The 57,671-nt window shown below is 64.8% G+C and carries 38 protein-coding genes and 2 pseudogenes (1 of these 40 running past the window's edge); 19 read left to right on the top strand and 21 right to left on the bottom strand.

What is annotated here, in order from left to right; genetic code table 11:
* A protein-coding gene (locus HWN72_RS26280; protein ID WP_211151773.1) for a prolyl oligopeptidase family serine peptidase crosses the window boundary here: on the bottom strand, positions 1-821 show its beginning. It extends 1,423 nt beyond the left edge of the window; only the first 821 of its 2,244 coding nucleotides appear in the window; the start codon lies at positions 819-821; its stop codon lies beyond the left edge, outside the window.
* Positions 822-1,077: 256 nt separating this feature from the next.
* On the opposite strand from HWN72_RS26280, the gene HWN72_RS26275 reads away from it, so the two are divergent.
* From HWN72_RS26275 to HWN72_RS26225, 10 genes are all read left to right on the top strand, one after another.
* Positions 1,078-1,815, top strand: coding sequence for a FadR/GntR family transcriptional regulator (locus tag HWN72_RS26275; protein ID WP_211151772.1), 738 nt, complete (start codon positions 1,078-1,080; stop codon positions 1,813-1,815).
* A 102-nt stretch (positions 1,816-1,917) separates the two neighbouring features.
* On the top strand, positions 1,918-4,290 hold the full coding sequence (locus HWN72_RS26270) for a glycoside hydrolase family 127 protein (RefSeq protein WP_248006359.1): 2,373 nt from the start codon (positions 1,918-1,920) through the stop codon (positions 4,288-4,290).
* Positions 4,287-7,112, top strand: coding sequence for a DUF885 family protein (locus HWN72_RS31930; RefSeq protein ID WP_289357062.1), 2,826 nt, complete (start codon positions 4,287-4,289; stop codon positions 7,110-7,112). Before HWN72_RS26270 ends, HWN72_RS31930 begins: the two co-directional genes overlap by 4 nt.
* Positions 7,102-8,685, top strand: a complete 1,584-nt coding sequence (locus HWN72_RS26255; protein ID WP_248006358.1) for a family 43 glycosylhydrolase — start codon at positions 7,102-7,104, stop codon at positions 8,683-8,685. Before HWN72_RS31930 ends, HWN72_RS26255 begins: the two co-directional genes overlap by 11 nt.
* A gap of 230 nt (positions 8,686-8,915) precedes the next feature.
* Positions 8,916-11,642, top strand: a complete 2,727-nt coding sequence (locus HWN72_RS26250; protein ID WP_211151771.1) for a TonB-dependent receptor — start codon at positions 8,916-8,918, stop codon at positions 11,640-11,642.
* A 256-nt stretch (positions 11,643-11,898) separates the two neighbouring features.
* Entirely contained in the window at positions 11,899-12,195 is a 297-nt protein-coding gene (locus tag HWN72_RS26245) for a hypothetical protein (protein ID WP_211151770.1), read from the top strand.
* Between the two features lie 89 nt (positions 12,196-12,284).
* The gene (locus tag HWN72_RS26240) at positions 12,285-13,214 is read left to right on the top strand and encodes a dihydrodipicolinate synthase family protein (protein WP_211151769.1); all 930 of its coding nucleotides are present in this window, start codon (positions 12,285-12,287) and stop codon (positions 13,212-13,214) included.
* A gap of 10 nt (positions 13,215-13,224) precedes the next feature.
* The gene (locus HWN72_RS26235) at positions 13,225-14,223 is read left to right on the top strand and encodes a 4-hydroxyproline epimerase (protein ID WP_211151768.1); all 999 of its coding nucleotides are present in this window, start codon (positions 13,225-13,227) and stop codon (positions 14,221-14,223) included.
* 71 nt (positions 14,224-14,294) lie between these two features.
* Positions 14,295-16,556, top strand: coding sequence for a S9 family peptidase (locus tag HWN72_RS26230; RefSeq protein WP_211151767.1), 2,262 nt, complete (start codon positions 14,295-14,297; stop codon positions 16,554-16,556).
* Between the two features lie 42 nt (positions 16,557-16,598).
* Positions 16,599-19,700 carry a glycoside hydrolase family 2 TIM barrel-domain containing protein gene (locus HWN72_RS26225; protein ID WP_248006357.1) on the top strand — a complete coding sequence of 1,034 codons (3,102 nt, stop codon included), beginning with the start codon at positions 16,599-16,601 and terminating at the stop codon, positions 19,698-19,700.
* Positions 19,701-19,796: 96 nt separating this feature from the next.
* Here HWN72_RS26225 and HWN72_RS26220 read toward each other — a convergent pair whose 3' ends face one another.
* The 4 genes from HWN72_RS26220 to HWN72_RS26205 all read right to left on the bottom strand — a co-directional run bounded on the left by HWN72_RS26220 (position 19,797) and on the right by HWN72_RS26205 (position 26,546).
* Positions 19,797-22,721: a TonB-dependent receptor gene (locus HWN72_RS26220; protein WP_211151766.1), complete on the bottom strand. Its 2,925-nt coding sequence runs from the start codon at positions 22,719-22,721 to the stop codon at positions 19,797-19,799.
* A gap of 147 nt (positions 22,722-22,868) precedes the next feature.
* Positions 22,869-24,395 (bottom strand): glycoside hydrolase family 27 protein, encoded by a 1,527-nt coding sequence (locus HWN72_RS26215; RefSeq protein ID WP_211151765.1) that lies wholly within the window; start codon positions 24,393-24,395, stop codon positions 22,869-22,871.
* 49 nt (positions 24,396-24,444) lie between these two features.
* Complete coding sequence (locus HWN72_RS26210) at positions 24,445-25,866, bottom strand: amino acid permease (protein WP_211151764.1); 1,422 nt, start codon at positions 25,864-25,866, stop codon at positions 24,445-24,447.
* Positions 25,867-25,889: 23 nt separating this feature from the next.
* The gene (locus tag HWN72_RS26205) at positions 25,890-26,546 is read right to left on the bottom strand and encodes a GntR family transcriptional regulator (protein ID WP_211151763.1); all 657 of its coding nucleotides are present in this window, start codon (positions 26,544-26,546) and stop codon (positions 25,890-25,892) included.
* 302 nt (positions 26,547-26,848) lie between these two features.
* Between HWN72_RS26205 and HWN72_RS26200 the strand changes: the two genes are divergently transcribed.
* Positions 26,849-28,090 carry an FAD-binding oxidoreductase gene (locus tag HWN72_RS26200; RefSeq protein WP_211151762.1) on the top strand — a complete coding sequence of 414 codons (1,242 nt, stop codon included), beginning with the start codon at positions 26,849-26,851 and terminating at the stop codon, positions 28,088-28,090.
* On the top strand, positions 28,087-29,274 hold the full coding sequence (locus tag HWN72_RS26195; RefSeq protein ID WP_211151761.1) for a Xaa-Pro peptidase family protein: 1,188 nt from the start codon (positions 28,087-28,089) through the stop codon (positions 29,272-29,274). Before HWN72_RS26200 ends, HWN72_RS26195 begins: the two co-directional genes overlap by 4 nt.
* A gap of 318 nt (positions 29,275-29,592) precedes the next feature.
* Here the strand turns inward: HWN72_RS26195 and HWN72_RS26190 are convergent, their stop codons facing one another.
* The 3 genes from HWN72_RS26190 to HWN72_RS26180 all read right to left on the bottom strand — a co-directional run bounded on the left by HWN72_RS26190 (position 29,593) and on the right by HWN72_RS26180 (position 33,259).
* Entirely contained in the window at positions 29,593-31,032 is a 1,440-nt protein-coding gene (locus HWN72_RS26190) for an IS1182 family transposase (protein WP_211151779.1), read from the bottom strand.
* A gap of 99 nt (positions 31,033-31,131) precedes the next feature.
* A complete protein-coding gene (locus HWN72_RS26185; RefSeq protein ID WP_211151760.1) occupies positions 31,132-31,518 on the bottom strand; it encodes a hypothetical protein in 387 nt (128 codons plus the stop codon).
* 370 nt (positions 31,519-31,888) lie between these two features.
* The gene (locus HWN72_RS26180; protein ID WP_211151759.1) at positions 31,889-33,259 is read right to left on the bottom strand and encodes an IS1380 family transposase; all 1,371 of its coding nucleotides are present in this window, start codon (positions 33,257-33,259) and stop codon (positions 31,889-31,891) included.
* Between the two features lie 590 nt (positions 33,260-33,849).
* Between HWN72_RS26180 and HWN72_RS26175 the strand changes: the two genes are divergently transcribed.
* The 3 genes from HWN72_RS26175 to HWN72_RS26165 are packed head-to-tail and all read left to right on the top strand — an operon-like array spanning position 33,850 to position 38,976.
* Complete coding sequence (locus tag HWN72_RS26175) at positions 33,850-36,486, top strand: TonB-dependent receptor (RefSeq protein ID WP_211151758.1); 2,637 nt, start codon at positions 33,850-33,852, stop codon at positions 36,484-36,486.
* Positions 36,486-37,616 (top strand): Ca2+-dependent phosphoinositide-specific phospholipase C, encoded by a 1,131-nt coding sequence (locus HWN72_RS26170; RefSeq protein ID WP_248006355.1) that lies wholly within the window; start codon positions 36,486-36,488, stop codon positions 37,614-37,616. The genes HWN72_RS26175 and HWN72_RS26170 overlap by 1 nt, the downstream gene beginning before the upstream one ends.
* Before the next feature lie 7 nt (positions 37,617-37,623).
* Positions 37,624-38,976: a histidine-type phosphatase gene (locus HWN72_RS26165; protein WP_211151757.1), complete on the top strand. Its 1,353-nt coding sequence runs from the start codon at positions 37,624-37,626 to the stop codon at positions 38,974-38,976.
* On the opposite strand, the gene HWN72_RS26160 is transcribed toward HWN72_RS26165, so the two are convergent.
* Positions 38,880-39,296 carry a VOC family protein gene (locus HWN72_RS26160; protein WP_211151756.1) on the bottom strand — a complete coding sequence of 139 codons (417 nt, stop codon included), beginning with the start codon at positions 39,294-39,296 and terminating at the stop codon, positions 38,880-38,882. The genes HWN72_RS26165 and HWN72_RS26160 overlap by 97 nt on opposite strands.
* Positions 39,297-39,386: 90 nt before the next feature.
* Between HWN72_RS26160 and HWN72_RS26155 the strand changes: the two genes are divergently transcribed.
* A complete protein-coding gene (locus HWN72_RS26155) occupies positions 39,387-40,121 on the top strand; it encodes a YafY family protein (RefSeq protein ID WP_211151755.1) in 735 nt (244 codons plus the stop codon).
* 373 nt (positions 40,122-40,494) lie between these two features.
* On the opposite strand, the pseudogene HWN72_RS26150 reads toward HWN72_RS26155, so the two are convergent.
* The 12 genes and pseudogenes from HWN72_RS26150 to HWN72_RS26095 form a co-directional block, all read right to left on the bottom strand.
* A pseudogene (locus HWN72_RS26150) lies at positions 40,495-41,403 on the bottom strand (IS3 family transposase); the annotation flags it as partial.
* Positions 41,404-42,771, bottom strand: a complete 1,368-nt coding sequence (locus HWN72_RS26145; protein WP_248006354.1) for an IS110 family transposase — start codon at positions 42,769-42,771, stop codon at positions 41,404-41,406. It abuts the pseudogene before it with no gap.
* Between the two features lie 212 nt (positions 42,772-42,983).
* Positions 42,984-43,232, bottom strand: a pseudogene (locus HWN72_RS26140) (transposase); the annotation flags it as partial.
* Between the two features lie 183 nt (positions 43,233-43,415).
* Complete coding sequence (locus HWN72_RS26135; protein WP_211151754.1) at positions 43,416-44,291, bottom strand: phytanoyl-CoA dioxygenase family protein; 876 nt, start codon at positions 44,289-44,291, stop codon at positions 43,416-43,418.
* A 79-nt stretch (positions 44,292-44,370) separates the two neighbouring features.
* The gene (locus HWN72_RS26130) at positions 44,371-44,823 is read right to left on the bottom strand and encodes a nuclear transport factor 2 family protein (RefSeq protein WP_036526635.1); all 453 of its coding nucleotides are present in this window, start codon (positions 44,821-44,823) and stop codon (positions 44,371-44,373) included.
* A 32-nt stretch (positions 44,824-44,855) separates the two neighbouring features.
* Complete coding sequence (locus HWN72_RS26125) at positions 44,856-46,478, bottom strand: GMC family oxidoreductase (protein ID WP_248006362.1); 1,623 nt, start codon at positions 46,476-46,478, stop codon at positions 44,856-44,858.
* 28 nt (positions 46,479-46,506) lie between these two features.
* Entirely contained in the window at positions 46,507-48,819 is a 2,313-nt protein-coding gene (locus HWN72_RS26120) for a TonB-dependent receptor (RefSeq protein WP_211151753.1), read from the bottom strand.
* Between the two features lie 221 nt (positions 48,820-49,040).
* Positions 49,041-49,628 (bottom strand): TetR/AcrR family transcriptional regulator, encoded by a 588-nt coding sequence (locus tag HWN72_RS26115; protein ID WP_051586896.1) that lies wholly within the window; start codon positions 49,626-49,628, stop codon positions 49,041-49,043.
* A 366-nt stretch (positions 49,629-49,994) separates the two neighbouring features.
* Positions 49,995-50,834, bottom strand: a complete 840-nt coding sequence (locus HWN72_RS26110) for a hypothetical protein (RefSeq protein WP_211151752.1) — start codon at positions 50,832-50,834, stop codon at positions 49,995-49,997.
* A complete protein-coding gene (locus HWN72_RS26105) occupies positions 50,831-52,168 on the bottom strand; it encodes a lipopolysaccharide biosynthesis protein (protein ID WP_211151751.1) in 1,338 nt (445 codons plus the stop codon). The genes HWN72_RS26110 and HWN72_RS26105 overlap by 4 nt, the downstream gene beginning before the upstream one ends.
* A 19-nt stretch (positions 52,169-52,187) precedes the next feature.
* The gene (locus HWN72_RS26100; RefSeq protein ID WP_211151750.1) at positions 52,188-52,901 is read right to left on the bottom strand and encodes a nucleoside triphosphate hydrolase; all 714 of its coding nucleotides are present in this window, start codon (positions 52,899-52,901) and stop codon (positions 52,188-52,190) included.
* The gene (locus HWN72_RS26095) at positions 52,898-53,569 is read right to left on the bottom strand and encodes a nucleoside triphosphate hydrolase (protein ID WP_211151749.1); all 672 of its coding nucleotides are present in this window, start codon (positions 53,567-53,569) and stop codon (positions 52,898-52,900) included. Before HWN72_RS26095 ends, HWN72_RS26100 begins: the two co-directional genes overlap by 4 nt.
* Positions 53,570-53,898: 329 nt before the next feature.
* Between HWN72_RS26095 and HWN72_RS26090 the strand changes: the two genes are divergently transcribed.
* From HWN72_RS26090 to HWN72_RS26080, 3 genes are read left to right on the top strand one after another with little or no spacing between them, the layout of a single operon-like run.
* Positions 53,899-54,567, top strand: a complete 669-nt coding sequence (locus HWN72_RS26090; protein ID WP_008829971.1) for a response regulator transcription factor — start codon at positions 53,899-53,901, stop codon at positions 54,565-54,567.
* Complete coding sequence (locus tag HWN72_RS26085) at positions 54,564-55,946, top strand: HAMP domain-containing sensor histidine kinase (protein WP_036526628.1); 1,383 nt, start codon at positions 54,564-54,566, stop codon at positions 55,944-55,946. The genes HWN72_RS26090 and HWN72_RS26085 overlap by 4 nt, the downstream gene beginning before the upstream one ends.
* Positions 55,947-55,979: 33 nt before the next feature.
* Positions 55,980-57,020, top strand: coding sequence for an endonuclease/exonuclease/phosphatase family protein (locus HWN72_RS26080; protein ID WP_211151748.1), 1,041 nt, complete (start codon positions 55,980-55,982; stop codon positions 57,018-57,020).
* Positions 57,021-57,671: the final 651 nt, after the last annotated feature.

Genomic DNA, 57,671 nt, shown 5'->3' with positions numbered 1-57,671 from the left:
GGCATTTGGATCGGCACAATCCGCGCCTTGCCGGCTTTCATCGCCGCTTTCATGTCGATCAAGAAGCGGGTCGCCTGGGGGAGCTTCTCGCCTCCGGCCAGCGGATAGATGTAGGAGAAGCTGCGCGGGTAGAATTCGCCAGGAGGATTCTGCTGCGTGATCGAAAGCTTACGGACCTCGCGCGTGTCGAGGCGCCAACTGAGCAGGTAGCGGCTGTCGGGCGACCATTGCGCCGATACCGGCATCGCCGGTTCCTCGGTGCCTTCGCGCAGGATATCGGACAGTTCGGGAATGGAGCGGCCGTAAGGCTGCTCGCGCGTGCCGTCGGTGGTCAGCGCCACTTCGCGCCCGCTGGCGACGTCCACGGCGATCAGGTTGAAAGCGCGTGCGATGATCCGGGTCTTGCCGTCGGGAGAGAGAAGGTCGAGTTCGCGGTGGCCCACCTTCTCGATTTCGGCGGCTTTGCCTGCGGCGTCGATGCTCCACAAGGCCCCGTCGAAGGCGCGCAGCTTCAGGGTGTCCTTCGCGGGATCGTACTCGACTTCGGTAATCCGCGCCGCGTCAAGAGACACCGTTTCCCCCTTCGCGGCAGACAGCGCGGCAAGCAGGCTCGCGGTCGTGGCGACTTCCCGCTCCTTGCGTGTTGAAAGGTCGAGCAAGCGGTAGTGCTGATCGAGGCGGTTGCCGGTGCGGTAGAACAAGCCGCCATCAACGAAGCGCGGTGCGATGTCGGCGTTGTCGATGAGGTCGCTAAGCGCATTGCCGAAGAACGCATCTGCGGTCGCATAACGCTGGGCGATACTGACAGGAGCTTGCGTCACGGATGCCGTAGGTCTGGCTTGAGCGGCGGCCGGTGCACAGGCGCATGCCAGCGCAACAAGGCTGATCGATCGGGACATGCAGGAAAGAGAAATGCTCACAGCTGAGGCCCGTCGTCTATTTGGAAGTGCAGGTCGTTCATGAAGGGAGGTCATGCATGCGTCAAGAACATTATACGATATATGATCCGATCTTTTCCGCCTTTCCTTGCCGCTGATGCGTGTTACACGGATGCGGTAATTAAGGAACGCGTACAGGATGGCAGAGAGGGTTACGGGAGAGGAAACGGCGGCGCTGCCGTTGCCTAGCGGGCGGTTGCACCATGTCGTGGCTCAGCGGCTGGCGACGCAGATCGTCAGTGGCGAAGCCATTCCCGGTCAGGTCTTTCCGGCCGAAGTCGAACATGCCGAGATGCTGGGCGTGTCGCGCTCCGTGCTGCGCGAGGCGTTCCGCATGCTCACCGCCAAGGGTCTGGTCAGCAGCAGGCCCAAGGCGGGCACGCGGATCAATGAACGCCGCAAGTGGAACCTGCTCGATCCCGACGTGCTCGGCTGGCAGATACAGTGCGGCGCCAACGACGAATTCCTGCGCGACCTGTTCGAACTGCGTCTTGTGGTTGAACCCCAGGCGGCGGAAATGGCCGCCATGCGCCGCGATGAGGGGCAACTGGTCGACATGGCCAATGCGCTCGACGCGATGGAGCGCTTCACCCTGTCTACGCCCAAGGGCCGCGCCGCCGATATCCGCTTCCATGAACTGCTGATGGAGGCGACCCGCAACGAGATGCTGCTGGCCCTGTCCAACTCGATCTCCACCGCGATCGCCTCCACAACGGCGATCAAGCAGGCGCTCGACGGATCGCCGCGCAATGCCATGCCCGAGCATCGCGCGCTTTACACCCAGATCGCCGAGGCGAATCCGAAGCAGGCGCGCAAGGCCATGATCGCCTTGATAGAACTGGCCCATGCCGACACCCGGATCGCGCTTCGCCGCTGAGTTCCCGCTACCGTCTCCAACAGCACGACCGAAGCGGGGTTGACTCTCCCTGCCTGCCTTCTATCAATAACGTATACGATATTCGATAGGAGTTATGAGGGCATGAAAGCCAATCGGCGCGAATGGATGGCGGGTGTGGCGGCGCTGGCGATCTGCTCGGTTCCCCTGAAGGGCTTTGCGGCCATCGTCGCGCCCAAGGTTCCGCTGCGCGCGAAGCCCCTGCCGCTCACCGACGTGCGGCTGCGCCCGTCCCCCTTCGCGACGGCGGTCGAGGTGAACATCGACTACCTGATGTCGCTCAGCCCCGACCGTTTTCTGCACAACTTCCGGAAGTATGCAGGTCTCGAGCCCAAGGCGCCGATCTACGGCGGCTGGGAATCAGACACGATCGCCGGTCACACTCTCGGCCACTACATGACCGCGCTGGTGCTCGGCTGGCAGCAGACCGGCAACCCCGAATGCCGCCGCCGTGCGGACTACATCGTCGACGAACTGGCGCTGTACCAGTCGAAGCGCAGCGATGGCTACATCGGCGCGCTGGGCCGCAAGACCAAGGACGGCAAGATCGTCGATGGCGAGGCGATCTTCCCCGAAGTGATGAAGGGGCAGATCAAGTCGGGTGGGTTCGACCTCAATGGTTCGTGGTCGCCGCTCTACACCGTGCACAAGTACTTCGCGGGGCTGCTCGACGTTCACGCGGCCTGGGGCAATGCTCGTGCGCTCGAAGTGGTGATCGGCCTTGGCGGGTATTTCGAGAAGGTCTTCGCCGCGCTCGACGATGCGCAGATGCAGGAACTGCTGGGCTGCGAATATGGCGGCCTCAACGAAAGCTACGCCGAACTCTACGCCCAGACCGGCGACTTGCGCTGGCTCAAGGTAGCGGAGCGCATCTTCGACAACCGGGTGCTCGCCCCGCTGGTGGCGCAGGAGGACAAGCTTGCCAACTTCCACGCCAATACGCAGGTGCCCAAGCTGATCGGCCTTGGCCGCATTCACGAACTGACCGGCAAGGAAGACCCGGGCCGCGCCGCGCGCTTCTTCTGGGAACGGGTGACGCAGCACCACAGCTACGTCATCGGCGGCAATGCGGACCGCGAATATTTCTTCGAGCCGGACACCGTGGCGCTGCACCTCACGGAATCGACCTGCGAGCACTGCAACACCTACAACATGCTCAAGTTGACGCGCCAGCTCTATGGGTGGCAGCCGGACGGCGCGTTGTTCGACTATTACGAGCGCGCGCATCTGAACCATGTGCTTTCGGCGCAGAACCCGGCGACGGGCGGCTTCACGTACATGACGCCGATGATGAGCGGCGCCGCGCGCGGGTATTCGGGGCCGGGCGAAGAGGCGTTCTGGTGCTGCGTCGGCTCCGGCATGGAAAGCCATGCCAAGCACGGCGATTCCATCTTCTGGGAAGGCGGCGATACACTGTTCGTCAACCTCTACATCCCCGCCAGCATGGAGTGGAAGGCCAAGGGCGTCGCCGCGACGATCGACACCGAATATCCCTTCAAGCCGGGCATCCGCTTCACGCTCGACGCGGTGAAGCAGGGCAAGTTCCGGGTGGCGCTGCGCATTCCGGCATGGACGGGCGGCAAGGCCACGATCACCGTCAACGGCTCGCCCGTCTCCGCCAGCGCCACCAATGGCTATGCCTTCATCGACCGGCGCTGGAAGAAGGGCGATGTCATCGCGCTCGACCTGCCGCTGGAACTGCGTCTGGAGGCTGCCGCCGGTTCGGACGATGTCGTCGCTGTGGTGCGCGGCCCGATGGTGCTTGCTGCCGATCTCGGCCCGACCGAGACCGAATGGACCGGCGTGGAACCGGCCATGGTCGGAGAGAACCCGCTGGCGGCCTTCACGCCGATGGTTTCGGATCGCCCGCGTTTCCAGACAACCGGCATCATCCGTCCGGGCAACCTGAATTTCGTGCCGTTCTACAGCCAGTACGAGCGTCGCAGCGCGGTCTATTTCAAGCGCTTCTCTGAAAGCGGCTGGAAGACCGAGGAAGCCGCGTTCCTGGCCGAGCAGGCGCGTCAGAAGGATATTGCCGCCCGCTCGATCGACATCATGCACCTTGGCGAGATGCAGCCCGAGCGTGACCACAACCTCACCTCGGAACTCTCGTACCCGGCCTCATACCGGGGCCGCAACGGGCGCGACGCGCGCTCGGGCGGGTACTTCGAGTTCACCATGAAGGTGAAGCCGGGCCCGCTGTTGCTGCAGGCCAGCTACTGGGGCAGCGAGCGGTCGCGTACGTTCGACATCATCGTCGATGATGTGAAGATCGCGACGCAGAAGCTGGACAACGACCGTCCGGGCAAGTTCTTCGACGTCGATTATCCGCTGCCCGAGGCGCTGACCAAGGGCAAGAGCAGCGTCAAGGTACGCTTCGTGCCTGCCGACCGCAGTTCCGCCGGGCCGGTCTTCGGCGTGCGCCTGTTCACCGCGAAGGCCGGCACCGCACAGTGAGCGACGCCGACCAGATTGCCCTGACGCTGGCGGAAGCCGACGACCTTGCCCGCACGGTACTGCAGGCATGGGGGTTGGCGCCGGACCATGCCGCCGCCGTGGCGCAGACGATGGTTTCGGGCGAGCGCGACGGATGCACCTCGCACGGGCTCTATCGCCTGCTGGTGGCGGCCAACTCGGTGGAGCGCGGCGTCGTCGTGCCCGATGCCGTGCCGGAAGTGAGCGAGCCCGCCGCTGCGCTGGTGCGGGTGGATGGGAAGGGCGGTTTCGCCCAGCTTCCCTTCGCGCAAGGCATGCCGCTGCTGGTGGAGAAGGCGAAGCGTTACGGCATTGCCGCCATGGCGCTCAACAACGTGGTGCACTTTGCCGCGCTCTGGCCCGAGGTCGAGGCGCTGGCGGAGCAGGGGCTGGTCGCGCTGGCATTCACCCCCAGTCATGCCTGGGTGGCGCCGGAAGGCGGCACGAAGCCGGTCTTCGGCACCAACCCCATCGCGTTCGGCTGGCCGCGCCCGGATAAGGCTCCGTTCGTGTTCGACTTCGCGACGAGCGCGGTGGCGCGCGGCGAGATCGAACTGCACCGCCGCGCGGAGAAGGCGATTCCGGCGGACTGGGGTTATGACGCCGAGGGCAACCCTTCGACCGACGCGAAGGCGGTGCTGGACGGCGCCATGCGCACGTTCGGCGCGCACAAGGGATCGGCGCTGGCGGCGCTGGTCGAACTCGTCGCGGGGCCGCTGATCGGCGACATGACCAGTGCGGAATCGCTGGCGGCCGATGAGGGGCGCGGCGGCTCTCCGCTGGGCGGCGAACTGATCGTCGTGATCGATCCGGCAGGCTTCCTCGGCGCCGGAGTGCAGGACCACCTGCGCCGGGCCGAGGCGATGTTCACCGCGATCGAAGCGCAGGGCGCACGCCTTCCCGGATCGCGCCGCTTGCTTGCGCGGGCGCGATCGGACGCGGAAGGGCTGCGCATTCCGGCGCAGCTTCATCAGGATATTCTGGAAGTTCTCGAAAGGGGAAATGACGTGAACGGAACGGTCGCACGGACCATGCTCATGGCCGGGGCCGCCCTTGCGGCAGTGCCTGCGGCCTTCGTCGCCGCGCCCGCAGTGGCGAAAGTCGAGGCGTCGGTGAAGGAAAGCGGCGCGGACAAGGCCTTCGAAGCGATCTACATGGCCGAATACGAATGGCGCCAAAAGCAGTTCGGCCCCTGCGAGGATACGCCGAAGGATGCGAAGATTGCACTGCCCGACGTCGGGCCGGAGGCGCAGGCGCAACGGCTGGCATGCTGGGAGAAGGTCGAGAAGCAGCTTTCCGCAATCCGGCAGGACCGGCTCTCTCCCGCCAACCGCATCAACTTCGCGGTTTACAAGGGCCAGATCGACGCGCTGCTCGCATCGCAGCAGTATCGTGACTACGAGAAGCCCTTCAACGCCGACACCAGCTTCTGGGGCGACCTTGCCGACTGGGCCCGCAATCCGCTGAAGGACAAGGCCGCAGCGGACGACTATCTGGAAATGCTGCGCGGCATTCCTCGCTATTACGACCAGCAGATCATCAACATGCGCGCAGGGCTCGCGCGCGGTTTCTCCGCCCCGCAGGTCACGCTCACCGGGCGTGATAAGGGTATCGAACTGGTGGTGCAGGCGAAGACGGCGGAAGCCTCACCGTTCTACGAACCGTTCGTACGCCTGCCCTCGACCATCCCGGCGGATGAGCAGGAAAAGCTGCGCGCCGAAGCCCGCAAGGCGATCACCGAAGGCGTCGTTCCGGCCCATGCCAAGCTGCTCGCCTTCATGCGCGGCGAGTACGAGATCGGCGCGCGCAAGTCGCTGGCCGCTTATGCCCTCCCCGATGGCGAGGCGTACTATCGCTCGAAGATCCGCGAGTTCGTCACGCTCGACAAGAGCCCGGAGGAGATCCACCAGATCGGCCTTTCCGAGATGGCGCGCATCCGCACGCAGATGAACGAGGTGATGAAACAGGTCGCGTTCAAGGGCGACCTCAAGGCGTTCCTGCACTTCCTGCGCACCGACCCGCAGTTCTATCCAAAGACCCCGAACGAGTTGCTCTATCGCGCCGCATGGATCGCCAAGACCTTCGACGGCAAGGCGGACCAGTTCTTCGGACGCATGCCGCGCAGCCGCTTCGCCATCAAGCCGGTGCCGGACGACATTGCGCCGTTCTATACCGGTGGACGCGGCGGTCCGGGGATCTATTCGGTCAACACCTACGACCTGCCTTCACGCCCGTTCTACTCGCAGATCGCGCTGACCCTGCACGAAAGCGCGCCGGGCCACGCCTGGCAGATGCCGCTTGCCGCGGAGAACCTCGACCTGCCCGCCTTCCGCCGTGATACCTACCTTCCCGCTTATGGCGAGGGATGGGCGCTCTACTGCGAGGCGCTGGGCGAGGACATGGACATGTACGAGACGCCGTACGACCGGTTCGGCATGCTCAGCTATCAGGCCTGGCGCGCCTCGCGCCTCGTCGTCGATACAGGCATCCATGCGATGGGCTGGTCGCGCGAGCAGGCGCAGGCGTACCTGCGCGACAACACTGCCCTGTCCGATCACGAGATCGAGACCGAGGTGGACCGCTACATCTCCTGGCCCGGACAGGCTTTGTCCTACTATATGGGGCAGCTCGCCTTCATCGACGGACGCCACAAGGCGGAGAAGGCGCTGGGACCGAAGTTCAACATCCGCGCCTTCCACGATGCGGTGCTGGAGCTGGGCGGCGTGCCGCTGCCGCTGATCGACCAGCGCGTCGACACGCTCATCAAGGACGGCGGCAAGGGGCCTTATCCGGATGAGGAATGATCGCCACCTGCACATCCTTGCCGCCAGTCTTGCCGCAACTGTGCTGACCGCTTCGGCCGGGGCGCAGGAGGTGCGCGAAATGACCGTGCCGGGAAATCCGATCCTTGCGGACGGGGACTACTATTCCACTGACCCGGCGCCCTTTGTGGCGGATGGCGCGCTGTGGATTCTTGCAGGGCGTGACGAAGCAGCACCGGACGTCAACGACTTCATCATGCCCGAGTGGCAGTTGCTGAAGACCGCCGATCCGGCCTCGGGCAAGTGGACGCATTATCCCGCGATCATCAAGCCGGAGAACGTCTTCGCCTGGGCCGAGCAGGCGCGCGCCTATGCGGGTCAGATCATTCAGGGGCCGGATAAGCGCTATTATCTGTACGCCCCGGTACTGGAAAAGACGAGCGATGCGCAGGACCGGTTCGCGATCGGCGTTGCAGTGGCCGACAGTCCCACCGGACCGTGGCGCGACGCGCATCCTGCAGGGCCGATCATCTCGCAGCGGGTGCCCGAGGCGAACGATATCCAGAACATCGATCCCACCGTCATGATCGACGACGACGGGCGGGTCTACATCTACTGGGGCACATTCGGAAAGCTGCGCGGCATGGAACTGGCGCGTGACATGGTTACGCCCAAAGGTGCGGAATGGAAGGTCGAGGGCGTGGACGGCTTCTTCGAGGCGCCGTGGATCATGAAGCGAAAGGGCACATATTATATGCTCTATGCGGGCAATAAAGCTGGTCCGGCATCGGACTGCACGCCTGCCGTCTACCATGCATGCATCGCTTACGGCACCGCACCTTCGCCGATGGGGCCATGGACGTATCGCGGCGTGATCCTGAGGCCGGTTTCTTCCACTACATCGCATTCCGGCGCGGTGGAATTCAAGGGGCAGTGGTATCTCGCCTACCATACGGCCGATGCGGCCGGCGGCGGGCATTTCCGCCGCAGCGTGGCGCTCGACCGTATGGAGTGGGACGATGGCGTGACGCCCGCCCGCATTCTCCCCGTCGTTCCGACCCGGCGCCTCCAGCCGCCCATCCTGCCCTCACGCAACGTCGCCCGCGCGGCATGGGCGACGGCCTCGAACGATCCGGTGCCGGTGCAATTCTGGATCAGGTCGCTGAACGACGGGATCGTCAAGGCGGCTCCGTTGCCGCCGGACATGTGGGGCAGTTGGACACCGGTCAATCCGCCACGCCAATGGATCGAATACCGCTGGGACGAGCCCGTGACGATCGACGGTTCGCGCATCCGCTTCTGGAACGATCAGCCTGCGGGTTCCGGCGTCGGCGTGGCGCCGCCGAAGGTCTGGCATCTCGAATATTGGAGCACTTCGGGCAAGGACGGCTGGAAGCCAGTGCGCGCTGTCGGGCGCTATGGTGTCGCCACTGACGACTGGCAGGATATCGCCTTCAAGCCCGTCACGACACGCTGCATGCGCGCTGTCATGGATGCCGCTACGGATGGGAAGACGTATGCGGCTCTGGCGGTGCAGGAGTGGGAAATGCTGGTACCCGCTGCACGGCCGGTGGTCGTTCGCGGCGAAGGGCCGCCACCGGTTCCCTGCAACTGATCGCACGCTGCGAGAGAGCCTTTTACACGAGGTTACATGGAAAGGCGCGGGTTCAAAGCCCGCGCCTTTTTTCATAATGCGCCACTGTCGCTTCGCTGCATATTTTGTCCGACTAAAAATTCATCAACCCGCAACAATCAGCTTGACTCGATTCAGATACCATAAGAAGTATACGATATAAGTTAAGGCGTCATTCCAAGGCGCCAGACATTTCAAACAGGGGGTTTGTCATGAGATTTCACGAAGCTTTGAAGTTCTCCACGGCGCTGTCGTCAGCCATGCTCGTGCTGGTGGGTGCGCCCGCCATTGCTCAGACAACAGATGCCGCAATTTCCGAAGGTGATGCGCCCAAGGCCGACATCGTCGTGACCGGCGTGCGCGGCAGCGTAGAGGCCGCGACCACCAACAAGAAGAACTCCAAGCAGATCGTAGATTCCGTCGTCGCCGAAGACGTCGGCAAGCTGCCTGACAACAACGTTCCCGAAGCGCTTGCGCGCGTTACCGGCGTCCAGATCGACCGTGCGCGCGGCCAGGGGCAGAGCGTCGTCATTCGCGGTCTGTCCGGCGCGCAGACGACCGTGAATGGCAACAACACCAACCTTGGCGACGGCCGCTCGCTCAACCTCTCCGACATTCCCGCCGAACTGCTCAAGCAGGTGGACGTCTACAAGACCCGCTCGGCGGATCAGGTCGAAGGCAGCATCGCCGGCGCCGTCAACGTCGAACTGCGCCGCCCGTTCGACATGAAGAAGGGCCTGACCGTCGCGGGCAGCATCCGCGGGTCCTACGATGATATCTCCAAGAAGGTCAGCCCTTACGGCAGCCTGCTGCTCGCCGACCGGTTCGAAACCGGCATCGGGGAAATCGGCGTTCTCGTGAACGCATCGATGACCAAGACCAACTACCGCGAGAACTTCATCGAGAGCGAATCGCCGTTCAAGGTCGCGACGACCGACGGCACTATCGTCATCCCCTACCGCGCCCAGTACGGCATCGAGCAGGGCAGCGTGAAGCGCCCGTCGATCAACGGCGTGCTGCAGTGGCGCGCCAGCGACAAGCTCGATTTCGTGATCGAGGGCAGCTACCTGGGGTCGCGTGAAAAGCGGTCGGTCGAACGCCTTTACGTGCAGGACATGCAGGTCGGCACGTACAGCGACCTCGTGCTGATGCCGGACGGCAAGACGGTGAAGTCGGTTACGCTCACCAATCCGAACGGTCTCGCGGCGGGCATCGACAGCCTGTACAACACGATCCACTCGAACCTCTACACGACCAATTTCGAGGCGCACTGGCGCTCCGATCGGGTGCAGATCAACAGCAGCGTTCAGTACAACTGGTCGAACGAGGGCAACTACTTCGTCGAATCGATCATCAAGCCGGGTGTGATCCACTCCGCCAGCGTCGATTTCGCGTCGAACCTTTACAGCAAGGGCGTGCCGTCGATCACCTTCAACGGTGTCGATCTCAACGACCTGTCGGCGTACGGCGTCGAGCGCTTCCAGGACAACCGTGGCGGCTCCAGGAACAAGGAGTTCGCCGCACAGACCGACCTGACGTTGACCGTCAGCGAGACCGGCTTCCTACGCAACCTGCAGGTCGGCGGCCGTTTCAACCAGCGCCGGACGAGCCGCTACTACGGCTACCGTGACGGCTTCCCGCGCGTAAACGGCGCCTATGCGCCGCTCAGCATGTTCCCCGGCTACGACGATGCGTCGATGGTCGGTCCCGACATCGGCGGTGCGACGACGCAGTGGTATCGTATCCCGGGCGCGGCGGTGCTCGCCAACATCGATGCCTACCGCGAACTGATCCAGCAGACAGACCCGGCGAACGCGACGCGTTTCTCCAGTATCTATCCGCCGAGCGACCAGGGGCAGACGTTCCGCTCCAACGAGAAGAACTTCGCCGCCTACGCCCAGATCAACTATGCGTTCGACATCGGAACCATCCCCGTCGATGGTCTTGCCGGCGTGCGCTACACCAACACCTGGGGTACTTCGCAGAGCTTCAACTACCGTCCCGGCAACGCGGCCAACGGCAATCAGGAGATCGTCGAGGAATCGCCGGGTTCGGGCAACTACTTCGACATCCTGCCGACCGTTTCGGCCGTGGTCCACTTCACGCCCAAGGCCCAGCTGCGCCTGTCGTACTCGACGAACGTGCAGCGCCCCGGCTTTTACGACATGCGCCCGTTCTACTCGCTCAACACGTCGTCGAACCCGCCGATCGTCTATGCGGGCAACCCCAAGCTCAAGGCCCAGCGCGAGCAGGCCTTCGACGTCAGCGCCGAGTACTACTTCGGCCGTGGCGGCCAGATCTCGCTGGCGGGCTACTACAAGAAGGCGACGGGCTTCCTGCTCTACAGCCGCGAGCAGGCATCGCGTGACGAGATGCTCTCCTACGGCATCAACCTCGACGATTACGCAGGCGCCTCGTTCGGCTACGTCGAGCAGCTGCGCAACGTCGGCGACGGCACTTTCGCAGGGCTGGAGGGCACGTTCCAGACCTTCTTCGACTTCGCGCCTGGCATCCTGCGCAACTTCGGCGTCAGCCTCAACGCCTCGCACATGATGAAGGCGCGGGTCGAATATGCTGCGGAGGAAAGCTTCCCCGGCGAGTTCGATTCCCCCAACACCTCGAAGTGGACCGCCAACGCCGCGCTGTTCTACGACACGCCCAGCTTCAGCGCCCGCGTCGCGTTCAATTATCGTTCGTCCTATCGTCTGGGTGTCTGGCTGGACAATGGCGACGCCACTTATTCGCCCTATAACGGCAGCACCTCCAAGCTCGATGCGGCGGTGAACTATACGCCGGTGCCGTTTATGACGCTCTCGGTCGAGGCGTCGAACATCCTGGGCAACGACGTGTTCCGCTATCACGGCAGCCAGGAACTGCTCCCGCTGGGCGTGCGTACTCTTGCGCGCACCGTGCAGGGCAGCATGCGCTTCCGCTTCTGATGACCCTCATGGCGCAAGACCTGTCCCTCACGCCATGACCCGAGAGCGACCGCGCCATTCCCATGGCGCGGTCGTTTTCAATTCTGCCTTCCCGTTATGCATTTCCGAAAGGATCACCGTGAAGAGACTGGCAAGTTCGCTCGCAATGGCCGGTGCTGTCGCTGTGCTGTTTGCGTTGACCTCGGGGGCTGCCGCGTCGGGTCGTGCAGCGCGAAAGCCTGAGAGGGCATCGCAATCCGCGCCGCGGCGGCCATGTGTGCTGCGTTCGAACTTGGCCGGCCCGACTGTACGTGATGATGGGCGAGTGTACTTTCGAGGGCAGCCCGATCCTCGTCGTTCCTACATCGCCGTTTTCAAGGGCGATGCCTGCCGCAAGCTGAATCCACTCGCGAGCCTGAGCGTTGAGCCAGGCGGCGATCTGGTTTGCGAAGGCGATCGGATTCGAGCAGTCATCAGCGCTTCGCAGATTCCGGGCCCCGCCTGCATCATCGATCATCTTGCCCCGTTCTCGGGCGATATCGACGATCCGGTGCCGGAAAATCTGCAGGAGTAATCTGCGTGCAGATGCGAAAAGGCCATTGCTCCGCCAGAAATAATATCGTATACGATATTTCAAGTTAACGCATAGCAGGACGAACATACATGGCAATCGGTTGGAAGGGTGTTTTCCCGGCAGTTACCACGCAGCTTCGCGCGGACCTGTCGATCGATCTGGCGGACACCCAGCGCGTCGTCGACGATCTCATCCGTGACGGTGTCACGGGCGTGATCGCGCTCGGCACCGTGGGTGAGAACAACTCGCTGGAATTCGAGGAAAAGGTCCAGGTTCTCTCGGCGATCGTCGAAGTCGTCGACGGGCGCGTGCCGGTCATCACCGGCTGCTCGGAATACGACACCCGCCGCGCGGCGCGTTATGCGCAGGCGGCCGAGAAGGTGGGCGCAGGCGGCCTGATGCTGCTGCCGCCGATGGTCTACGTGCCCAAGGCGCATGAACTGGTGAACCACTTCAAGGGCGTGGCGGACAGCACTGCGCTGCCGATCATGCTCTACAACAACCCGCCCGCTTACCGCACCGTCATCGACAAGGACGTGCTGGCGGCGCTGGTCGATGTGAAGAACATTGTCGCGGTCAAGGAATCCGCGCCCGACACCCGCCGCTTCACCGACTTCAAGAACGAGTTCGGCGATCGCTACGTCCTCTTCGCAGGGCTCGACGACGTGGCGCTGGAAGGGCTCTACCTCGGCGCGCAGGGCTGGGTCTCGGGCCTGACCAACGCCTTCCCGAAGGAATCGGTTGAGCTGGTCAACGCCTTCGAACGCGGCGACCATGCCAAGGCGCTCGAAATCTACCGCTGGTTCATGCCGCTCCTCCACCTTGACGCCGAACATGACCTCGTCCAGTCGATCAAGCTGGCCGAGGAAGTCATGGGTCGTGGTTCGGAACGCGTGCTGCCTCCGCGCTACGTGCTCGAGGGCGAGCGCCGCGCCGAAGTGATCGCGATGGTCGAGAAGGCCGCTGCGACCCGTCCGGACCTCACCCCCTCGGCGCCCGCCGCTCTGACGGCAGCCTGAAGGAGCATCGATGCGGCATACTTTCTTCTGCATCGACGGTCATACGGCAGGTAACCCCGTCCGCCTCGTGGCGGGCGGGGCGCCGCTGTTGAAGGGCGCCTCGATGTCCGAGCGGCGGCAGGATTTCCTGGCGCGTTTCGACTGGATCCGGACCGGCCTGTGCTTCGAGCCGCGCGGTCATGACATGATGTCGGGTGGGTTCCTCTATCCGCCGGTCGACCCCGCGAACGACATCGGTATCCTGTTCATCGAGACCAGCGGCTGCCTGCCGATGTGCGGCCACGGCACCATCGGCATCGTCACCTTCGGTCTCGAACATGGCCTGATCCAGCCTGCGGTGCCTGGCCGCCTGAAGGTGGAAGTGCCCGCCGGCACCATCGAGATCGCTTACGAAGTGGAAGGCGCAAAGGTCACTTCGGTGCGGATCACCAATGTCCCCGCCTATGTCGCCGCGCGCGGCATCGAAGTGGACGTGGAGGGCATTGGCCCGCTCTCCATCGACGTCTCCTATGGCGGCAACTACTACGCCATCGTCGAGCCGCAGGGCGCGTACACCGGCCTCGACGATCTGGGCGCGGCGCGTATCGTCGAACTCAGCGACCGCGTGCGCGAAGCGGTGCGTGCGAAGTTCGAGCCGGTCCATCCGCTCGACCCCACCATTCGCGGGGTCAGCCATGTCCTCTGGGCCGACAAGCCGAAGCATGACGGCGCGGACGGACGCAATGCGGTGTTCTACGGCGACAAGGCGATCGACCGCAGCCCCTGCGGCACCGGCACGTCGGCGCGGCTTGCGCATCTGGCGGGCAAGGGCGCGCTTTCGGTTGGCGACAGCTTCGTCCACGAAAGCTACATCTGCAGTCGCTTCATCGGCCGCGTGGAGCAGGCGGTGACGCTGGGCGATGAGCCTGCGATCATCCCCTCGATCGAGGGTTCGGCGGTGGCGACCGGCTTCAACACCATCTGGATCGACCGCGAAGACCCGTTCTGGGCGGGCTTCCAGGTCAAGTAACCCCCCCCCCCGACCGCCGGGCCGCGCACATGTGCGGCCCGGCGGCACTGTCTTCGTCGAAGAGGTCTGCCATGTCCCGCGCGCTACGCCGCCTGTCCCTGTCCGGCGTCCTTGCGGGCGTATTGCTTTGCACTCCGGCGCTCGCGGCGCCCACTCGCGAGCAGATCGATCGCTCGGTTGCGCTGCGCGAGGACTGGCAATACCTCACGCGCGAAATCGCCTGGCCTGCGCACTGGACGCCGGATTCCACCGCGTTCACGTATCGCAAGACCGTGGAGGGCGGGTTCGCGTTCGAGACGGTCGATGCCGCGACGCTGAAGAAGTCCCTCGCCTTCGATCACGAACGGCTCGCACGCGAACTGACGCGGGCGCTCGGCCGTCCGGTGCAGCCGCTGCGCCTGCCCTTCGCCGAGTTCGATTATGCCGGTGACCCGCAGGTCATCACCTTCTGGCTGGATGAGGAGGGCTGGCGCTGCACATTGGCGGACTACCGCTGCGAGGCACAGGTCAATGCCGGTCGCCCGCGCGGGTTCGGCGTGGTGCGCGACTTGTCGGTCCCGGCGGACAACCATCCGCGCCTGTCGCCCGATGGCAGCCGCGAGGCGTTCGTGGAGGGCGACAACCTCGTGGTGCGCCGCAAGGGCGGCGATCTCGTAAAGCTCAGCACGGACGGTTCGGCGGGAGACTTCTACGACCCCGAGACGATCGCGTGGTCGCCGGACAGTCGCCATCTGATGATCTACCGCGTGCGGCCGGGCTACGCGCGCCATGTGCTGCGGGTGGAAGCGGCGCCGCAAGGACAATTGCAGCCGGTGCTGCGCAGCCAGCTCTATCCCAAGCCCGGCGATGCGGTGGATATCGAGCAGCCGGTGCTGTTCGACGTCGAGAGCGGGCGGCAGACGGTGATCGATCCCGCGCTGTTTCCCAATGCCTATGAACTCTCCGCGCCGCGCTGGCGCCCGGATGGCCAAAGCGTCGCTTTCGATTACGTGCGGCGCGGTTTCGGGCAGGCGCGGATCGTCGCGGTGGATGCCGCCACCGGCAAGGCTCACGCGGCCGTCACCGAGGATGCGCGCACGTTCGTCTATGCCGATCGCCGCTTCGCCTCGGAACTAGGCAAGGCGGGCAACGAGATCGTCTGGGCATCCGAACGCGACGGCTGGAATCACCTCTATCTGATCGACGGGCGCACGGGCCGCGTGAAGAACCGCATCACCAAAGGCGACTGGGTGGTGCGTGATGTCGTCAGGATCGACGAGGACAAGCGCCAGATCTGGTTCGCCGCCAGCGGTATGAACGCAGGCGAGGATCCGTACTTCCGGCACTACTATCGCGTCGATTTCGACGGGCGCAACCTTGTCCCACTGACACCGGAGGGGGCCGACCATGTCGCCAGTCTCTCGCCGGACGGGCGGTTCCTGGTCGATACCTATTCGCGGGTGGACCTGCCGACCGTCAGCGTCCTGCGCCGCGCGGCTGACGGCGCGCCGGTCTCGACCGTGACCAAGGGCGATATCACGCGCCTTGCCGCTGCGGGCTTTCGTGCGCCTGAAGTGTTCAGCGCGAAGGGGCGTGACGGCAAGACCGATATCTGGGGCCTCGTCGTGCGTCCGCGCGACTATGACCCGGCGAAGAAGTATCCGGTGATCGAGAACATCTACGCTGGTCCGCACGACAGCTTCGTGCCCAAGCATTTCTGGCCTTTCGGCTACCATTCGGGCGGCGACAAGGTGATCGGCATGCAGGCGCTGGCCGACCTCGGCTTCATCGTCGTGCAGATCGACGGGATGGGCACGGCCAATCGTTCCAAGGCGTTCCAGGACGTGGCGTGGAAGAACCTGCAGGATTCCGGCTTCCCCGATCGCATCGCCTGGCACAAGGCCATGGCCGCGCGCGATCCGGCGTACGACATAAGCCGCGTCGGCATCTACGGCGCCTCGGCGGGCGGGCAGAGCACGCTGAACGCGCTGCTGTTCCACGGCGATTTCTACAAGGCGGGGGTCGCCATGGCGGGCTGCTACGACAACCGCATGGACAAGATCAGCTGGAACGAACAGTGGCTCGGCTGGCCGGTCGATGCCAGCTACGCCGCCGCATCGGGCGTCGATCACGCCGCGAACCTCAAGGGTAAGCTGTTCATGATCGTCGGCGAGCAGGACAGCAACGTCGACCCTGCATCGACCATGCAGGTGGTCGATGCGCTCATCAAGGCGGACAAGGACTTCGATCTGCTGGTCATCCCGGGCGGCGAGCACAGCGTCGGCCGCTCCAGCGGGCCGATCGACTATGTGACGCGCCGCCAGTTCGATTTCTTCGTGCACGCCCTTCAGTAAGGCGCGCCACGCCCCCCGCGAACGATACGAGAGGATACCGACATGCGCTCCGTCCACACCAGCATGGCGGCGCTTGCCGCATGCCTCCTTGCCAGTCCCGCCCTTGCAGACGCACCTGCGGCGGAGTGGGAGCAGCCTGAAATCGTCCGGCAGGGCGCGGAGCCGATGCACACCACCTTCGACGGCTTCGAAAGCCGCGCGGGTGCGCTTTCGCGCGACGTGGGCAGATCGCGCTATCACCTCTCGCTCGACGGGGACTGGAAGTTCCAGCTTTCCGCCACGCCCGAGACCCGCCCGGCGGACTTCTTCCGGCCCGATTTCGATGTGAGCGGATGGGGCACCATGAAAGTCCCCGGCATCCTCCAGGCCGAGGGGCATGGTCGCCCGGTCTTCGTGGGCAGCGGCTATCCGTTCCCGCGCAATCAGCCGAAGATCGAGCATAGCGTCAACGAAGTCGTTTCCTACCGGCGGGACTTCACCGTGCCGCCACACTTCGCCGGGCGACGCCTGCTGCTGACGATCGGCGCGGCGGGCGCGGCGTATTACGTTTGGGTCAACGGGCAGCGGGTGGGCTACTCCGAGGATTCCAAGCTCCCGGCCGAGTTCGACGTCACGGCCTACGCGCATGCGGGCAGCAATACCGTGGCGATCGAACTCTACCGCTTCGCTGACGGCAGCTACCTTGAAGATCAGGACTTCTGGCGCGTCAACGGGATCGAGCGCAGCGTCACGCTCTATGCCGCGCCGCCGACGCATATCCGCGATCTCGTCGTCGATGCCGGGCTTGAGAACGGCTACCGCGACGGCAGCCTCAGCGTGAAGGTCGATCTGGGCGGCAAGCCTGCCGCCATGCGCGTGCGCATGGCGGTGCTGGACGGCAAGCGGCAGGTGCTGACGCGCGAAATGGCCGGGCAGGGCACGCTGTCCCTTGCCGCCACGCTGTCCGGCGTGCGGACATGGACGGCGGAAGCGCCCAACCTTTACACGCTGCTGGTCGAACTGCTGGACGGGCAGGGCAGGCTGGTGGAAGCGACCAGCCGCCGCATCGGGTTTCGCACGGTGGAAGTCGCCGGGGGCGAAGTGCGCGTCAACGGCAGGCGCATCATGATCCGCGGCGTCAACCGGCACGAGCACGACCCGCACACTTTCCGCATCGTTTCCGAAGCGACGATGCGCCGCGACATCGAACTGATGAAGGCCGCCAACGTCAACGCCGTGCGCACCAGTCACTATGCCAACGATCCGCGCTGGTACGACCTCGCCGACGAATACGGCCTCTACGTGATGGACGAGGCGAACATCGAAAGCCACGGCTACCTCTCGCTGTCGCAGGAGCATGGCAACGATCCGTCGTACCTCCTCGGCAACGACCCGAAGTGGCGCATCGCCCATCTCGACCGTGTCAGCCGCATGGTGGAGCGGGACCGCAACCATCCCTCGATCATATTCTGGTCGCTCGGCAACGAGACGGGTATCGGCGACAGCTTCGAGGCGGCGGCGAAGTGGGTGAAGGCGAGCGATCCGACCCGCCTTGTCAGCTTCCTCGGCTGGAGCATGAGCAACTGGCGCCACCCGACCAACGCCTACGTCGATATCTTCGCGCCGATGTACGATGACGTGCCCAAGATGCTGGACTACGCCGCCGACCCCGCCTTCGTCCAGCCGCTGATCCTGTGCGAGTACGCGCACGCGATGGGCAACAGCCTTGGCGATCTGGCGGGGTACTGGGCGGCGATGCGCAGCCATCCCAAGCTGCAGGGCGGCTTCGTATGGGACTGGGTGGACCAGACCATGCTGCTGAAGGACGCCGAAGGGCGGGACTACTGGGCGCAAGGAGTGGACTTCGATCCGGACCCCGCCGCGTCCGGCGTCCATGGGGATGACAGTCCGGTCGGCGACGGCGTGATCCGGTCCGACCGCACGCCCGATCCTGAATACTACGAACTGGCGCACGTACAGTCGCCGGTGGCGTTCATGCAGGACGCGGGCGGTTACCGCGTGGTCAATCGTCACGATCATATCGACCTTTCCGGCTTCACGCTGGACTGGGCAGTGACCGAAGACGGCGTGGAGACCGCGCGCGGCACCTTGCCCGTGCCTGCGGTTGCGGCAGGCGGCAGCGCACCGCTTGCGGTCCCTGTCCCGGCGGCGACGGGAGCCTCGGCCGAGCGCCTGTTGACTCTGCGTGCCAGGGCGAAGGCGGGCACGGTGCCGACGCAGCCTGCAGGGCACGTCGTCGGTTGGGAGCAGTTTGTGCTGTCACCGGGCCCCTCGGTGGATGTTCCGGCTGGCGCTGTTGTGCCGCAGGAGGACGACGGTGCTTTGCGCCTCACCGCAGGCGATGCGGTGCTGGAGATCGACCGCGCCACCGGCCTCGTGCGGCGCTACGCAAGGGGCGGCACGGTCCTGCTGACCGGCGGCGCGCCCAACTTCTGGCGCGCGCCGACCGACAACGACGTCGGTGCGGCCGTGCCCAAATCCCATGCGATGTGGCAGCATTTCTCGCGGAACCGCCGGGTGGAATCGGTCACGCGGGACGGCGACGCAATCGTCGTGCGGCATGACATGGGCGTGGGCTCGGTGAAGATGGAGACCCGCTGGACGATGGCGGCGGACGGCACCGTCGGCGTCACCGCGCGGTTCGAACCGGTGCGCGATACGCTGCCCGATCCTCTACGCCTTGGCCTTGCCTTCGAGATGCCGCCGGTGCTCGACACCGTGCGCTGGTACGGGCGCGGGCCTCAGGAGACGTATGCGGACCGCAAGAGCGGCGGCATGATCGCGCGCTGGGGCGGCAGGCTGGCGGACCAGTACCACGGCTATGCCCGCCCGCAGGAGAGCGGCAACAAGACCGACGTGCGCTGGATCGAATTGGCCGGCGGACATACCGGCCTGCGCGTCACGGGCGAGCAGCCGCTTTCGGTCAACGCGCTGGCGTTTCCTTACGCGGACCTCGATCTGAAAGCCCCCGGCAAGGCGCATAGCTCGGACATTCGCCCGCATGGCAACGGCACGCTGCTGATCGATGCCGCGCAGGCCGGGGTCGGCGGCGATACCGGCTGGAGCCTCGATGGCCGTGCGCACATGCCCTACCGCATCGCGTTGCAGCCGGTGACCTGGTCGTTCACCATCGGCAGGCCCTGAACAAAAAAGACCCGCCCGGCTCCTTGGAACCGGGCGGGTCACTCCGCGGGCGACGGCGCTCGATGGGTGAGGGTAGGCCGCCGCCCGTCTTTCGGATCAGAAGTTGACCGTGGCCCCCACGAAGATCGTGCGGCCCAGCGCGTCGTAGACGCCCGGATACGTATTGCCGTTGCCGAACAGCTGGAGCAGCCCGGCCGAGAGTGCCGGCGGATCCTTGTCGAACAGGTTGTTCACGCCCGCGCGCAGGGTGAGCCGCTTGTCGATCGTCTGGGTCAACGACAGGTCGATGTAGTTGTAGGGCTTGATCTTGCTGTTCACGACCGTCTGCGGCGCGCTCAGCAGCGGGTTGTCGGTCAGGCTCGACAGCGTGGTGCCGCCGATGTGGCGCCACGACAGCGAGACCACGGTGTCGCCCGGAGCCATCCAGGTGAACCGCGCGACATGACGCCATTCGGGGGAAGGCTGGCCGCAGGTATAGCCGAACAGGCCCTTGCAGTCGTAGGAACCCAGGCCCGGAACCGGCTGCGACACCTGGTTGATGAGGTAGGTGCCGACCACGCCCACGTTGATGCGTCCGGCATTGCCGATGTCGAACGTGTAGTCGGCGTTGATGTCGATGCCGGAGGTCTTGAGATAGCCGGTGTTCATCGTCGTGGAGACGATGTAGCCCGCGTTCTGGCCGAACAGCGCGCCCGAGCGCGAGTCACGTTTGAACAGCCCGCAGAAATACGGATCGCCGGTTTCCGCGCACTGCCCGATGATGAGCGAAGGCGCGATCGAGCCGATGTAGTCTTTCACCTTGATGTTGTAGTAGTCGATCGACAGCGAGAAATTGCGCAGGAACTTCGGTGTGATGACGACGCCTGCGGTGTAGGTGTCGGCGGTCTCGGGCTTGAGCGCCAGATTGCCGCCACCGAGCGCCGAACAGGTCGCTGCCGGGCATTCGACGATACGGCCGTACTGCGCCGCCGTCACCCCGGTAAGCTGGCAGATTTCCAGCGACGCGCTGGGGTTGGCGCCCGCACAGGGATCCTGCGCCGCGACGTTGCCGACCGACTGGGATGCGAACAGCTCGCCCACGTTGGGCGCACGGATGGCACGGTTATGGCTGGCGCGGATACGCAGATCGTCGATCGGCTGCCAGCTCAGTTCGCCCTTGTAGGTCCAGACATTGTAGCTCGAACCGTAGCCGGTCGAGTTCTGCTTGTTGTCGTAGGACGAATAGCGCAGGCCGCCGTTGATCGTCAGCGAGCGGAAGAACGGCTTGTCCTCGATCAGCGGCACTTCGATTTCGCCGTAGAACTCGGTCACGCTGATGATGCCGTCGGAATTGACGGTGCCGTTCTGCTGCGCGACTTCGTCGGCGGTGAAGTTCAGCGTCTCGCGGCGGCGCTCGGCGCCCAGCGCAATGGCGACGCCCTTGGTGGCCCAGGGCAGAGTGACGCCCATCTGGCCGAGGTCGCCGCTCAGCGTACCGGAGAAGACGCTCAGCGAGTTGCGCGAGGCGGTGTTGCTTTCGCCGAACAGGTAAGCGGCCTGCTCCGCCGTCACGCCGCCGGGCTGGAAGACGTTGACGGGAATGCAGTCGGGATCGGTTCCGTCGATCACCGAGCGGCAGGTTGGCACGCCGTTGACGCTGATCGCGTTGAGGGCGCGACCGGCCTTCACCTGGTTCACGTCGTTGAGGTACGTCTCCTTGTACTTGACCAGCGAGTACATGTAGTTGACGTCGTAGCTGAACCCGATGCCCAGGTCGCCGCGCAGGCCGGCGGTGTAGCGAAAGTCGTTGAAGCGTAAGTTGTCCCGGCGCGGGGCCACATCGGTGCGGTAGGCGACCAGCGCGTCCTCGGTGGTGTTGGTGCCCGCCGCGCTGCCGCAGATCGTCTGGAGCTGGCTGGCGCTGGCATAGGGGTTGTTGCAGGAAATCGGGAACGCGGTCCCCAGCCATATCGCGGAAGGCGCGACTTGCGAGAACGTCTGGTCGTGCATGTACATGAAGCTGCCGTAGAGTTCGGCCGCCTTGCTGAATTCGAAGTGTGCGAAGCCACCAGCGGTGATGCGCTCGTCGGAACGCTGGAAGTAGCTGTCGGGCGCGTAGTTGTAAGCGTAGGAGTTGTCGTAGGGCACCAGCGTGCCGTCGCCATTGCGGTTGTTGACCAGCGTCTGGCCCTGGAAGGCGCTCTTGTCCGACAAAGGAACGAAGGAGCCGAAGGGCGAGTTGCTCGAACCGCCACAGAACAGTTCGGTGCCGTTGTTCTGGTCCTGCAGCGCGCAAGAAGACACGTCGCGGGTGGACTGGCGCACCGGGCTGAAGCTGCGGTAGCCGCCGTAAACGGTGATGTTGCCGCGCCCGTCGGCGAAGTTCTTGCCCGCCGAAACGGTGATATCCTGCTTGCCGCCGTCGATCACCGAACTGGGCGCCAAGTCGTAGCCCTTGGTGCTGAGCAGGCTGCGCATGGCGGAATTGTTGTTGTTATGCTGCGCGAAGCCGGTCTGCATATCGACGCGGACGCCGTCGAGGTTCTTCTTCAGCACGAAGTTGACGACGCCCGAAAGCGCGTCCGAACCATAGACCGCAGAGGCGCCGCCCGACATCACGTCGACGCGCTCGACCAGGCTGCTGGGCAGGAAGCTGAGGTTGACCGCCTGCGAAGGCATCATGCGCTGGCCGTCGATCAATACCAGCACGCGGTTCGATCCAAGGTTGCGCAAGTTGATCTTGGAGGTGCCATCGGAACCGTTGGAGACGTTCTCGTTGGCGTCGGCGGTAAACTGCGGGAGGCGGTTGAGCACCTGCTCCACGGTGGTCGCGCCCTGGTAGCGGAATTCTTCGGAACCGACGATCGTCTGCGGGCTGTTGCTTTGCAGGTCGGCGCGCTTGATGCGGGTGCCGGTGACGACGATGTCGTTCGCGGGTGCGGCCTCCGCGCCGTCGGCAGGCAGGTCCTGCGCCTGCGCGGTGCCGGCGACAAGTGCCGCCAGCGCAACCGCGCAATAAAGTTTCCTGTGATGACCCCTCATGAATGTCACTCCCTTGTTGATGCCAGGAGGATGCGTCATCTAGTCGGACAAGTCAAATATAGTATACGAAATATCGTAGATTTGTGACGAGACGTGTGTGCCGCAGGATGCGCCGCGTCGAAAGAGGCTCCGACGCGGCGCCGGGGCTTATTTTCCCGAGAGGACGATTAGCGCCGCGCCGCGCGCCGGGATGGCGTATGCTGTCGCTGGTCGCGGCGAAGTCGCGCCCGACCATGCATCCTGCACTTGCGTGATTTCGCGTAATCCTGCGTCCTGGGCCGTGATGGCGAGCGAGACCGCAGCATCTCCGCGATTGAACAGCGCCAGCGCGACGCGCCCGTCGGCGAGCGGCTTGGCCCAGACCTCGGTCGCACCGTCCTTGCGCACGGCCTTGCCCTGTACGCCCCTGGCGTCCTGATCGATGGCGATGACGCGCCTGTTGGTGAGCATCGCCAGCGTTTCCGGCGAGGTTTCACGCAAGTCATGGCCCATCATCAACGGCGCGGCGGACATCGCCCACAGGGTCATGTGGGTGCGGTATTCGTCTGCGCTCATGCCGCCGTTGCCGACTTCGAGCATGTCCGGGTCGTTCCAGCCGTGCGGGCCGGCCCAGTCCGGATTGCCGTTCTTGTCGAAGCCGATCTTCGCCATCGTGGGGTAGTCGTCGGTGATGTCACCGGTCGTGCGCCACAGCTGGCCACCGACGTCCCGGCCCCAGCGGCCCACGTCGAAACGGCCGTATTCGCACAGGGAGAAGATGAAGTCGCGCCCCGTCGCCTGCAGCGCCGCGCCCATTTCATGGTAGCTGCGCTGGACGGTGTCGGCATCGGCATAGAACCATTCGCCGGAGCACAGATCGTACTTCAGGTAGTCGAAGCCCCATTCCGCATACGTCTTCGCATCCTGCTGGACGTGGCCGTAGCTGCCCTCGTACCCGGCGCAAGTGCGCGGCCCCTGCGAAGAATAGATGCCGATCTTGAGGCCCTTGGAATGGATGTAGTCGGTCAGCGCCTTCATGTCCGGGAACTTGGCGTTGGGCTGGAGCACGCCATTGGCGTCGCGCTTGCCCTGCCAGCCGTCGTCGATGTTGACGTAAGTATAGCCCGCGTCGCGCAGGCCAGTGGAGACCATAGCGTCGGCCATGGCGCGTACGGTCTTGTCGTCGATGTGTTCGGCGAACTTGTTCCAGCTGCTCCAGCCCATCGGCGGCGTGGCGGCGAGCGTTTTGGGGATCGGCGCGCCGAGCGCGGGCAGGGCGGTGAACCTGAAGGCGCGCGCCTTTGCGTCCTTCGCAGTGCCGGGGCGGCCGAAGCCGTCTACCTCGGATTCCCAGATCTGGCCCTTGAGGTGGGCTTTCCCGGCTTCGAGCGTGACGCTCCAGTCGCGGGTGGGATGCTCGCGATCGTTTATGTTGCGGGCAGTGAAGTGCAGCACGCCGTTCTCGACGTGCGGATCCTGCATCTCGACCGGGCCGTACCACTGGGTGGTGACGCTGCCGGTGATCTTCCCGCCCTTCGAGGCCACTTCCATCATCGTGACGCCGGGATTGGGCCTGAGGTTGGGTTGGCCTTCATCGAACAACCAGACGCCGTCATAGGCGCTCTTTGCAAGGGCGGGAGCGGCGGAAAGGCAGGTGCCGACAAGGGCTGCAGCGGCGAACAGGGCGCGCGACATCGCGATCTCCTTTGAAGGGAAGACTGGGAAACGAAAAGGGAAGGGGGCTTCAGGCTCCGGCGGCGGCCGCCTCGCGCCCGGCTTCGCTGCGCAAACGGCCGTAGAGCACGTAGACCACAAGGCCGATGACATTCCACGCACCGAAGCGGATCAGCGTACTGCTGGGCAGGCTGAACAGCAGGTAGGCGCAGCCCAGGATCGTAAGCGTGCCGACCAGCATCGGTTTGGGACAGCGGAACAGGCGGGGCAGGTCGGGGCGGCGACGGCGCAGGATCATCAGGCAGGCACCAACCGACATGAAGGCGATCAGGGTTCCCGCGTTGGCCAGTTCGGCGATCTCGTCGAGGCGGAAGATGCCCGCGACGACGGCGATCGAAATGCCGGTCATCAGCGTGATGCGCGTGGGAGCGCCGGTGCGCGGACTGACCTTGGCGAGCGCGCGGGGCAGCAGCCCGTCGCGGGCCATGACGAAGAACACCCGGCTCTGCCCGTACATCATGACGAGGATGACCGACGGCAGCGCCAGCACGGCGGCAAGGGCGATCAGATGCGCGGCAACCGGCTGGCCGAGACTGCGCAGCACGAGCGCCAGCGGCTCGGGCGAGTTGGCGAGCTGCTGGAACGGCAGGGCGCCGATCGCGGTGACGGCGACGGCCATGTAGATCAGCGTGCAGACGACCATCGAGCCGACGATGCCGATGGTGAGGTCACGCCCGGGATTCTTGGCTTCCTCGGCGGACGTGGCGACCGCGTCGAAGCCATAGAAGGCGAAGAAGACGATGGCGGCGGCGGCCATGACACCGCGCTTGTGGCCCTCGATCTCGGTGCTGGCGAAGCCGTAGGGCATGAACGGCTCAAGGTGGCCGGACTGGAACGCGGGCAGCGCCATGATGACGAACACCGACAGTGCGGCCAGCTTGATGATGACGAGCACGATGTTGAGCGTCGCGCTTTCACGGGTTCCCGCGATCAGCATGCCCATCACGCCCAGCGCCACGAGCACGGCGGGCAGGTTGACGATGCCGCCGCCGTGCGGCCCCACCAGCAGCATGTGCGGCAGGTGTATCCCGGCGGATTCTATCCAGCCGACCAGATAGCCCGACCAGCCCACCGCGACCGTCGAGCAGGCGAGCGAGTATTCGAGGATCAGGCTCCAGCCCACGATCCAGGCGATCGTCTCGCCCATCGCGGCGTAGCTGAAGGTATAGGCGCTGCCCGCTGCCGGGATCATGGTCGCCATTTCGGCATAGGCCAGCGCAGCGCAGGCGCAGACGGCCCCCGCGATTGCGAAGGCGAGGATCACTGCCGGGCCGGCACGCTCGGCACCGACGCCGGTGAGGGTGTAGATGCCCGTGCCGACGATCGCGCCGACGCCCAGTGCGATCAGGTGCGGCCAGCTCAGGGTTTTGGCCAGGGAATGCCCGGATTCGCGTTGCGACAGTCTTTCAATGGATTTTCGCGGTCCGAGCATAAGGTCCCCTGAAGTTTTATGTTTCAGCCGGTCTGGCTGGCTGTGAAATGGGCGCGCAAATCGTCCAGAGTGCTGGCAATGTGCGCGGTAAGCAGGTCTTTCACCGTGTTCGCGTCTCCGGCGAGCCAGGTGTCGAGCAGTTCGCTGTGTTCGTTGTGCGCGCGGTCGCCGCGCCCGGCGGGCTCCAGGTGCGCAATGACATAGCGCTCGGCCAGCACTTCAAGGCGCTCGACCAGTTGGGTGGTGAGCAGGCGCTTGCCCGGGCGGACCAGCGAGACGTGGAATTCGCGGTTACGCACAGCGACTTCGGCGCGATCCCCCTTGGCGGCGGCATCAAGGATATCGAAGGCGCGGCGGGCGGCTTCCTTGTCGCTCTCGTCCGCGCGGGCGCAGGCATAAGCGGCGGCAGCGGGTTCGGTGGCGAGGCGCAGGAGGTAGATTTCCTCGGCCTGATCCTGTGACATCGGGCGCACGAACCAGCCGCGATTGGCTTGGCTGGTCAGCAGCCCTTCGTGTTCCAGGCGGGCCAGCGCCTCGCGCAGCGGGATCTTGCTGACACCTAGTTCGGCGGCGAGGGCATCTTGGCGCACCGGCTCCATGACGGGGAGCTTGCCCTCTACGATTCTCTCCCGGATCACGTCGAAAATGCGTTCGGCAAGCGTGCGGACGACGATAGTCATCTGTGGATCTCCATACGGTTCTCGGCGCGGCGATGGCGCCGGAGCAAATTACCGTATACCGTAGATGATTGGCGATCTGCCTGCAATCGCTCCGCTTGTACTCTGACCGCGTGATGGTCCGGCAGGTTCCGCCCGAGGTCCACCATCCCCGCACACAAGGGTACCATAAAGGCACTCAGGGGCGCCATGGCGGCAGGTGGATAGACAGCTGGGCGAAGCATCTTGCGCATCGAGCCTTGTACGAAAGGATGGCGATTGATATATGGTATACGATATAGTCCGACAAATGCAATGGAGTTTTCGTGGGGGTGATCGGTATTGTCGGCGGCGGGGTCGTCGGGTTGTGTGCAGGGCTGGACCTGCTTGAAGCCGGACACCGTGTCGTACTCGTCGACGACGATGCGCATGCACACGCGGCATCATGGGGTAATGCCGGTCATATCGCCGTGGAGCAGGTCGAGCCGCTGGCGTCGATGGACATGGTGCGTACCTTGCCAAGCCGTCTGTTCGTGCGCGGCGGCCCGCTGGCTTTTCCACCCGGCGCGATGGCGCAGTGGGTGCCGTTCGGATTGAGCCTGCTGGCCGCGGCACGGCCTTCGCGTTTTCGCGCTGGTTGCGAGGCTATGCGGCCGCTGATGGCCGAGGCGCTGCCGGCCTGGGCGGTGCGGGTCGAGCGGATCGGCGCGCCGGAGTTGCTGCATACGCAGGGCCATTTCGTACTGTGGCACGGCGACGAGGCCGCACGGACAGGGCGGGCCGCCTGGGACGCCGCCGAAACGGGCACCGCGCAAGTCCATCCCGCTACGTCCGATGAGATCGCGCGGCTTTCCGCCCTGTGCCGAGAGCCGATCGCGGGAGCCGTGCGCTTTTCGGGCACTGCGCAGATATCCGACCTCGGCGATCTGCGAGCAGTGCTGCGCCGCGCTTTCGTCGAGGGCGGGGGTACGTTGATGGAGGCGAAAGCCGAACTAGCGCTCATCGATGGTCGCGCGCGGATTGCCGGGCTCGATGCGGACCGGGTGCTGGTCTGCGCGGGCGTCCGATCGCGCGCGATCATGGAGGGGCTCGGCCATGTCGTCCCGATGATCGCCGAACGCGGTTATCACATTCGCGCGCAAGTGCGCGAAAGCGACTGGCCCGCAGACCTGCCTCCGGTGGTGTTCGAGGACCGCGCGATGATCGTCACCCGTTACCGCGACACGTTGCAGGCCGCCAGCTTCGTGGAACTGGGCCATCCCGACGCGCCCGCCGACCCGCGCAAATGGGAGCGGCTGGAACGGCACGTCGCGCAGCTCGGCCTGCCTGTGTCGGGGCCGTTCACGCGCTGGATGGGGTGCCGCCCGACGCTGCCGGACTACCTTCCGGCGATCGGTCGCTCGACGAAGGCGAATAACCTCTTCTATGCCTTCGGGCATCAGCACCTCGGCCTCACGCTGGCGCCGATAACCGCGCGGCTGGTCGCCGCGATGATCGGCGGTACGCCGCCCGTCATACCGCTGGCGCCGTTCGACATCGCACGTTTTGCTAAGGAATTGACGACATGATCGGTGGATCGACCGCAGAAACCGAACTCGCCCGGCTCTCCCCCTGGGACGACCGCGCTCCCGCCATCGCCCCGGCCGAGCGCGAAGCCCGGATGGAGCGCGCCCGCGAACTGACCGAAAAGCTCGGCGCCGATGCGCTGCTGGTCGATGCGGGTGCATCGTTGCGCTACTTCACGGGCCTTCCCTGGGGCCAGACCGAGCGCCTGGTTTCGATGCTGCTCGCGCCCGGCCGCACGCCGATCATGATCTGCCCGCACTTCGAGATCGGCACGCTGGAGGCCGATCTGGCGGTGCCCGTCGAGATCAGGTCATGGCAGGAGGACGAGGACCCGGTGGCACTGGTGATCGATGCCCTTCGCGAGATCGGTGCGAAGACGCTGGCGATCGACCCCGAACTGCCGTTCCACTTCGCCGAGCGCATCCGCGCCGCCGGGACCGCGCGGTTGATCGACGCCATGCCGGTGGTCAAGCAGTGCCGCATGGTCAAGTCCGCCGCAGAACTGGCGCTGATGCAACAGGCGAAGTCGATGACGCTGATGGTCCAGCATGCCGCCGCGCGCATTCTGCGGCCCGGCATCCGCCTGAGCGAGGTCGTCCGCTTCATCGATGCCGCGCATCGCCGGCTGGGCGCGAGCGGATCGAGTTTCTGCATCGTCCAGTTCGGGGAGGCGACGGCCTATCCCCATGGCCTGCCCGGCGATCGCGCGCTGCAGGAAGGACAACTCGTCCTCGTCGATACCGGCTGCACCGTCGAGGGCTACCATTCGGACATCACCCGTACTTATGCTTTCGGTGCAGTGTCGGGGGACATCCAAGATATCTGGGCGATCGAAAAGGAGGCGCAGCAGGCCGCCTTTGATGCGGTCCGCCCTGGCGAGCCGTGCGAAAGCGTCGACCATGCCGCGCGCGCCGTGCTGGCGAAAGCCGGTCTTGGCCCTGACTACGCCTTGCCCGGACTCCCGCACCGCACGGGTCACGGCATAGGGCTGTCGATCCACGAGCCGGCGTATCTTGTACGCGGGGACCGAACATTGCTGGAGCCGGGTATGTGCTTCTCCAACGAACCGATGATCGTAGTCCCCGGTCGTTTCGGGGTGAGGCTGGAAGATCACATGTACGTGGCGGACGGTGGCGCCCGCTGGTTTACCGAGCCGCAAGCCAGGATTGATAAACTCGCGCTCTGACACGGGCTATCCAGCGATGTGCGCCCTGCCGGAATGGCCATCCGGCAAGTCCGAAACGAACTTGCCGGTAGATGAGAAGCGGCGCACTTAGCGGCCCGCTTGTCGATCAGCGTAGTCGCGGTCTGATCGTTCTGCTCAGAATGCTTCGGTGATCGGCGTGGCGGTCACAGTAAGGAAGCACTTGCAGGAGCATATCGCGCAATCGGCTCGCATGATGGCGACCGTCGTTATGTCCGCAACGGGTGCAGGCTGTGTGGAAACGTCTTCGCAGTCGAGGTTGATGGATATCGTCAGGGGCCGAATTTTTGCGACGTTGTCTTAGCCGGCGATCGCATTCAGCAAATTGCGGGTTCCCATGATGTTGAGGGCGCGAGTGAGGTTGTAGGCGAGCACGTGGAGGGCCATTTCGGTGGAAACGCGCGGTTTGGTTCTGGTGAGAAAATGAGTGTAACCCATTCGCGACTTCAGTGTGCCAAAGGGATGCTCGACGGTCTGGCGCCGGATACGCATAGCGTCCGGATTGGCATCGAGCCGGTACTGCATCGCCTCGATCATATCTTCATGCTCCCATCGGGAAACACGTCGCTCCTTGCCTGGTGTACATCGCGATTTGATCGCGCAGGTTTGACAGGTGCTGGCCCAGTAGCGGTTTATCTTCAGACCTCTTTCCTCACTCTGAAGGCGGTTTTTCAGCAGTTCTCCCGCCGGACAGCGATAGACATCCTGCTCGGGCACGTAGACAAAATCGGGCTTTCCAAAGCGTCCTTCATATCTGGCCCTTGATGTCTGTGGCTTTGGCAGAGTGACGGTGATGCCAGCCTGTTCGCTGGCGAGGATCTGCTCGCTTGAAAAATAGCCGCGATCGGCCACGACATCCAGCTGATCCACGCCCAGGACCGCCTTGGTCGTTGTCGCCATGCCGCTCAGTTGAGCCCGGTCGCTGCCGATATTCGTCACTTCATGGGCAACGATGATGTGGTGCTCTGTATCGACCGCGACCTGGAAATTATACCCGACCATTCCCGTTCCACGACCGCTTGTGGCCATGGAGCGAGCATCAGGATCAGTCAGCGAGATCTGCTGGTCCGGCGCCGCCAGCATCTGCTCCTCCAAACCGTCGAGACGTTTCATCTCCTCCTCAAGCCTGGCAATCTTCTCCTTCAGGCGATCCGTTTTCGAGGCAAGGGCGTCTGTCGGTTCCTGCCGGTCTGCCGTGTCCAATTGCGCGAGATAACGGGCAACGCTTTCTTCAATTTGCTCCCGACGTCGCGCCAGCTTGGCCTTGGTGAAATTGCGGTCGCGATTATTAACCGCTTTGAACTTGCTGCCGTCAATGGCAACGCTGCCACTCGTGAGGAGAGCCATCTCCCGGCAGAGCAAGACGAAACGGCCACAAACTTGCCGGATCGCAGTACCGTTATCTCGCCGGAAATCTGCAATCGTCTTGTGATCGGGTACAAGCCGGCCCACCAGCCACATCAGCTCGACATTGCGGTCAGCCTCCCGCTCAAGGCGCCGGCTCGACTGAACCCGATTGAGATATCCGTAAATGTAAAGCTTGAGGAGGACCGACGGGTGATAAGCAGGCCGCCCTGTCGGGGCAGGCTGCGTGCGGTCAAATCCGAGCCCCAGAAGGTCGAGCGTATCAACAAATATATCGATCACTCGAACCGGATTATCGTCCCCGATCCAATCATCTACGCAGGGCGGAAACAATGTCGTCTGCTTGCGATCCGCGCCAGAAATGAAGCGACCGATATGATCCTCCAAACCGTTGGAGCATCATACCAGATCCGCCGCGTTTTCACACAGTCTGGGTGGGAAGCGGACGTATCCAAGCAACCGCAGAAAGACGGTTTATAAAGCGATCCGCCGAGCCAAGCCTGCTTTGAATAATGCAGTAACAAAGTCATTTGCGGATGACGCTGTGCCGCTCGGCTCGAAACGCACGGTCAGTTTCTTTGCATGGTCTTGCGGGAGCTTTTCAGCGATCCAGCCCTGTGCCGTTCCGATATCGATGGCGGCTTGCCCTTGCACAAGGTTACCGTCAAACCTCACACATCGCGCATCTTCTCGATCGATCTTCGCAAGAATTCGTTGGAAATGTCTACGAGACAGAATTTGATGGATTGCGCCGGTGCCTGCCACGACAAAGACGGCAAGGATGAAGCCATTCGGCCCCAAAAAGTATGTCCCCAACAATGCTATTCCCAACCAGCACGCGATGTTGAGTAGCCTGACCACTTAATTTATCCGCCTTTTGCTTACACGCGATCCTACCTTCCAGAGCGATGTCCGCAATGGGCGTATCCAGTCAGGCTGCATTTCTGCGAGAGCGACGGGCACCGGCGGACGGCTATGGAGCGGAGCGCTCGCCGCCCGGAATGGAGAAAACGGGGCGGTGCTTGACTGGCAGTTTTTCTCGCGTCAGGTGGGCCAGTCTAACCCGGGTTATTCACGAGCCCGCCGCTCTGGTGTGTCCCGAGTTTGATCGGTGTTTGGCGGCGTGACTTGGGCGAGCGCTGGCGCCGGTGTTTTCCACCGCGTCAGGAGCAATGGGCTTTTCGAGGTTGACGGGACGAGGGCTCGGGTTTCGGCGGCATGGCCGCGCTGGCTATGTCGGCGCTGGCCGAAGACCGGTGGCGATGGCTTTGAACACGCCGGCGTCGGGGCATGCTGACGCGAAGGCGACACGGATACGCGAGGCGCTCTCGATGACGCGGGCAGCGACCTTGAGCAGCCGCAGGCGCAGAGTCGCGAACTCGGCAGCGGCCAGCGCAGTGGCCTTGGGGATGGCCTGCTGGATGCGCCACATCAGCCAGTAGGCGGCGGTATGCAGGATGAGGCGCATCTGGTTGGCATTGGCCGAGCGGCACGAGGTGCGATCGCTGGCCAACTGGGTCTTGTGGCGCTTGATCAGGTTCTCGGCTTGGCCGCGCGCGCAGTAGAGCGTGTCGTAAATATGCTCGGCCGAGCCTTCTGTCAGCGAGGTGACGACATAGCGGATGTCCATGCCCAGCGTGCTGGCTTCGATCCGGGCGACGACGCGGCGTTGGCCCTTCCAGCTTTTGGCGCCGTAGCGGGTCTCGGTATAATGGCGCAGGACCGGGCATTGGCGCTGAGCCCGCTTGACCGCGCAGGCATCGGCGACGGCGACAATGATCGGATCGGCCCGCAGCGCGGCGTTGGTCGGCAAGCCGAACACGTAATCGACCCCGGCCGCCTCGCAGAACGCCATGATCTCGGGCCGACCGTAGTGCCCGTCTCCGCGGATAGTGATGTGGGTATCGGGCCAGTGCTGGCGGATATGACGCACCAGGCGCCGGATGTGGCCGGCACCTTCGGCACCAGACGGCGTCTTGCCGGTGCGCAGCAGCATCGCGACCGGACGGCCGGTCGCAGTGTCGTAGACGTGGATCGGCAGAAAGCAGCGTTCGCCGTGATGGCCATTCCAAAACGAGAGTTGCTGATAGCCGTGCACGACATCGCAGGTGTCATCGATGTCCAGCGTCACCGCCGCCGGTGGGACCGGATAGCTGGCACAGTAGACGCCGATCATCGCGGCCATCATCCGGGCCAGTTCGCGCGTGGTCGGTGCATTCTCCCAGCGGCTCATCGTCGGTTGGCTCGCAAGCCCCGCGCCCGATCCCGGCAACTTGCCCAGTGCCAGGCGGAACCCCGGATCGTCGCGCAGGGCGTCGAGATCGTCAGCATCCTCGTAGCCACACGTGATCGCGAACACCCGGGCGCGCAGGATGTCATCAAGGCGATGGGTCACCCGCGTCGGGTCACGCGGATCAGCGATGCAAGCCGCAAGCCTCCGGCAAATTCCCATCGCTCGCTCGGCTTGCGCCAGCAACAGAACGCCGCCGTCCGAGGTCAGCCGGCCACCGTCGAACGCGGCTGTGATCTTCTTCCCGCCAACCGCTGGAAACGAAAATCCCGGTGCGCTATCATCGCTCCCGGCGGGTGTGGTCCGTGGCACAAATTGCCTCGCTGCAGGACTGGTCTAGACACCCATTTTCCTACTGCAAAGCAATCGCTTACGCCACTCCCGCCAACCCTATCACCCGCCTTCGTGAATAAAACAGGCTAACCTGAACGAATCGCTGCTTCCGAGAAGCTGAAATTGGCCGTCGAATGGCGACAAGGGCGCTTGTCTGCCGATTCCGCTGCCGACCCTTATCGGCCGCTTAGCCGTCAATTTTCGATTCCTAGGTGCGGACGGTCCGCAATCCCGACAGGTGTCGACCACAAGCCTTCTTCCGACGATCGGTGAGAGAATAGCGGATTCGCCCCACTTCACCTCACATGTCGGCGAAGGGCTTTTAGGATGCTGATTTAGACCCGGAGAAAATCCACATTCAGAGGGGAAGCAACTCATCGAACTGCTCCATATTTTTGTCATTCAGCATTCGCCCTGTCGAACCAAGGTTGGCGCCACGACGCTACACATCGAAATATATTTCCATAAAATTGCAGAGGTCATCGAACCGTCACGGCTTTGACGGCGAAACGTCATGCGTGGTTTCTAGTGGGCCCCCAACATAAAAATCACTTCGGGGCACATCTCACATGCGTATCACCAAGCGGGTCTTGGCGTCGTCGACGTCGGCCATCCTGTTCGCGGCCATCGCACTTCCCGCATCCGCCCAAACCGAGCCGGATGCCGAGGCTGGCGTCAACGGCGAGGACATCGTCGTCACCGGCAGCTACGCCCGCAGCCTGCGCGCCGCGACCGAGGCGAAGCGCACCGCATCGTACCAGGTCGATTCGATCAACTCGACCGACATCGGCAAGTTCCCCACCCAGAACGTCGCCGAGGCGCTGCAGCTGGTCACCGGCGTCGCGATCACCCGTCCGCGTGGCGAGGGCCTGAATGTCAGCGTGCGCGGCCTTGGCCCGCAGTTCCAGAACACCCTGCTGAACGGCAGCCCGGTGGCGGTGAACGAAGTGATCGAGAACGGCGGCGCCGCCGGTCGCCAGTTCCGCTTCGAGATGCTGCCAGCCGAGTTCACCTCCAGCATCGACGTCATCAAGACGCCCACCGGCGACATGACCGAAGGCGCGCTGGGCGGCAACATCAACGTCAAGACCTTCGAGCCGTTCGACGTCGGCACCAAGACCACGCTCAACGTGCGCGGCACGTATACCGAGCAGACTGGCAAGGTGAAGCCGAACGCCACCGTGATCACCAGCTGGGTCAACAACGACGACACCTTCGGCATCCTCGTCGGCGGCCAGTACTGGGCCAAGGACGTGCGCAACGACCGCTGGTACAACGCTGGCTGGTACAAGGACCGCTTCGCCTCGCAGCTGGGCCAGACCGGTCTCTACCTGCCCACGCGTACCCGCGCGACGGTCGAGACGGAAAAGCGCGAGCGCATCTCGGGCATGCTGTCGATGCAGTGGCGCCCGAACCCGGAAATGACGACGACGCTGAACGTCCTCGCCACCCGCCTCGACGTGGCTTACGACGAATACGGTCTCGACATCTATCCCGACGACAGCAGCGTCGCCGGCCACCGTCCCACCATCGTACCGGGCAGCGTCGTACTCGATGGCGATACCGTGGTGAAGGCGACGATCAACGACGTGCGCTTCATGGCCTCACGCGAGTACAGCCTCAACCGCCACGACCTGTTCAACGTCGGCCTGCGCCAGACATGGGATCATGATGCCTGGCATGTCGCCGGCACCGTCAACTGGTCCTACGCGCACAGCTATCACCCCAGCTACGACGTCGGTACCGTGCGCAGCCGCGCCATGTTCTTCGCCCCGCTGACCTACGATGCAACGCGTGGCTACAAGGAAGTACCGGACTTCAATACCACGGTCGATCCCACCAATCCGGCCAATTACCAGCTTTACCAGTTCAACATCGCGCCCAAGAACAGCAAGGACTGGAACTTCTACACCCGCGCCGATGTCGCCCACGATTTCGAGGGCTTCATCTCCAAGCTGGCGGTCGGCGGCGAGTACCAGTTCCGCAAGCGCGACTATTCGCGCCGCGATTTCATTGTCAACCCGGTGGCCGGCACCCCGCTGTCGAGCCTAGGTTCGGGTGCCTATGAACAGCTGCCCTTTGACGACTATCTACAGGACCTGGGCGGCAACATCCCGCGTAACTTCCTGGTGCCGGTGACGAGCGCCTATCTCGACGCCTTCTTCACCCCCACGGTCGAGAACTCGGCGCTGACCCCGGCGGACCTCGCCGCCTCGTTCCGCACCACCGAGAAGATCCTGAGCGCCTACGCCCGCGCCGACTACGACTTCTCGCTGGGCTCGGTGCCGGTCACCGGCAATATCGGCGTGCGCTACGTCCACACCGACCAGGTCGCGGGCGGCAACTTGCGCAGCGGCAACGCGATTACCCCGGTCAAGTATCCGAAGACGTTCAACAACGTCCTGCCCAGCTTCAACCTGCGCGCCGAACTGACGCCGTCTCTCGTCGGTCGCCTCAGCGCCAGCCGCGTGCTGACCCGTCCGAACGTGACCGACAGCGCCCCGCGCATCACCATCTCGACCGACGCGCCGACCGCCAGCGGCGGCAACCCGGACCTCGTGCCGTTCCTCGCCACCCAGTTCGACGGGTCGCTGGAGTGGTACTTCAACAAGTCCGGCTCGCTCACCGGCGCGGTGTTCTACAAGGCGATGGACGACTACATCACCCAGCAGAACGTGCCGATCGACATTCCGGGCCGCGGCACGGTGCAGCTGAGCACGCAGGTCAACGGCGGCAACGCCAAGGTCTACGGCTTCGAGGCGGCCTACCAGCAGGTATTCACCTTCCTGCCGCAGCCGTTCGACGGTCTGGGCTTTCAGGCGTCGTACACCCGCACCTCGGTCAAGGCGAACTACACCGCCGGTTCGCGCGTCATCAAGGACGAGATGATCGGCCTGTCGAAGAACAGCTTCAACGTGGTCGGCTTCTTCGAGAAGGGCCCGATCTCGACCCGCCTGTCCTACGTCTGGCGCGACCGTTATCTGTCGGGCACCGGCAGCACCACGCAGGCACCGACCTACACCGCCTCGTTCGGCTCGCTCGACGGATCGATCGCTTATCGCCTGACCAGCAACGTCACGCTCAGCCTCGAGGCAATCAACATCGCCAAGGCACGCCAGTACACCTACAACGACCTGCCGATCCGCTACGGCGACATCAACGACTACGGCCGCACGATCCTGTTCGGCGCGCGGGCGGAATTCTGATGCTGCGCGCTGCGGTTCTCGGGGCGCTGATGCTCGGGGGGGCGATGGCCTCCCCGGTATCGGCGAAGGACGCGGCGGCTCCCGGGCCGCTGCGCATGAACGACATCCAGGTCGTCGGCTCGCACAACAGCTTCAAGACACGGATTCCCGCAGCCGTGATGGCGGAACTGCGCCGCCGCGATCCGAAGATGGCCGAGGCGCTGGACTACTACCACCTGCCGCTGTCCGCCCAACTCGATGCCGGCGTGCGTCAGCTGGAGATCGACATCTTCGCCGATCCCGAGGGCGGCCGCTACGCCGCCCCCAAGGGCGAGGCGCTGCTCTCCCCGGCCGAGCGGGCCCGCGCAAAGCAAGAGGGCTTCGACGAGGCCGCGATGCGCAAGCCCGGCTACAAGGTGCTGCACATTCCCGACGTCGACTATCGCGTCGTGTGCCCCACCCTGGTCGCCTGCCTGACCGAAGTGAACGCGTGGTCGCGGGCGCACCCCGGCCACCTGCCGATCATGCTGACTCTCAACGCCGCCGATACCGCGAACACGCACGAGATCACGCAGCCGCTGCCGCTCGACGATGCGCGCCTGCTCGATGCGCTGGACGCGGAAATCCGCAAGGCGCTGCCGGACAAGCGGCTGATCACCCCCGACGAAGTGCGCGGCGACGCCCCCACGCTGGCCGGGGCGGTGAAAACGAAGGGCTGGCCCACGCTGAAGAGGGCGCGCGGGCGGATCTACGTGCTGTTCGACGTGCGCAAGGCGGTTTCGGACGTGTACCGCGCCGGGCATCCCTCGCTGCGGGGACGCGCGATGTTCGGATGGTATCCCGATGGCGAGCCGGAAAGCGCGATCCAGATCGTGCAGGACCCGCTCGTCGATGGCGCGAAGATCCGCGAATGGGTGAAGGCCGGCGTGATCGTGCGCACCCGCACCGACGCCAACACCGTCGAGGCGCGCACCCACGATTTCACCAAGACCCGCGCGGCGATCGAAAGCGGCGCGCAGGCGGTCAGCACCGACTATTATCCCGGTGCGCCCGACCCGCTGGGCCTGCGCTTTACCGTCACCCTGCCGAACGGCGCGATGGCGGGCTGCAGTTCCGTGCGCGTGGCCGGACCGTGCGCCGTAAAGCCCTGAGATGACCATGCGCGCCCTCCTCGCCGGGCTGGCGCTGCTGATCCCGGCGGCGGCTCACGCCGCGCCCACTACGCCGGGCGATCTGGTGACGGAGCGAGCGGTACTGGTCATGCGCCACGGCATCCGCGCGCCGCTGAACGGTGAAGTACCCGAAGGCACGCGCACCGATCGGCCCTGGCCGGTCTGGCCCGTCGCGCAAAGCGTCGTCACGCCGCACGGCAAACGGGCGCTGGAGATCGTCGCCGAAAGCGACCGCCGCCTGCTTGCGTCGCGCGGCCTGCTGGATGCAGCCGGTTGCCCGAAGGCCGGGTCGGTGTCGATCGTCGCCAACGCCTCGCCGCGCGCGATCGCCAGCGCAGCGGCCTATGTCCGCGGATTTGCGCCGCAGTGCGCCATCAAGATCTCGCATCTCGAAGAACCGCAGGCCGATCCGATCTTCGAGCCCTTGCGCGCGAAAGCGACCGCGTTCGATGCCGATGCGGCCGTGGCCGATATCAACCGCTCGACCGGCGGCATGGCCCGGCTTGCCGCGCGTGACCGCAAGGAACTCGCCCTGCTCAACCGCGTGCTGGGTTGCGGCGAGGCCGATTGCCTGCCCCCGGCCGCGCCCGCCATCGCCGCGCGGGATCGCGATATCCCGCTTTCCGGCCCGATCCGCAGCGCCTCGGGCATCGCCCAAGTGCTGCTGCTGCAGTATCTGGAAGGCATGCCCGTCCAGCAGGTCGGCTGGGGCCGGATCGATGCGGCAGGATTGCAGCGGCTGGGCCGTCTGCATGCGGACCTGTTCACCGTCTACACCCGGCCGCCCTACATGGCGGCCCATCAGGCCAGCGCGCTGGGACGGCGCATCCTCGACACGCTCGACCACGGCCCCGCTTTCGAACTGTTGATGGGCCACGACACCAACGTGACCGCGCTGGCCGCTACGCTGCGCGTCGACTTGTGCGGCGAGGGGTATGCCACGAACGACGTGCCCCCCGGCGGTGCGATCCTCATCGAGCGCCTGCGCGATGCACGCTCGGGCCTGCGCTACGTGCGCGCATCCTACCGCACCCAACCGCCCCAGGCGCTGCGCGGGCTGGGCACGCAGGTCTCGCTCACGCCGCTGCGTTTACCCGGCTGCGCCAAGGCCCCTGCCGCTACGATGTCTTCGCCGCTGCATTCGGGCAGCGCTTGGCGAAGTGACCACTTAGAAGGTGATCGTAAAACGGGGCGACATTGCGGCCGACGCGGCGCGAGGCGTGAGAAGGACGGCGGCCGCCCTCAGGAGCGCGGGTCGACGTCGACGATCCAGGTGATGCCGAACTTGTCGGCCAGCATGCCATACAGCGGCGACCAGGCCGAAGGGCCGATCGGCTGAAGGATCGCCGCGCCCTCGGCCAGCGCCTCCCACCGCTGCCGGACTGCGTCCGCCGACGTCCCGCGCAACGAGACGTAGAAGGCGTTGGTGCCGGCATCGTGGTCATGCCCCGCCTGCACGTCGAACGCCATGATGCGGAAGCCGTCCTCGGCGGCGACCTGGCCCCAGATGACGTGATCGGGCGACCCGGCAAGCTGGGCCTGCCCCATGGCGCCATAAGTCATCACAGTCTGTTCCCCGCCGAAGACATGCTGGTAGAAGTCGAGGGCTGCGCGGGCCTGGCCCCGGAAATTGAGATGGGTGGTAACGGCAAAGGTCATTGCTTGAACTCCTGGATCTACGGCGGCACTCGCTTTCGCCGGCCACCTCTTGCATAGCGGGGCCCAACTGCCATTTTCCGTCAGTAGGCCATGCCGCGATCCGATCGTCTCCTTCGACTGCTCCACGCGATGCGCACCATGGCGGGGCCGCTCACGGCGGCGCGGCTGGCGGAAGAAACGGGCGTATCGCCGCGCTCCCTCTACCGGGACATCGATGCGCTGCGCAGTGCCGGTGCACGGATCGAAGGCGAACGCGGCTATGGCTATCGCCTGCTGGAAGATCCGGCGCTGCCACCGCAAATGCTCGACCGGGACGAGATCGAGGTGCTCGCGCTCGGCCTCGCCGAAGTGCGCGCCTGGGGCGATCCGGCGCTGGCGCGGGCAGCCGATTCGGTTCTCGCGAAAATCGCCGCGACCCTGCCCGACGAGCGCGAACGGCAGTTGCTCCACGCGATCGCGCAAGTGTTCCGCCCGGAGCCGCGCTATGCCGCGCCGCTCGATCTGGCACCGCTGCGGGCGGCATGCTGGCAGGAGCAGGCGGTCGATATCCGCTATGTCGATGGCGATGGCGCGATGAGCGACAGGACGATCCTGCCGCTTGCGCTGTTCTACACCGAAACCTGCGTGACCGCTCTGAGCTGGTGCTGCCTGCGCGAAGATTTCCGGATGTTCCGAACCGATCGGATGGCCGATATCCGGGTGAACGGCACGAGCTTTCGTCCGCGCCGGGTGCCGCTGCTGCGTGATTATCTGGCACAGTTGCAGGCGCGGCACCGCGCGCGAGACGATCGCGGCAGCAACCCGGCCTCGGTAACCGTGAACTGAGTTAGGCACAGTTTGCGGCCATCTCTCAGTTGAACGGTAGCCCGTTTACATCAACCCCTCCCGGTATAACCGATGTTGCTGCCGCCGCAGTTCAGCAAGGTGCCTTTGGGTTGGTAGCCGTATCCCACGAAATCGGCCCATCCTTGCCGCTCAAAGTCCTTTCCCAGCTTTCCGAAAGCGGACATAATTTTGGGCGAGTTCGTAGACCGCATAACGTCAGGAAAGTTGGGCCTCGGCGACGGTCCGGACTTGAAACCTATGTCGTGTAAGCGAACCGTCGTTCATTTGAACTGCCGCCCCCGACTAACATCTCCTGCCCAGGGCCTACCCGCAAGCTCACAGGCTTTCGGCTGGCTGAGTAGCCCCTAGATTTCTAGACGCCTTCTGCTTTCAAAATCTGCTGCCGTTCGAGCTGTGCGGGGGACAGCATCCCGTCCCTGACCTGCTTGCGGACCGGATTGTAGAACATCTCGATGTAATCGAACACGTCCTGCCGGGCTTCATCGCGTGTTTTGTAGGTCCGGCGCCTAATGCGCTCACGCTTGAGCGAGGAAAAGAAACTCTCGGCCACCGCGTTGTCGTAGCAGTTGCCACGCCGGCTCATCGAGTGCTCAAGATTGTGAGCCCGGATGAAGGCCGCCCAGTCCATGCTGGTGAACTGCGAACCCTGATCCGAATGGATCAGCACCCGCTGCTTCGGCTTGCGCCGCCATACCGCCATGTGCAGCGCTTGCAGCACCGCATCGGTGGTCTGCCTGCTCTGCATCGACCAGCCCACCACACGGCGAGAATAGAGATCGATCACGACAGCCAGATAGGCAAAGCCCTCCAGGATGCGGATGTAGGTGATGTCGGTCACCCAGGCCCTGTCGGGGGCAGCGACGTCGAACTGCCGGTCCAGAGTATTGTCGACCGCCCGGGATGGCTTGCCGCCATAGCTTCCCGGCCGCCGCTTGTAACCGATCTGCGCCTTGATGCCTGCCAGCCTCGTCAACCGGGCAACACGGTTCGGGCAGCAGGTCTCGCCCTGATCCAGTAGGTCGTCGTGCAACTTGCGGTAGCCATAGACTTTGCCGCTGTCGTTCCAGGCTTGCCGGATCAACTTCGTCTGCCGCACATCTTCCCGGGTCCGTTGGCTCAGCGGGTTCTTCTGCCAGGCATAGAAGCCGCTGGGCTGGATGCGCAGGCACCGACACATCAATCGAACCCGGAACTGGTCACAATGCTCGGCGACAAATGCGTATCTCACTTTGCATCCCTGGCGAAATACGCGGTGGCTTTCCTAAGAAACAGCTGTCTCGGGCTCTGACGGCAGTTCCTGGAGCGAGAAGCCGAATGCATTGGCGCGTCGCTGGAGATTGCCGATTACCCGGCTGCGATACCGTTCTTCATATTGGGCTGCACCGGGGTCACTATACGCCATCCCGTGACGCAAAGCGTTGTAGAACAGCACGGCGAGCTTGCGCGCGGTGGCGGTCACAGCCTTGGCCTTTCCTGCCCTTGCAGACAGACGGCGGTAAAATGCACCGAGCGCGGTATCCGTCCGGCCTATCGTGGTTGCCGCAAGGCGCAGCAGCGCCGCCGCCCGGCTTGATGATCGGCGCGTTCTCGATGATAGCAGCTTGCCGCCTGATATCTTGTTGCCCGGCGCCAGGCACAGCCATGATGTAAAGTGCTTTGAGCTTGGCCACGCCGCAAGGTCAGTGCCGCACTCTCCGACCAGCTTGAGGGCCAGCGATGGTCCAATACCGTGGATCTGGGTCAGGTCTACTCCCAGCACGCGATAGAGCGCAGAACGAACTTCAAAGTCCGGCGCGTTCACTTGTTTGGTCCTGGTCCGAACCTTGGTCAAACGGGCAATATCGTACCCGTCGCCGCCTTCCAGGTCCCGGAGCGCAATCTCCAGCTTTCGGTCGCACTCCACGATCTTGAGCTGGTAAAAGTCGAACAGCGCGAGCGATTGGCACAGCGCGAAGACGTGTTCATCGCGCCAGTTGCCGGTCAAGGCGGAGCAGATTCTCTCGATGCTGGCATGGCACCGAACGTCACGCATCTGGGCGAGAATGACGGGGTCCCGCTCGCCGTCCGCGATGGCCCGGATAATGCGCAGGCCCGTGACGCCGGTGATATCGGAGACGACGTGGTGGAGTTGCACATTCATCTCCATCAGCGCCTTCTGCATGTGCTGGATATGCGATGCCGAGTACTCGATCAGTAGTTCACGCTGCCGCATATAGGCGCGCAACGTGGCGACCCCGGCTTTGGGGCGAAAACTGCCACGCAAGAGGCCGTAGCTGTGCAGCCGCTGAAGCCATGACGCATCATTCACATCGGTTTTGCGGCCGGGGACATTCTTTGCATACCGCGCATTAACGAGCATGACGTGGAACCCGTGCTCCTCCAGCACTTCGAAAGCTGGGATCCAGTAGACGCCGGTAGATTCCATCGCCACGCTTGTGACGCCGCACGCTTTGAACCAGCGGGCCATATCATGCAGGTCGCCGGTAAATGTGTTGAATGCGCGCACGGGCCGATCATCGGCGTCGGGATTGACCGCTGCCATGTGCATGGTCGATCCAATGTCGATCGCCGCCGCGCCCGGAACAATCATCGGCATATCACCGACCTTCGCCGCTTTTGATCTACTCATTCCACATCTCCTCCAGAACGGGAGGGCATGGGCGATGTAAACCGTCATTTTCCTAACCGGGGTCACCGCTGTGCGGCGCCACCACTCTCAAGTGCGCAATTGCCCACGGGCCACGTTTTTTAACGGGGTATCATGCCACCAATAAGCGAACGGCCGCGACCCTCCTGGCGAGCAGCATAGCACGACCCGTTTCTACCGCGCACAGGCGGGCTCAACCCACGACCGTTTTTTAGTATATCGCGCTCCTCGGTCACCCGGGCCAGTTCGCGCTTCAATTGGCGGATCTCGGCATCCTTGCTAGCATCGCCAGACACCACCTTCGCCAGTTGCCGCTTCCATGCGTACAGCGAATGCTGACTGACGCCGAGCCGCTCGGAAACCTCCGCTACCGGATACCCGCGCTCGGTGATCTGGGCCACCGCATCACGCTTGAACTCATCGCTGAAATTGGGCTTCCCCATCGTCGTCTCCTGTCCTCAAAATTAGGATAGAAGGCGTCTAGAAATCTAGGGGCTACTCAGATCGCGCGCGAGATCGTCGAGTCCGAAAAGGGTGGAGATCAGCGGGAGAACCTCATTGTCGAGAAGCGCAGGTGCTACTGGCCCTTTCTAACCAGCAACAGAGCCGGGGCACCTGCGCTGCTATTATGCCAACTGCGTCAATCCAAATGCGCTTGCCGGGGTGCCAAGCGGCAGCTTCTTGATGCGGGCCACGAGTTCTTCCTCGTCGTCACCGATGTTGTTCGCGGTCGGTGAATCCGCAGCGGGTGCGGGGCGGGCCACATGAACGATGTCGTCGCCCAGCATCCGCAGTGACAGGCTGCGGCGAGTGGTGCCGGCTGCGGTGTAGCCGCCACCGTGCAGGCAACTGGGATGGAAGATCAGCACGTCTCCGCGCCGCATTCCGCAGGTCACGATGTCCCAGGCGTCGCGATTGCCCTCGACGTCTGGGAGGCGTGGCATTTCCTTCTCGTCATAGACTGGCAGGGTGTCGTCACTCGGGTCGAAGTACGAGCCATTGTAGAGCGTCTCGTTGTGCGAGCCGCGCACCACCTCGAGCGCGTATTCCGATGCGATGTCCTGCAGGGGAATCCAGAACACCACGAACTTGCTGCCGTCGATCGGGTGGTAGGGCGTATCCTGGTGCCAGGGCGTGCGACGCACCGGCTTGTCGATGGCGCCCTGCTTGAAGAAGAGCTGGTCGTGGAAGTACCAGACGCCGCCCGACCCGAACACGTCGCGGGCGATATCGACCACGGGCGTATCGCGGAACATCGCGGCGAAGGTCGGTTTGGTGCTCGAATCCTCGACCGACTGGATGAACGTGCCGCCGCTCTCGGCATAGAGGTGCTGGGCGAGCGCGCTGGGGTTGTCGAAGTTGCCCTGCCAGGCTGCCTCGATCAGGGCCATGTCCGCTTCCGAGAAGGCGTTCTCCACGATCAGGACACCGTCGCGGAAGAACCGCTCCGCAAATCCGTCCCGTTCGGCCAGGCTGGTCTTCACTTCCGAAACATCTGCCATCGATCGTCTCCAGGGTTCCTCTGTAGCCCGTGCAAAACGCCATGCCGGGCCACCGGGCACGGCGCTTTGCCGCGTTCCTTCAGTCCTTCTTGTGAACCTGTGTTACCGATTCCGGCATCAGCAGCTGCGGCGCTTCGTAGAAGCGGCTGATCCGCCAAGTGCCATTCTCCTTGCGCAGGTCGAGGTCGTAATAGACGTAGACCTGCACATCGATGCCGGTCTTCGAGCGCCCCATACCATTGATGTAGGCGTAGACTTGCGCATCGTTCCCGCTCAGCTTCACGACGCGGAAGTTGGAGAGGACGTGCATGTGGTGCGACATGTCCTCGAAGACCTGGGCGTAGAAACCCCGGATCTGCTCGTGCCCCTCGAAGCGCGGCAGATGCAGACCGGTGAGGTCGAGCACGGCGTCCGAGGTGAAGTGGGTCATCATGAAGTCGAGGTCGTCGAGCTTGTCGACCGCTACGCAGTAGCCGGTGACGACCTCTTCCAGAGCATTCTTCTCGATCAGGTATTCGATGCCATCAATCATGTCGTCTCTCCGTTGTCCGGCGGGGCGCCGGGTCATTGTGCAAGCAGGATGTCGGCGGCGCGCCAGCCCACCGCCATGGCCGGCGCGTTGGTGTTGCCCGATACGAGCGCGGGCATGATCGAGCAGTCGGCCACGCGTAGCCCGACGACGCCGCGCACCCGCAACTGCGGGTCCACCACGGAACCGGCGTCGCCGCCCATGTGGCAGGTGCCGGTGCCGTGCAGGCCGCTGGTGGACAGGCGGCGGAAACTTTCCAGAATGGCGTCGTCGCTCTGGACGTGTTCTCCGGGGAGCAGTTCGGCGCCCATCACACCGGCAAGGGCGGGCTGCGCCATGAAGCGGCGCATGTAGCGCACGCTCGCGATCGCGGCCTTGCGGTCGTATTCGGTGTCGAGCCAGTTGGCGTGGATCACCGGCCTACCCTGCGGATCGGGCGAGGCGGCGTGCACGCTGCCTTCGCTGGTCAGCTGAAGAAGCTGCCCATAGACGGAGATCCCCGGCTGGCGATCGACCTTGCCCAGCGGAACCGGGTGATTGTCCTCGCTGAGCGCGAACGCATAGCCACCAAGGTAGAGCTGCAGATCGGTTCGTCCCTGCGGGTGCGCCACGTTGCAGAACGCGCCCACTTCCCACGGCCCGTTGGCCATCACGCCGCTGCGGCTGAAGACGTAGCGCAGCACTGAGCCGACCAGGCCGATACCGTGGTATCGCTGGCTGATCCCGGCCGGTTTCGTCATCCGGTAAGGCATCGCGTAGGACAAGTGCTCGCGCATCTTCTCGCCCACCGCCGGACTTTCGACGAGCGGGGCAAGGCCGGCGGCTTTCAGGCGGGCGCCGCTGCCGATGCCCGAGCGTTCGAGCAGCAGCGGGCTTTCGATCGTGCCGCAGCATACGATGACTTCGCCACGGACCTGCTCGACCCAGGGTGGTCGGCCGTCCCGCTGGAGTTCCACGCCGGTCACGCGGCCGTTCTCGATGATCATCCGCCGGGCCAGCGTGTGCAGCCTGTGCTCGAAGTTTTTGCGCTTGCGCGCCTGCGACACGAACACCCTCCCGCCGCTTTCGCGCCGGCCCCTGCGGATGTTGTGACTGTAGTAGCCGATCCGGTCGCCGGGCGTCGCGTTGAGGTCTTCAGTTTCGGTGAGCCCCATCCCCTTGCCGGCGGCGATGATCGCGTCGGTCAGGGGATAGCGGATGTCGCCCGGCGTAATCCGCACCGGACCGCCTGCACCCCGCATATCACTGCCGCCGAGCGCGTGGTCCTCCAGCGCCCGATACGCCTCGGTCATGCTGGCAGCGTTCCAGCCTGTGCAGCCCATGGCGGCCCAGTCGTCGTAGTCGTGCGCTTCGCCCCGGCTCCAGATCATGCCGTTGATCGCCGACGACCCGCCAAGGCCGCGTCCCCGGATCCACACTTCGGACACCTGGCTTTCCGGGTAGCGCCGATCGGCCATCTGATAGGCCCAGGTGTGTTCAGGGCTGTTGACCAGCTTGGCGATCCCCTTGGGCATGTCGATCAGCAGCGAGGCGTTCTCGCCGCCGGCTTCCACCAGAAGCACGCGGTGCGCGGGATTGCGGGACAAGCGCTCGGACAGCACCGAACCTGCCGACCCGGCACCGATGATGACATAGTCCCATTGCGCGCACACGGTCATGTCGCGCACCCCTGCTCCGCGAGACGCTTCACAGGTCGAACTTGAAGGTCACGCCGTACTCGCGCGGCGAGGTGTAGGAGACCTGGTTGAACAGGCCGGGGTTGTTCGTGACCGCTTCGACGTAGTGATTGTTGGCAAGGTTGCGCACCCAGGCTTCCAGCGTCCACCGGCCGTCATCGGGAGACCAGCCAATGGTCGCATTGACGAAGTGCGTGGGCTGGATGTGGACGAGTGGTTGCCCTTGCAGCCCCTGCAGCAGCTTGGTGTCGGTGTACGTATAAAGAACGTTGGCCCGCGCCTTGCCGCCACCGACGGCGGTTTCATATGTCGCCCCCGCAGATGCCGACCACTTGGGCGAGTTCTGCAGCGGCCGCCCGCTGAGATCGACGATCGCGCCGCCCGGGTCGAGGAAATCGAACGTCTTGTACTTGGCATCGAGGTAGGCGAGCGAACCGGTGAAAGTCAGTCCGTCGAAGGGCAGGGCGGTCGCTTCAAGTTCAAAGCCCTTGATCTCGGCCTTGGCCGCGTTGAAAATCGAGGTGCCGATCGTCGTGCCGTCGGGCAGGATGTAGTTCTGCGCCACCTGCATGTCGCGGTAGTTGGTGTAGAAGCCCGCGAGATTGAGGCGCAGGCGGCGGTCGAACAGATCGGTCTTCGCGCCCACTTCGAACGTATCGACCTTTTCCGGGTTGAACGGGCCGATGTCCGACGCCTGGCCCAGACGGCCGACGAAACCGCCCGACTTGAACCCGCGCGCCCACGAGGCGTAGAGCAGCGTGTCGGGCGTGACCTTGTAGTCGATGCCCAGCTTCCAGCCGATATTGTCCCACGAACGCTTGCCACGGGCGCGGAAACCGCCGAGCAGGACGTCGCCGCAGCTGCCTTCGTGCGTGCAGTAACGGCCGATGCCGTCGGGGTTGTAGTAGTTGTCCGTCCCGGCGACCATCTCGGTCGTCTCGTGGGTGTAGCGGATGCCGGCCTGCACGCGCAGCTGGTCGGTCAGGTCCACGTAAGTCTGCGCGAACAGCGAGCCGGACCAGTTGTCCTGATCCTGGGGCAGGTTCTGGCGCAGCCCCGGAGCGAAGGCTTCGAGCCGGACACTGTTGAAGTGGTCGTAGTGCGTCTTCATGTAGAAGCCGCCCGCCTGCAGCTTGATCGCGTCCGTGAGATCGGCGGCGGTGCGCAGCTCCTGGCTGAACTGCCAGCCCCGGGTGCCGCGGAAGGTGTCGATGCCCAGGCCGACGACGGCGTCGTTGTCGGTAAACTCCTCCAGATGGAAGCTCTTGTAGCCGGTGATCGCGGTGATATCGCCCAGGGGCGTGTTGCTGATGTTGGCGGTCAGCGTGGCGCGGTAATTGTCCATGTTGCTGAGGTCGGGGCCGAAGTCCCGCGCGCTGTAGTATTTGCTCGGCGCACGGCAAGGTGTCGCATCGGAAGCGCAGGGCGATGCGTACATCGGCAGGACTTGGTTGGTCGTCATCGTCCCGGCGGGGACGAAAATCGCGTAGTCCGGCCCGGTCGAGCCGTTGACGATAACCGGCGATCCGTTGCGCGCGCGGCCATATTCGCCGCTCAGCGTCACGTCGATGTCGTCGGTGGGCGTGTAGCGCAAATAGGCGCGCAGCACGGTGACGTTGCGGTGACCCATGTCGGAGCCGTCTACGATGTTGGTATAGAAACCGTCGCGCTGCGTGTGCATCGCGGAAATCTTGCCCGCGAGAATGCCGTCGATGATTGGCGCATCCACGGCGGCCTTGATGTCCATGCGGTTCCAGTTGCCGTAGGTGACCTCGCCGCGAACGCCGAATTCGCCGGTGGGCTGGCGCGTCATCACGTTGACGACGCCGCCCGTGGTATTGGCCCCGAACAGAGTGCCCTGCGGGCCGCGCAGCACTTCGATCCGATCAACGTCGAACAGATCGAGCAGCGCGCCCATCGAGAAGTATTGCGGAACGCCGTCCTGTACGATCGATACGGTGTTGCCGGCGAACGGATCGGGCTCGACGACACCGATGCCGCGGATGGTGAAGACCGCGCTGTTGGGCGTGTTGGTGAAGTTGTTGATCTGGAGGTTGGGGATGGTCCCCTGCAGGCCCTTTAGATCGACCGCCTTGAGGTTCTCGATCGCCTCGCCGGTGACGGCGGTGACCGCAATCGGGACCGACTGGATATTCTCGGACCGCTTCTGCGCGGTCACGACGATTTCCTGAAGCCCTTCATGGGGCGTGGTGTCGGCGGAACTATCCTGTGCGCGAACCGGCGCAGCGGTGAGCAGACCGGTGGTGACCAGGCAGGCGGCAATCGCGCACGCGGCCGTGCGGGTATACAAGAAACTGACCATTTTCTCCCCTCTCCCAAAGCGCGCTCCCGATTTTCGGGTGATTTTGCCGCGCCTCAATTCTCCACGTTTGCCTGCCGATACCCGGCAGACATCTTTATGTCGTTTTGTTGTACAACGAATTTGCATAAAGAATCGGCGACCGCACCTCGCACTTTGGCGAGGCGGCGCACGCCGGTAAGGCCGCCGCAGCGGCGCTCAGACGGGAGAGTGGCGAAGCGCCCTCAGTGGAGCGGGAAAACGCTCTGGAGCAGGTCGCGCAGGGTCTGCTTCTGGCGCTCGGGCGGCCAACCGGCCCGATCCTGCGACACGAGCGAAGCTATCCCGTTGACGAGAATCTGGATGCGGGTCGCGGCCAGAACGCAGTCGACGGCTTCGGGAAATTGCCCCGCGTCCTGAGCGCTCTTGATAAGGCGCAGGAACAGATGGTGCGCGTTGCTGGTGCCTTCGCGCCATTCGCGTGTCACATCGGGTTCGGCCGGTGCCATGCCCCAGAAGGCGAACCAGGTGTGCCAGTTGCGCCAGCGCTCCTCGGTGGTCGGCAGCAGCTCTTCCAGCGTCTCAAGCAGGGGGCGGTTGGTGCGGACAGCCTCGTCGATCAGCCCCTCGGCCATCCGGCGCGCGACCTGATGGGTGAAGACCAGCATTTCCAGCTTGCTGCTGAAATAGTGCGAAACGACCGTTGTGCTGTATCCAACGCGGGAGGCGACTTCGCGGATCGTGACTGCCTGCACCCCCTGTTCGTAGACCAACTGGTCCACGACCTGGGCGATCTGCAGTCGGCGCTCGTCATGGTCGACTACGCGCGGCATGCCGCCTCAGCCCGATTTTCGGTGAAAGTGCATGACCCCGCGCATAGACCAGCGCGGGGCCTCGCGGCAATCGGGGACATCGAGATTGTCAGCATGATTTTCGGTCGGAGACCGAAAGGACATGTGGTGCAACGTTAACCGCTGCCTTGGCCGCGCCGTCTGGTGACCGCGAGGACAAGCCATTGAACAAGGGCCGCCATGCCTGCCCGGATTAGAACATCCGTCAAGGATTTGAGCCTGTCGCAGCGCGAATACGATCGACTTCCGCATGAACTTCGACTTCTTCATGCAAAATCTCCAGCTTCCCCTAGCTTCGATTTTGCGAGATTCCTCTCGGCCCCACCGGTGGTGTTGCCCGGGGCAGGATCAGTTTGGGTAGGCCCGAGTCAGGCTGCTCAGGCGGTCGCGGATGTCTTGGGGCACGCGGAATTCGTCGCGGTGGTAGTCATTGCGCCCGGCGACCGATTCCTCGACCAGATCGTCGTGAAGGCTGCCCATCAGCCCATTGATCGCGCTGAGGAAGCGAGACATGCGGAATATCCTCTCGTCGGGTTCCAGCGTGCGCATGGTGTCGTAGAACGAGACCTGACGGCTGATGATCTTGCGCATGGCGTGGAAGCGGTGCGCGGTCAGCTTGGCCTCGCCCAGCCCCCCGCCCAGCCATAGCCTGAGGCGGCCGACTTCGGCGCGGCGGAAGCGCAGGAACCCTTCGGCGCCGTCCAGCCGCACACCCGCGACTTCGCGCTGTACGGCGATCCACACGGAGCGCATCAGCAGTACCCGCAGCAGCAGCGCATAGCCCAGCACCGCCGTTCGGCGCCCGTTGCGGTAGGAGTCTTGCAGGTGTCCCATCACCGCCACCGTCGCGCGGAACAGCAGCGGGGCGCGGTGGTTCCTGCCGTAGAGGACGAGGGCGAAGCGCAAGTGCTTGTAGCGTGCGCGGATCAGCTTGTAGCGCCGCCGCGCGTCGGACGGCAGATCGCCGGTCAGCAGCAGCGTGGCGGTCAGCGCGCGCAAGTCCGCCCGGTTCGCGCCTTCGCGCCAGAATTGTACGCACAAGTCCAGGCAGCGGCGCATGTCAGCCTCTCCGCAAGCGACGGGGATCGGGTCGGGCAGGCTGACCACAGGGTCGACGACGTCGTCCATCTCTACGGCCTCGAACAGGGCGTCAAGAATTTCGGGGGGGTACGGGGCAAGGGTGCTCATGCCGCCGCCCCCGCTTGCCCGCCGTGCGGCAGAGCGTGACGGCCGCGATAGGCCGACAGCGTCGGCACCAGCATGAACGCGGTCTTGAGGCACACCCCGGCAACGTAGGCCAGACCCGCGCCCCACAGTCCGAACAGGTGGATCAGCACGACCAGCAGCATCGCATAGCCCAACGCCGCCGTACCTTCCGCCACCAACGCGGAGCGTTCGCGCCCGGCCATGTAAAGCAGCGATTCCAGTGGGAAAGCCGCCATCGCCACGACCAGCGACGCGGTCATGAGCTGGAGCAGGTCGTAAGCCTCGACATAGCGCTTGCCGAACACGAGGTCGATCACCGGTTCGCCGCCGATCGACACGATCAGCAGGACCACCACGGCGATCGCGCCGGAAATCAGCGCGCTGCGCACGGCCAGCTGCCACGGGTGGCGGCTACTGGGATCGAGCCGCATGATCTCGGGATAGAAGCTGCGCGAGAGGAGTTCGGCGGGCTTGCTGGCGGAATCGAAGAACGTCGCGGCGATCTTGAACAGGCCTGCGGCGGCGGGGGTGAGCAGGGCGCCGACGACGAGGTTGCTGACCGGCCCCCATGCCGCCCAGATCGAGTGCGCGACATTGGTGGTCCACACGAAGCCCCAGGCGCCGGACAGGCGCCGTGCCGGGCCGAACAGGCCGGGCCGCAGTGCGTCGGTCATCCGGCGGCGGCGCAGTTCGCGGATGGAAAGCGCCCACAGGCACAAGTCGCCGGACAAGTCGGCGATGTACCAGGTCAGCACGAAACCGGTGAAGCCGAAGCCGCACAGGTAGGACAAAGCGGCACCGAACGCGCGCACAAGCGGGGTCACCAGCTGTTGCAGCGCGATCTGGTCGAACCTGTCGAACACCCTGAGAATGCCGGTGGGGGTCGCCGCCGTCATCGTCGGGATCAGCGTGCAGTAGAGCATCGCCATGTTCAGGTTCTCGGCGCCGATGCCGAACCATCCGGCGGCATGGGGCAGCAGCAACAGGCCCCCCGCAAGGCCGATCAGTCCGCTGGCGAGATCGAGGCCGACCGCAAATCCGGTGACGTCGCGCAAGGTTGCGGTATCGCCGCGCTCGAGCGCGGGCGCACCATAGCGCACGATGAACTGCCACGTCTGGAACTTGACCACGGCGCCTACGCCATTGGCGTAGGAGTGGATGAGCACGAGCGTTCCGAACAGCGCGGGCGCCATGCCGCGCCCTGCGCAGGCGAGCGCGATCAGGCCGAGCAGCGCGCCGCCGATCTTGCCCGAAGCGAGGTAGGACGCATTGCGAACGATGGTGCGGAACACCCCGTCCGAGAACCAGCGTTTCATGGGTAGGCTTGCCATTGTTCTATGCTGCGGCTCCGACGAAAGGGAGGCCGCCTTCGTGTGCGATCAGCAGCGCGTTCACCGCCACCTTGGCGCGGGAGATCACCTGTTCCAGCGGCGCTTCGGCGTCCAGTTCGACGACCGGCGCAGTGCCGAAGCGCAGGCGCGGCACGTCGGCGATCTTGCGCGCCAGCGAGGTGAAGCGGTGGTCCGGCTTGCGCGTGGCGGCGACGTCGAGCGAGACGTTGAGCCGGAGCACGAGGTCGGGCGATTGCTGCGTCATCGTCTCGAACATGCGCCGCTCCGATGCCGCCAGCATGCCGACGAGGCCGCCGGGGCGCGCTGCGGCAAGGCCGGGGCCGTCCATTGGGCCGGGGATCTCCAGCTGCGGAAAGCGGTCGGCGATGATCGTGCGGCCTTCGCCGCGCAGCCGCATCATCCGGTGGAAGCGGAGCAGGCGGCGCAGCGAGAAGGCGTAGATCACCAGTGCCGCGCCAAGCCCCGGGCCTTTTTCGCCCTGCGCCTTGCGCGCCTTTGCATGGATCGACTTGTCGAGCCTGCCGCCCAGCAGCGGCAGCCGCGCGATCAGGCGGCCGATGTTGCCGGACTGCTTGCCGAGGTGGCAGGTGACGGTGGGTTGTCGCTGCCCCAGCCATGCCTGCAGTTCCTGCGTCAGCGTGGACTTGCCCGAGCCGTCGCAGCCGATCACGGCGATCAGCGGAGGAACCCGGGTCATGCCGCCGGTGCCTCGACCTGGATCAGCGCGAGCGCGGTGGCGAGCACTTCGGGATAAGGCCGCGTCGCGTCCACGTCGACGATATGCGCGCCGCCGAACTTGAGCGTCGGCATCACCGCCAGTTTTCGTTCCAGCGGCGCGCGGGTGTGGTCCGACTTGCGGCCCAGCGCCGTCTCGACATCGATGTTGAGGCGGATCACCAGCGTCGGGCGATAGGCCGCCATGTCCTCGTAGAGCTGCCGTTCGCGCGCGGCGAGGCGCTCGACCAAAGCCGATCCCCGGCGCGTCCACGCCAGGCCCGGACCGTCGAACCCGCCCGCCAGTTCGGCCTGCGGATAGCGGTCGGTCACCACCCGGATGCCGCGCCGCCGGAAGGCGAGCACTCTTTCGAACCGCCGCCTGCGCGCCAGCGAGAAACCGAACATCGCCAGCGCCGTCGCCAGTCCCGGCAGGCGCTTGTCCGGCGCGGCGTGGGCCTTGTCGGCCTTGCCGGTCAGGAATTTCTCGGCCAGTGCGCCGACGAGCGGGATGCGCCCGATCCGGCGGCCGAGGTCGCCGGTGCCGAGCCCGAGGTACATCGAGCGCGTCGGCCCTTCGCGGCCGAGCAGCGCGGTCAGGTCGCGGGCGAGGGTGGACTTGCCCGACCCGTCGCATCCGATCAGCGCCACGCACGGCGCCAGCGCGCACCGTCGCTGCGCCGCGCCCCGCCCGAGCGTCGCATCGAAAGGAGAGAAAATGGTAATTCGGTCAGGTGAGGTATGGATCGTCATAGTTCTGTAGCCATGTTGCGCTAAGTCTGGGGCACCCTCGTGGTCCGGTGCCTGCAACGCGGCCCGGGATCGGGCCTCTAGTCTCCCAACCTGATGCGAAGCTGATGCGCGCGGCGCGTTGTAATTCGGCCTGCGTGCGATTTGACGAGCCCCGATTCCCGGCGTAGTCCGGAACCGAATTCGGGCGGTTTCTACGCCTTTCCCTCCTCCCTGCCGGAGCTTTCGCGTTGCCCCGCCTGCTGCTTGCGGAAGATGATGCCGACCTTGGCCCGGCAATCCGGCGGGCGCTGGAGCTGGAAGGCTACGTGGTCGATCTCTTCACGCGCGGGGATGATGTGTTCGCTGCCGCGCGCAGCAACGATTACGACGTAATCCTGCTCGACATCGGCCTGCCGCACGGCTCGGGGCTGGAGGTGCTGCGCGATCTGCGCGACGCGCACGACGCGACGCCGGTGATCATCGTCACCGCGTTCGACCGCACCCAGCAGCGCGTCGCCGGGCTGGACGCGGGCGCGGATGACTACGTGGTCAAGCCGGTGGACCTTGAGGAACTGGCCGCGCGGATCCGCTCGCAGTTGCGCCGCCGCGACGGGCGGCAGAACGACAGCATCGAGGTCGGCCGTGTCACGCTGGACTTCACTGGCCATGTCGCCGCGCTGGACGGACAGGACGTGCCGCTGACCGCCAAGGAGTTCCGCGTGCTCGCGCTGCTGATGCGCCGCAGCCGCCGCTTCGTGTCGAAGGCCGATCTCGAGGCCGAGTTGTACGATCAGGACAACTGGGCCGAATCAAACACCGTCGAAGTCGCGGTTTCCGCCCTGCGCCGCAAGTTCGGGAAGGACTTCATCCGCACCGCGCGCGGCCTCGGCTACATGGTGGGCGGGCAGGACGCATGAAGAGGCGGCGCTCCTCGCTCTCGATGAAGCTGTACCGGCGGGTGCTGCTGCTGCTGGCGCTGACCGGGCTGGCGATCGGCGGGGTGCTCTACTCGGTCGCCCTGCGCGAAGTGGAGCGGGCTTCGGACGCCCAGCTGGTGAACGCCTCGCGCCTGCTCTACATGATGATGCAGGACGATCTGGCTGCGGGCGTTCTGGTGCGGCACGACCGGCTGGTCGGCGTCGACGGCGATCCGCTGCTCTCCACGCAGGAGACGCAGGCGTTCCAGGCATCCTACGATTCGTGCATGTTCACCGTCTTCTGGGAAGGCCGGCCGGTCGCGCAGTCGGGTTGGGGAGCGCCGGTCTCGGCGGTGCCGCGTCGGCCCGGCCTGCACGATTTCCAGGCGCTGGGCGGTGCCTGGCGCAGCTACGGCATGCGCGGCCGCGATCCGCGCCTGCTGATCGTCGTGGCCGAGCGCGGGGCGATGCGCGAATTCTCGATCGCGCGGCTGAGCGGCGAACTGGCGCTGCCGATGCTGGGGCTGCTGCTGGCGGCGATGCTGGTGCTGTGGTGGACGCTGCGCAAGAGTCTGTCGCAGGTCGAGCGGCTGGCCTCGACGCTGGGCGCACGCTCGCTGTCGGACCTGCAGCCGCTGGAGCCCGAGGAATGGCCGCGCGATGTGGAGCCGCTGATCGAGGCGCTCAACAAGCTGTTCGCCCGGCTGGAGAACGCCTATGAACTGGAGCAGGCCTTCACCGACGACGTGGCGCACGAACTGCGCACGCCGCTGGCCGCGATCCGTGCACAGGCGCAAGTCCTGCGCCGCCTTGCGCCCGCCGCGCTGGGCGAGGACGTGGTGCGCCTGCTGGCGATGGTCGATCGCACCAATCACCTGGTCGACGGGATGCTGACGCTGGCGCGGCTCAATGCCACCTCGGTGGCGGCGCGATCGGTGGACGTTCATGCGCTGGTGGCCGAAGTCGTCGCCGATGCGCTGATCGAACTGCCTGCCGATGCGATCGAGGCGAGCGTGATCCCCGACCATATCGTGCGCTGGCGCTGCGATGCTTCGCTGCTGCAGATCGCGTTGTCGGCGGTGATCGGCAATGCGCTGCGGCACGCGCGCGGCGGGGGCCATCTCGACATCGCCATCGTGCGCGGCGGAGACCGGCTCATCGTCACCATTGGGGATCGCGGTCCGGGCGTGCCCGCCGCCGAGCGTGAGCGGCTGTTGCTGCGTTTCGAGCACGGCGGTTCGGCAAGTTCGGGCAGCGGCCTCGGTCTTTCGATCGCGAGCAAGGCGATGACGCTGCTCGGCGGCACGATCCGGCTGGAGGACCGCCCGGACGGGCCGGGCCTGCTGGTGGTGCTGACGCTGCCATCCACCCAAGGCTGACTTTTCCTCACGCTCACCGGAGCCTCATTTACGATGACCACAAGGCATGTGCTGGCGGCGCTCTGCCTCATTCTCCTCAGCGGTTGCGGCACGGCGCCGCCGCTGCGCCACATGACAGCCGCGCAGGCCCCCGCCCCGCGCGTGGAGCTGGCGCCCGACGGGGTGACCCGTACCACCACGCTCTCGGTCCTGACCTACAATGTCGAGGGGCTGGGCTGGCCCGCGCGTTCGGGGCGTGAGGGCGACCTGCGGCGCATTGGCGAGCACCTTGCCGCCTTGCGCGCGGCGGGGAAGGCGCCGGACGTGGTGATGTTCCAGGAGGTGTTCAGCGGCGCCGCCAAGAAGGCGATCCTCGCGACCGGCTATCCCGCCATCGTCCACGGACCCACGCGCCTCGCCCCGCATGCCACGATGTTCCGCGACAAGCTGCCGGGCCGCGCGGACTGGCGGCGCGGGGAGATCGGCATGCGGATGACGGGGAGCGGACTGGTGGTGGCATCGTCCTATCCGGTGCTGCTCACGCGGCACCAGGCCTATGGGCGGCGGTCCTGCGCAGGGATCGACTGTCTTGCCAACAAGGGCGTGATGCAGGCGCGCATCGCGGTGCCCGGCGTGCCGGTGCCGGTGGACCTGTTCGATACCCACATGAATTCGCGCGGAGCCTCGCGCGCGCCGCTGTTCCGCAATCTGGAGGCGCACGCCCGGCAGGCGAACGAGGCGTCGCACTTCATCGAGCAGAACCACGACGATCGCTTCCCGATCGTCTTCGGCGGCGATTTCAACATGCGCCATTCGCAGGGGCGGTGGGAGAACTTCACCCGCTACCAGCCGATGGAACTGGTGCACCGGGCCTGCATGGAGCCGAACTCGGGCTGCGACGTGCGCATGTCCTGGGATGGCGACGAGCCGTGGGTGGACACGCAGGACCTGCAGTTCTTCGAGAGCGGGCAGGGCGTGGGCATCACCCCGATCCGGGTCGAGGCCCTGTTCGACGGTGGCCCCAACGGCCCGGTGTTGTCGGACCACGACGGCTTTATGGTGACCTATCGCCTGAGTTGGCGCGATCCTTCGTGAGGATCAGCGCAGCCGCGTCGGGACGCAGGGTCACGCTGTAACTGCGGGGAGCCCCGCGATCATGCCGTCATGGATCGGTTCGTGGACCTCGTTGGTGAGCTTGATGACGTTCGCCGTGATCTGAACGCATTCGTTCATTTGGGAGCGCGCCATCAGGTTTACCAAAGTGTACCTGCGAATAGCTGGGGTCGGCCAAGAGGCTTTGTGAAAGAACCAGGATGAAGGGGCCATGCATCTTTTGGACGACCGGTGCCGAAGCCAGCGCACTATTGCCTGAAGGGAAAGGCGGGGCGTGTCAAGATGATGGCGTGCGGCCGGATACTATCCATCGAGCTAGCACTGCCGTGGAACCGGACTGTCTGCACCTGAGGATCCGGATTTGACGCGTGAACGGCAAAGAAGGGGCGTGTTCGGTCAGGCGGGTTTTCTTCGCGCGCGGCGGGCACTGGACAGGCCGCTATGGAGCGCAGCGCTCACCGCCCGAAATGGCGAAAAGGGTGAAGGCGGACGTTATCTAATCGCCAATTCCACCAGAACGACGATCGCCGCTATAATACAGCCCCAAAGTCTTATGCGCTGCCAAGTGATGAATTCTGGGCTGTTCTGCACGCTCACCTCCAAATGGCGCGACCAAAATAATCGAGGGCGTTT

Origin of the sequence: Novosphingobium sp. HR1a, assembly GCF_015594425.1 — a bacterium.
GTDB lineage: Bacteria > Pseudomonadota > Alphaproteobacteria > Sphingomonadales > Sphingomonadaceae > Novosphingobium > Novosphingobium resinovorum_A.
This window is presented reverse-complemented; position numbering and strand designations above follow the sequence as displayed.

What these genes read in the sequence shown, in the direction of transcription:
- HWN72_RS26160 (WP_211151756.1), bottom strand. Translation starts at nt 39,296, where the DNA reads ATGACCTTTGCCGTTACCACCCATCTCAATTTCCGGGGCCAGGCCCGC.
- HWN72_RS26085 (WP_036526628.1), top strand. Translation starts at nt 54,564, where the DNA reads ATGAAGAGGCGGCGCTCCTCGCTCTCGATGAAGCTGTACCGGCGGGTG.
- HWN72_RS26175 (WP_211151758.1), top strand. Translation starts at nt 33,850, where the DNA reads ATGCGTATCACCAAGCGGGTCTTGGCGTCGTCGACGTCGGCCATCCTG.
- HWN72_RS26275 (WP_211151772.1), top strand. Translation starts at nt 1,078, where the DNA reads ATGGCAGAGAGGGTTACGGGAGAGGAAACGGCGGCGCTGCCGTTGCCT.
- HWN72_RS26220 (WP_211151766.1), bottom strand. Translation starts at nt 22,721, where the DNA reads ATGAGGGGTCATCACAGGAAACTTTATTGCGCGGTTGCGCTGGCGGCA.
- HWN72_RS26225 (WP_248006357.1), top strand. Translation starts at nt 16,599, where the DNA reads ATGCGCTCCGTCCACACCAGCATGGCGGCGCTTGCCGCATGCCTCCTT.
- HWN72_RS26115 (WP_051586896.1), bottom strand. Translation starts at nt 49,628, where the DNA reads ATGCCGCGCGTAGTCGACCATGACGAGCGCCGACTGCAGATCGCCCAG.
- HWN72_RS26240 (WP_211151769.1), top strand. Translation starts at nt 12,285, where the DNA reads ATGGCAATCGGTTGGAAGGGTGTTTTCCCGGCAGTTACCACGCAGCTT.
- HWN72_RS26255 (WP_248006358.1), top strand. Translation starts at nt 7,102, where the DNA reads ATGAGGAATGATCGCCACCTGCACATCCTTGCCGCCAGTCTTGCCGCA.
- HWN72_RS26105 (WP_211151751.1), bottom strand. Translation starts at nt 52,168, where the DNA reads ATGAAACGCTGGTTCTCGGACGGGGTGTTCCGCACCATCGTTCGCAAT.
- HWN72_RS26110 (WP_211151752.1), bottom strand. Translation starts at nt 50,834, where the DNA reads ATGAGCACCCTTGCCCCGTACCCCCCCGAAATTCTTGACGCCCTGTTC.
- HWN72_RS26125 (WP_248006362.1), bottom strand. Translation starts at nt 46,478, where the DNA reads ATGACCGTGTGCGCGCAATGGGACTATGTCATCATCGGTGCCGGGTCG.
- HWN72_RS26270 (WP_248006359.1), top strand. Translation starts at nt 1,918, where the DNA reads ATGAAAGCCAATCGGCGCGAATGGATGGCGGGTGTGGCGGCGCTGGCG.
- HWN72_RS26130 (WP_036526635.1), bottom strand. Translation starts at nt 44,823, where the DNA reads ATGATTGATGGCATCGAATACCTGATCGAGAAGAATGCTCTGGAAGAG.
- HWN72_RS26230 (WP_211151767.1), top strand. Translation starts at nt 14,295, where the DNA reads ATGTCCCGCGCGCTACGCCGCCTGTCCCTGTCCGGCGTCCTTGCGGGC.
- HWN72_RS26135 (WP_211151754.1), bottom strand. Translation starts at nt 44,291, where the DNA reads ATGGCAGATGTTTCGGAAGTGAAGACCAGCCTGGCCGAACGGGACGGA.
- HWN72_RS26235 (WP_211151768.1), top strand. Translation starts at nt 13,225, where the DNA reads ATGCGGCATACTTTCTTCTGCATCGACGGTCATACGGCAGGTAACCCC.
- HWN72_RS26155 (WP_211151755.1), top strand. Translation starts at nt 39,387, where the DNA reads ATGCCGCGATCCGATCGTCTCCTTCGACTGCTCCACGCGATGCGCACC.
- HWN72_RS26170 (WP_248006355.1), top strand. Translation starts at nt 36,486, where the DNA reads ATGCTGCGCGCTGCGGTTCTCGGGGCGCTGATGCTCGGGGGGGCGATG.
- HWN72_RS26215 (WP_211151765.1), bottom strand. Translation starts at nt 24,395, where the DNA reads ATGTCGCGCGCCCTGTTCGCCGCTGCAGCCCTTGTCGGCACCTGCCTT.
- HWN72_RS26165 (WP_211151757.1), top strand. Translation starts at nt 37,624, where the DNA reads ATGCGCGCCCTCCTCGCCGGGCTGGCGCTGCTGATCCCGGCGGCGGCT.
- HWN72_RS26145 (WP_248006354.1), bottom strand. Translation starts at nt 42,771, where the DNA reads ATGAGTAGATCAAAAGCGGCGAAGGTCGGTGATATGCCGATGATTGTT.
- HWN72_RS26210 (WP_211151764.1), bottom strand. Translation starts at nt 25,866, where the DNA reads ATGCTCGGACCGCGAAAATCCATTGAAAGACTGTCGCAACGCGAATCC.
- HWN72_RS26120 (WP_211151753.1), bottom strand. Translation starts at nt 48,819, where the DNA reads ATGGTCAGTTTCTTGTATACCCGCACGGCCGCGTGCGCGATTGCCGCC.
- HWN72_RS26195 (WP_211151761.1), top strand. Translation starts at nt 28,087, where the DNA reads ATGATCGGTGGATCGACCGCAGAAACCGAACTCGCCCGGCTCTCCCCC.
- HWN72_RS26080 (WP_211151748.1), top strand. Translation starts at nt 55,980, where the DNA reads ATGACCACAAGGCATGTGCTGGCGGCGCTCTGCCTCATTCTCCTCAGC.
- HWN72_RS26205 (WP_211151763.1), bottom strand. Translation starts at nt 26,546, where the DNA reads ATGACTATCGTCGTCCGCACGCTTGCCGAACGCATTTTCGACGTGATC.
- HWN72_RS26100 (WP_211151750.1), bottom strand. Translation starts at nt 52,901, where the DNA reads ATGACCCGGGTTCCTCCGCTGATCGCCGTGATCGGCTGCGACGGCTCG.
- HWN72_RS26250 (WP_211151771.1), top strand. Translation starts at nt 8,916, where the DNA reads ATGAGATTTCACGAAGCTTTGAAGTTCTCCACGGCGCTGTCGTCAGCC.